Source organism: Kitasatospora sp. NPDC052868 (genome assembly GCF_044547105.1).
In the GTDB taxonomy this organism is placed as follows: Bacteria; Actinomycetota; Actinomycetes; order Streptomycetales; family Streptomycetaceae; genus Kitasatospora.
In genome coordinates, this window is record NZ_JBITZW010000009.1 from 57,672 (window position 1) to 115,342 (window position 57,671).

At 73.1% G+C, this 57,671-nt stretch carries 45 protein-coding genes and 3 pseudogenes (2 of these 48 cut by a window edge); 17 read left to right on the forward strand and 31 right to left on the reverse strand.

The window, feature by feature from the left end; translation table 11 throughout:
- Window positions 1–575, forward strand: the 3' portion of a protein-coding gene (locus ACIGZJ_RS17240; RefSeq protein WP_396457969.1) for a class I SAM-dependent methyltransferase. 193 nt of this gene lie to the left of the window's left edge; the window shows 575 of its 768 coding nt (coding positions 194–768); its start codon lies beyond the left edge, outside the window; it ends in the stop codon at window positions 573–575.
- Between the two features lie 69 nt (window positions 576–644).
- On the opposite strand, the pseudogene ACIGZJ_RS17245 reads toward ACIGZJ_RS17240, so the two are convergent.
- A pseudogene (locus tag ACIGZJ_RS17245) lies at window positions 645–737 on the reverse strand (AAA family ATPase); the annotation flags it as partial.
- A gap of 471 nt (window positions 738–1,208) precedes the next feature.
- Here ACIGZJ_RS17245 and ACIGZJ_RS17250 point away from each other — a divergent pair.
- Entirely contained in the window at window positions 1,209–1,628 is a 420-nt protein-coding gene (locus ACIGZJ_RS17250) for a hypothetical protein (RefSeq protein WP_396457970.1), read from the forward strand.
- Window positions 1,629–1,739: 111 nt separating this feature from the next.
- On the opposite strand, the gene ACIGZJ_RS17255 is transcribed toward ACIGZJ_RS17250, so the two are convergent.
- Entirely contained in the window at window positions 1,740–2,738 is a 999-nt protein-coding gene (locus ACIGZJ_RS17255; RefSeq protein ID WP_396457971.1) for a helix-turn-helix domain-containing protein, read from the reverse strand.
- A 323-nt stretch (window positions 2,739–3,061) separates the two neighbouring features.
- On the reverse strand, window positions 3,062–4,264 hold the full coding sequence (locus ACIGZJ_RS17260) for an FAD-dependent monooxygenase (RefSeq protein WP_396457972.1): 1,203 nt from the start codon (window positions 4,262–4,264) through the stop codon (window positions 3,062–3,064).
- Between the two features lie 125 nt (window positions 4,265–4,389).
- On the opposite strand from ACIGZJ_RS17260, the gene ACIGZJ_RS17265 reads away from it, so the two are divergent.
- Together ACIGZJ_RS17265 and ACIGZJ_RS17270 are read left to right on the forward strand one after the other, a co-directional pair.
- The gene (locus tag ACIGZJ_RS17265) at window positions 4,390–5,376 is read left to right on the forward strand and encodes a TetR/AcrR family transcriptional regulator C-terminal domain-containing protein (protein WP_396457973.1); all 987 of its coding nucleotides are present in this window, start codon (window positions 4,390–4,392) and stop codon (window positions 5,374–5,376) included.
- Window positions 5,377–5,816: 440 nt separating this feature from the next.
- On the forward strand, window positions 5,817–6,410 hold the full coding sequence (locus tag ACIGZJ_RS17270) for a hypothetical protein (protein WP_396457974.1): 594 nt from the start codon (window positions 5,817–5,819) through the stop codon (window positions 6,408–6,410).
- Between the two features lie 305 nt (window positions 6,411–6,715).
- On the opposite strand, the gene ACIGZJ_RS17275 is transcribed toward ACIGZJ_RS17270, so the two are convergent.
- The 3 genes from ACIGZJ_RS17275 to ACIGZJ_RS17285 all read right to left on the reverse strand — a co-directional run bounded on the left by ACIGZJ_RS17275 (window position 6,716) and on the right by ACIGZJ_RS17285 (window position 9,047).
- The gene (locus ACIGZJ_RS17275; RefSeq protein WP_396457975.1) at window positions 6,716–7,375 is read right to left on the reverse strand and encodes a hypothetical protein; all 660 of its coding nucleotides are present in this window, start codon (window positions 7,373–7,375) and stop codon (window positions 6,716–6,718) included.
- Window positions 7,376–7,929: 554 nt separating this feature from the next.
- Window positions 7,930–8,517, reverse strand: a complete 588-nt coding sequence (locus tag ACIGZJ_RS17280) for an SMI1/KNR4 family protein (protein WP_396457976.1) — start codon at window positions 8,515–8,517, stop codon at window positions 7,930–7,932.
- Between the two features lie 17 nt (window positions 8,518–8,534).
- Window positions 8,535–9,047 (reverse strand): hypothetical protein, encoded by a 513-nt coding sequence (locus tag ACIGZJ_RS17285; protein WP_396457977.1) that lies wholly within the window; start codon window positions 9,045–9,047, stop codon window positions 8,535–8,537.
- Between the two features lie 106 nt (window positions 9,048–9,153).
- On the opposite strand from ACIGZJ_RS17285, the gene ACIGZJ_RS17290 reads away from it, so the two are divergent.
- Together ACIGZJ_RS17290 and ACIGZJ_RS17295 are read left to right on the forward strand one after the other, a co-directional pair.
- Window positions 9,154–9,732, forward strand: a complete 579-nt coding sequence (locus ACIGZJ_RS17290) for an ADP-ribosyltransferase (protein WP_396457978.1) — start codon at window positions 9,154–9,156, stop codon at window positions 9,730–9,732.
- A complete protein-coding gene (locus ACIGZJ_RS17295; protein WP_396457979.1) occupies window positions 9,729–12,482 on the forward strand; it encodes a hypothetical protein in 2,754 nt (917 codons plus the stop codon). The genes ACIGZJ_RS17290 and ACIGZJ_RS17295 overlap by 4 nt, the downstream gene beginning before the upstream one ends.
- A gap of 604 nt (window positions 12,483–13,086) precedes the next feature.
- Here ACIGZJ_RS17295 and ACIGZJ_RS17300 read toward each other — a convergent pair.
- Together ACIGZJ_RS17300 and ACIGZJ_RS17305 are read right to left on the reverse strand one after the other, a co-directional pair.
- A complete protein-coding gene (locus tag ACIGZJ_RS17300; protein ID WP_392939513.1) occupies window positions 13,087–13,437 on the reverse strand; it encodes a hypothetical protein in 351 nt (116 codons plus the stop codon).
- A 1,113-nt stretch (window positions 13,438–14,550) separates the two neighbouring features.
- On the reverse strand, window positions 14,551–15,786 hold the full coding sequence (locus ACIGZJ_RS17305; protein WP_396457980.1) for a lipase: 1,236 nt from the start codon (window positions 15,784–15,786) through the stop codon (window positions 14,551–14,553).
- A gap of 211 nt (window positions 15,787–15,997) precedes the next feature.
- On the opposite strand from ACIGZJ_RS17305, the gene ACIGZJ_RS17310 reads away from it, so the two are divergent.
- Window positions 15,998–17,251: a sensor histidine kinase gene (locus ACIGZJ_RS17310; protein ID WP_396457981.1), complete on the forward strand. Its 1,254-nt coding sequence runs from the start codon at window positions 15,998–16,000 to the stop codon at window positions 17,249–17,251.
- On the forward strand, window positions 17,248–17,952 hold the full coding sequence (locus ACIGZJ_RS17315) for a response regulator (protein ID WP_396457982.1): 705 nt from the start codon (window positions 17,248–17,250) through the stop codon (window positions 17,950–17,952). The genes ACIGZJ_RS17310 and ACIGZJ_RS17315 overlap by 4 nt, the downstream gene beginning before the upstream one ends.
- Window positions 17,953–18,201: 249 nt before the next feature.
- On the opposite strand, the gene ACIGZJ_RS17320 is transcribed toward ACIGZJ_RS17315, so the two are convergent.
- Window positions 18,202–18,840, reverse strand: a complete 639-nt coding sequence (locus ACIGZJ_RS17320) for a DUF6461 domain-containing protein (protein ID WP_396457983.1) — start codon at window positions 18,838–18,840, stop codon at window positions 18,202–18,204.
- Between the two features lie 795 nt (window positions 18,841–19,635).
- On the opposite strand from ACIGZJ_RS17320, the gene ACIGZJ_RS17325 reads away from it, so the two are divergent.
- Complete coding sequence (locus tag ACIGZJ_RS17325) at window positions 19,636–20,025, forward strand: hypothetical protein (protein WP_396457984.1); 390 nt, start codon at window positions 19,636–19,638, stop codon at window positions 20,023–20,025.
- Window positions 20,018–24,619, forward strand: coding sequence for a caspase family protein (locus ACIGZJ_RS17330; RefSeq protein ID WP_396457985.1), 4,602 nt, complete (start codon window positions 20,018–20,020; stop codon window positions 24,617–24,619). The genes ACIGZJ_RS17325 and ACIGZJ_RS17330 overlap by 8 nt, the downstream gene beginning before the upstream one ends.
- A gap of 691 nt (window positions 24,620–25,310) precedes the next feature.
- Here the strand turns inward: ACIGZJ_RS17330 and ACIGZJ_RS17335 are convergent.
- The 4 genes from ACIGZJ_RS17335 to ACIGZJ_RS17350 are packed head-to-tail and all read right to left on the reverse strand — an operon-like array spanning window position 25,311 to window position 31,338.
- Complete coding sequence (locus tag ACIGZJ_RS17335) at window positions 25,311–27,686, reverse strand: Helicase associated domain protein (RefSeq protein ID WP_396457986.1); 2,376 nt, start codon at window positions 27,684–27,686, stop codon at window positions 25,311–25,313.
- A gap of 58 nt (window positions 27,687–27,744) precedes the next feature.
- On the reverse strand, window positions 27,745–28,476 hold the full coding sequence (locus ACIGZJ_RS17340) for a helix-turn-helix domain containing protein (RefSeq protein WP_396457987.1): 732 nt from the start codon (window positions 28,474–28,476) through the stop codon (window positions 27,745–27,747).
- The gene (locus ACIGZJ_RS17345) at window positions 28,473–30,707 is read right to left on the reverse strand and encodes a hypothetical protein (protein ID WP_396457988.1); all 2,235 of its coding nucleotides are present in this window, start codon (window positions 30,705–30,707) and stop codon (window positions 28,473–28,475) included. The genes ACIGZJ_RS17340 and ACIGZJ_RS17345 overlap by 4 nt, the downstream gene beginning before the upstream one ends.
- A gap of 7 nt (window positions 30,708–30,714) precedes the next feature.
- Window positions 30,715–31,338, reverse strand: coding sequence for a DNA-binding protein (locus ACIGZJ_RS17350; protein WP_396457989.1), 624 nt, complete (start codon window positions 31,336–31,338; stop codon window positions 30,715–30,717).
- A gap of 273 nt (window positions 31,339–31,611) precedes the next feature.
- On the opposite strand from ACIGZJ_RS17350, the gene ACIGZJ_RS17355 reads away from it, so the two are divergent.
- Window positions 31,612–32,283 (forward strand): hypothetical protein, encoded by a 672-nt coding sequence (locus tag ACIGZJ_RS17355; RefSeq protein WP_396457990.1) that lies wholly within the window; start codon window positions 31,612–31,614, stop codon window positions 32,281–32,283.
- A gap of 525 nt (window positions 32,284–32,808) precedes the next feature.
- On the opposite strand, the gene ACIGZJ_RS17360 is transcribed toward ACIGZJ_RS17355, so the two are convergent.
- Entirely contained in the window at window positions 32,809–33,393 is a 585-nt protein-coding gene (locus ACIGZJ_RS17360) for a hypothetical protein (RefSeq protein WP_396457991.1), read from the reverse strand.
- A gap of 79 nt (window positions 33,394–33,472) precedes the next feature.
- On the reverse strand, window positions 33,473–34,204 hold the full coding sequence (locus ACIGZJ_RS17365; protein ID WP_396457992.1) for an SDR family NAD(P)-dependent oxidoreductase: 732 nt from the start codon (window positions 34,202–34,204) through the stop codon (window positions 33,473–33,475).
- A gap of 242 nt (window positions 34,205–34,446) precedes the next feature.
- On the opposite strand from ACIGZJ_RS17365, the pseudogene ACIGZJ_RS17370 reads away from it, so the two are divergent.
- Window positions 34,447–34,995, forward strand: a pseudogene (locus tag ACIGZJ_RS17370) (maleylpyruvate isomerase family mycothiol-dependent enzyme); the annotation flags it as partial.
- Window positions 34,973–35,281, forward strand: a complete 309-nt coding sequence (locus ACIGZJ_RS17375) for a hypothetical protein (protein ID WP_396457993.1) — start codon at window positions 34,973–34,975, stop codon at window positions 35,279–35,281. The pseudogene ACIGZJ_RS17370 and the gene ACIGZJ_RS17375, both read left to right, overlap by 23 nt.
- Before the next feature lie 140 nt (window positions 35,282–35,421).
- Here ACIGZJ_RS17375 and ACIGZJ_RS17380 read toward each other — a convergent pair whose 3' ends face one another.
- Complete coding sequence (locus tag ACIGZJ_RS17380; protein WP_396457994.1) at window positions 35,422–35,556, reverse strand: hypothetical protein; 135 nt, start codon at window positions 35,554–35,556, stop codon at window positions 35,422–35,424.
- A 98-nt stretch (window positions 35,557–35,654) separates the two neighbouring features.
- Here ACIGZJ_RS17380 and ACIGZJ_RS17385 point away from each other — a divergent pair, with 98 nt between their 5' ends.
- From ACIGZJ_RS17385 to ACIGZJ_RS17395, 3 genes are read left to right on the forward strand one after another with little or no spacing between them, the layout of a single operon-like run.
- Window positions 35,655–35,972 (forward strand): hypothetical protein, encoded by a 318-nt coding sequence (locus tag ACIGZJ_RS17385; RefSeq protein WP_392939488.1) that lies wholly within the window; start codon window positions 35,655–35,657, stop codon window positions 35,970–35,972.
- 5 nt (window positions 35,973–35,977) lie between these two features.
- Window positions 35,978–37,138 (forward strand): DUF6973 domain-containing protein, encoded by a 1,161-nt coding sequence (locus ACIGZJ_RS17390; RefSeq protein WP_396457996.1) that lies wholly within the window; start codon window positions 35,978–35,980, stop codon window positions 37,136–37,138.
- Complete coding sequence (locus tag ACIGZJ_RS17395) at window positions 37,135–37,599, forward strand: hypothetical protein (protein ID WP_396457997.1); 465 nt, start codon at window positions 37,135–37,137, stop codon at window positions 37,597–37,599. The genes ACIGZJ_RS17390 and ACIGZJ_RS17395 overlap by 4 nt, the downstream gene beginning before the upstream one ends.
- A gap of 170 nt (window positions 37,600–37,769) precedes the next feature.
- Here ACIGZJ_RS17395 and ACIGZJ_RS17400 read toward each other — a convergent pair whose 3' ends face one another.
- From ACIGZJ_RS17400 to ACIGZJ_RS17460, 13 genes and pseudogenes are all read right to left on the reverse strand, one after another.
- Window positions 37,770–38,177: a hypothetical protein gene (locus tag ACIGZJ_RS17400; protein ID WP_396457998.1), complete on the reverse strand. Its 408-nt coding sequence runs from the start codon at window positions 38,175–38,177 to the stop codon at window positions 37,770–37,772.
- Window positions 38,178–38,781: 604 nt separating this feature from the next.
- Window positions 38,782–40,047 carry a sensor histidine kinase gene (locus ACIGZJ_RS17405; RefSeq protein WP_396457999.1) on the reverse strand — a complete coding sequence of 422 codons (1,266 nt, stop codon included), beginning with the start codon at window positions 40,045–40,047 and terminating at the stop codon, window positions 38,782–38,784.
- A gap of 4 nt (window positions 40,048–40,051) precedes the next feature.
- Window positions 40,052–40,858: a response regulator transcription factor gene (locus ACIGZJ_RS17410; protein ID WP_396458000.1), complete on the reverse strand. Its 807-nt coding sequence runs from the start codon at window positions 40,856–40,858 to the stop codon at window positions 40,052–40,054.
- Between the two features lie 87 nt (window positions 40,859–40,945).
- Window positions 40,946–42,055: an endonuclease/exonuclease/phosphatase family protein gene (locus ACIGZJ_RS17415; protein ID WP_396458001.1), complete on the reverse strand. Its 1,110-nt coding sequence runs from the start codon at window positions 42,053–42,055 to the stop codon at window positions 40,946–40,948.
- Complete coding sequence (locus tag ACIGZJ_RS17420) at window positions 42,052–43,107, reverse strand: D-alanyl-D-alanine carboxypeptidase family protein (RefSeq protein WP_396458002.1); 1,056 nt, start codon at window positions 43,105–43,107, stop codon at window positions 42,052–42,054. The genes ACIGZJ_RS17415 and ACIGZJ_RS17420 overlap by 4 nt, the downstream gene beginning before the upstream one ends.
- Before the next feature lie 126 nt (window positions 43,108–43,233).
- The gene (locus ACIGZJ_RS17425) at window positions 43,234–43,509 is read right to left on the reverse strand and encodes a hypothetical protein (protein ID WP_396458003.1); all 276 of its coding nucleotides are present in this window, start codon (window positions 43,507–43,509) and stop codon (window positions 43,234–43,236) included.
- On the reverse strand, window positions 43,506–44,168 hold the full coding sequence (locus tag ACIGZJ_RS17430) for a hypothetical protein (protein ID WP_396458004.1): 663 nt from the start codon (window positions 44,166–44,168) through the stop codon (window positions 43,506–43,508). The genes ACIGZJ_RS17425 and ACIGZJ_RS17430 overlap by 4 nt, the downstream gene beginning before the upstream one ends.
- 286 nt (window positions 44,169–44,454) lie before the next feature.
- Window positions 44,455–44,697 (reverse strand): annotated as a pseudogene (locus ACIGZJ_RS17435) (SDR family NAD(P)-dependent oxidoreductase); the annotation flags it as partial.
- A gap of 232 nt (window positions 44,698–44,929) precedes the next feature.
- Window positions 44,930–45,145, reverse strand: a complete 216-nt coding sequence (locus ACIGZJ_RS17440; RefSeq protein ID WP_396458005.1) for a hypothetical protein — start codon at window positions 45,143–45,145, stop codon at window positions 44,930–44,932.
- 800 nt (window positions 45,146–45,945) lie between these two features.
- Window positions 45,946–46,512 (reverse strand): RNA polymerase sigma factor, encoded by a 567-nt coding sequence (locus ACIGZJ_RS17445; protein WP_396458006.1) that lies wholly within the window; start codon window positions 46,510–46,512, stop codon window positions 45,946–45,948.
- Between the two features lie 658 nt (window positions 46,513–47,170).
- Complete coding sequence (locus ACIGZJ_RS17450) at window positions 47,171–52,120, reverse strand: glycosyl hydrolase family 18 protein (RefSeq protein WP_396458007.1); 4,950 nt, start codon at window positions 52,118–52,120, stop codon at window positions 47,171–47,173.
- Window positions 52,121–52,386: 266 nt separating this feature from the next.
- Window positions 52,387–53,049 carry a response regulator gene (locus ACIGZJ_RS17455; RefSeq protein ID WP_396458179.1) on the reverse strand — a complete coding sequence of 221 codons (663 nt, stop codon included), beginning with the start codon at window positions 53,047–53,049 and terminating at the stop codon, window positions 52,387–52,389.
- Window positions 53,024–54,205 (reverse strand): sensor histidine kinase, encoded by a 1,182-nt coding sequence (locus ACIGZJ_RS17460; protein WP_396458008.1) that lies wholly within the window; start codon window positions 54,203–54,205, stop codon window positions 53,024–53,026. Before ACIGZJ_RS17460 ends, ACIGZJ_RS17455 begins: the two co-directional genes overlap by 26 nt.
- Window positions 54,206–54,382: 177 nt before the next feature.
- On the opposite strand from ACIGZJ_RS17460, the gene ACIGZJ_RS17465 reads away from it, so the two are divergent.
- Window positions 54,383–56,665: an MMPL family transporter gene (locus tag ACIGZJ_RS17465; protein ID WP_396458009.1), complete on the forward strand. Its 2,283-nt coding sequence runs from the start codon at window positions 54,383–54,385 to the stop codon at window positions 56,663–56,665.
- On the opposite strand, the gene ACIGZJ_RS17470 is transcribed toward ACIGZJ_RS17465, so the two are convergent.
- Entirely contained in the window at window positions 56,598–56,852 is a 255-nt protein-coding gene (locus tag ACIGZJ_RS17470; protein ID WP_396458010.1) for a hypothetical protein, read from the reverse strand. The two genes, ACIGZJ_RS17465 and ACIGZJ_RS17470, sit on opposite strands and share 68 nt — an antisense overlap.
- Window positions 56,853–57,036: 184 nt before the next feature.
- On the reverse strand, window positions 57,037–57,671 hold the 3' portion of the coding sequence (locus tag ACIGZJ_RS17475; RefSeq protein ID WP_396458011.1) for an alpha/beta hydrolase family protein. The gene runs 55 nt beyond the window's last position; only the last 635 of its 690 coding nucleotides appear in the window; its start codon lies off the right edge, out of view — the gene reads right to left on this strand; it ends in the stop codon at window positions 57,037–57,039.

Genomic DNA, 57,671 nt, shown 5'->3' on the forward strand with positions numbered 1-57,671 from the left:
ACCGGGTCACCGGGACCGACATCAGCCCCCGCGCCGCCGCCCGCGCCGCCCGGGAGGCCGCCCGCCGGAGCCTGAGCCTGCACACGGCCGCCGCCGACATGCGGCGCCTCCCGTTTGCCGATGGCCGGTTCGACACTGTCGTCTGCGCCGACAACTCGCTGCCCCACCTGCTGACAGAGCAAGATGTGAACGCCGCCCTGGCCGAGATGCGCCGGGTCCTGCGCCCCGGCGGCCAGCTGCTGATCAGCACACGTCCCTACGACGACCTGCTGCGCGATCGCCCGGCCTCGACGCCTCCGCAGGTCTCCAGGGTCGCCGACGGCGGAGAGCGAACCGTCACCTTCCAGCTCTGGCACTGGCACGACGACGGGGAGCACTACGACCTGGAGCACTTCCAACTCCTCCCGGCAGGCGGAGAATGGCGCGTCCAGGTCCGCCGCACGACCTACTGGGCACTCGGCCATGACCGGCTGGCCGGCCTCGCAGCCGAGGCCGGGTTCGTCGCCCCCCAGTGGCGGATGCCGCAGGAGACAGGCTTCTTCCAGCCGCTGCTGGTGGCCCGCGCCGGCGGATAGGCGGTTCCATCGCCCGGCGCGGGACGGCTGGTACCAGCCGGCCTTGGCCGCCTGCTCGGCGCGGGCTCGGGTGCCGGCGAGGCGGTAGGAGCCGGTCCCGGTTTCGATGATGGTGCCGTTGGAGGTGAGGCGGTCGACGATGGCCGCGCAGAGGCGGGGGTCGAGCCGCGGAGCCCCGCAGAGGCCGTGACGGAACATCACGGGCCCTCGCGGCGCCCGCAGCAGGCCTGGCCGGCGCTCGCCCCCTTGGCGTGGGGTGCGGGGCGTCTACGGCGGTCGCACCGGGGCGAACTGCTCGACGACCGCGCGGGTGGTGAGGACGGGACCTCCGCCCTCGGGTGAAGCGTGCCGATCTGCGCCGGGTGGTGGGTGATGGGCGATGGGCGGGTGGTGCGCTCACGGACCGGTCCGGAGCGCCCTTGCACACCTGGCCAAGTTCTCTGCAAGGGCAGCACAGTCGGCGCGGCCCGGCAGACCTAGGGTCATGGCACGGCGAAGCCCGATCGACGCGGCGAGACGACAGGGGCGAATCCTCCCTGATCAGCCACCGGACGACGGGCCTGTCGGTCACCGACCCGTGGCCGACCCCCAGATGGTCCGCACCACCCGACTCCTCCCCAGGAAGGCACCACTATGCGTATCCGCAAGGCGATAGCGGCTCTCTCCGTCACGGCCCTCGCGTCGCTCGGCACCATCGCGGCCGCCCCGGCTGCCCAGGCCGCCCTGACCGGCGGCTACGGCTGCTCGGGCTCCCACATATGGTCCGGGAACGTGGGCGGCGCGGGGACGGTCCACACCTACTACGACGGCTCCACCAACTGCTCGGTCTTCGTCAAGGACACCTACGCGGGCGTCAAGACGTACACCGACATCTACATCCAGAAGAGCGGCGACTCCGGATGGATCGACGGTGGCGGGGGCTACTACACCACCTACGCCGGGCCGGTCAGCATCTACGCCCCCGGCGCCTGCATCCGGGAGTGGGTCATCGAGAACAACCCCAACGGCGACAACATCGTATACGGGCCCACTCCCTGGCACTCCTGCAGCTGACACCGTCCGGCGGCTGGCGGGGGCATCGGACAGGCAGCCACCGGTGAGAGGGCGGGGGGTGGTCCCGGCGGAGTGCCTCGGCCCCATGGCCGCACCCTGCCCACGTCTCGATCACCTCGCGGGCCGGTCCTGCGGGTGGTCACCTGCCGGGTCGCAGGTGCGGTCGAGGTCGCGCCAGGCGCGCGGGGAGAGGCCGTACGCCTGTTTGAAGGCCCTGCTGAAGTGAGTCGCGTCCACGAAGCCCCAGCTGTGCCCGATCGCGGCGATCGACCGGTACCGCGCCTTCGGTCCGGCCAGTTCCCGCCGGCATTCCTCCAGACGGTTCGAGCGGATCCAGTCGCCCGGGGTGACCCCTGACCGCGCCAGCAGTGTGTAGAGGTGCCGAACCGAGACGCCGTGTGCGGAGGCGATCTGCGCTGCGGACAGGTCGCGATCGCGCAGGTGCGCCCGCATGTACCGGAGGATCCGGAGGTTGAACGTCGCCTCCGCCGATTCGCGGGCCAAGGACGAGTCACCGAGCCGGGAGGTGACGGCGGCGCGGATCAGATCGAGGCTGGGTTCCGTGACCGCCTGGGCGTACCGGTCCTGGTGGAGGCCCTCGGTGGCTGCCAGTTGGGAGAAGTAGGCGTAGGCGAGGGCGGCGACGGGGCTGTCGGCGCGGAACGTGACGGCGGTCATCTCCCTCAGTAGCGGTTCGGGCAGCGCGAGCGCGGCGCGCGGGAAGCGCAGGAAGTGGTGGTCGACACCGCCGTCGAAGCCGAGGGCGTACGGCACGGACGTGTCGTAGAGGGCGAACTCCCCCGGTCTCAGCACGGCCTCGCGATCGTTCTGCGTCACCACGCTGGTACCCGTCACCTGGAGGCCCAGGAAGATCTCCGGCTCGGTGTCCTCCCGCGCCAGCCGTGGTGTCCGCCGTATCGTCAGACCCGTCGCCCGTCCCGAGCAGACACCGATGCAGCCGACCGTGTTCAGCTTGACCTGGACCGAGATGTTCTCCGGCGCGTGGTGGTGGTCGATCTCGATCCGTACGACGGACTCCCAGACCGCGGACCGGACCGCTTCCTCCCGGTCCCCCGGTGGAAAGGCTGCCGTGTCCAGGGTCGCGCTCACAGAGCAGAGCCACCCGGCGACCGCACGGGTGCGGCACCGAGAACCGCAGGGGACGGACAGCGCGGCTCAAGACGGCCGTCCCGGTGCTGTCTCCGCACTGAGTGTCCTCCCCCCGAAGGCCCGTTCCGTGCCCAGGATGGCAGGGCCGGTCGCGGCACGCAACGGGTGCTGACGCGGCCGGTTTCCCGGCCGGCTACCCACCGCCGCGAGGCTCGACTGGTTGCCCCGATCACCAGCTGAGGCGGTCCGGTGGACGCAGTAGGGCCCGGGCCGCGCGGCCCGGGCCCTACTGCGTCCTCGACGGGCCCGGTCGAGGGCTGCCGTCAGACGGTACCCGTGGCCACGGCGGCCGCCGCCGGCTCGGGTGAGGGCGATGCGCTGTAGTCGCGCAGCCGGATCGGGGTGGTGCGGGTGTTCTCGGGTGCCTGGGCTGCCAGCATGTCCAGGATCTCCTGGGTGGGGGCGGGCATGAAGAACCGCTCCGCGCCCTCGCGACCCAGGCTCTGGTGCTCCGTCGCGTAGCCGCGCATCTCGCGCTCGTACGCGGCGAATGCCGTGGCGTGGTCACCACCGGAGGCGGCGAGTTCACCGGCCAGGATGTAGGCGCCGATCAGGGCCTGCGAGGTGCCGCGGCCGGAGGTCGGGCCGGCGCAGTACCCGGCGTCGCCGAGCAGCACGACCCGCCCCTTGGACCAGGTGTCCATCTCCACCTGGGCGTTGGCGTCGAAGAAGAAGTCGGGTGCCTGCGCCATCTCCTGGAGCAGGCGCGGGATCTCCCAGCCGTCGTCCGCGAAGCGTTCGGCGATGATGCGCTGCTGCCCGGCGCGGTCGTGGCGGTCGTACTCCAGGTGCTCGGCGGCGAAGTGGAAGGCGGCGCGGGCCTCGGTGTTGGCGCGGGCGGTGAAGATGTTGGCGGCCTTGCCCGGGGCGGCGTAGAGGCGGCCGGTGTTCTTCAGGCCGAGGTAGTTGTCCAGGCTGAAGATGGCGGTGTAGATACCGAGGTGGCGCACGAACTGCTCTTCGGGGCCGAAGGTGAGTGCCCGGGTGCGCGAGTGCATACCGTCGGCGCCGACGACCAGGTCGAAGCGGCGGGCGGCGCCGCGCTCGAAGGTGACCTCGACGCCGTGCTCGTCCTCGGTCAGGCTCGCGATGGAGTCCCCGAAGACGTACTCGACGTCGTCGCGGGTGGCCTCGTACAGCATCCTGGTCAGATCGCCCTTGAGGACCTCCAGGTCGCCCGCGAAGATCACGGCCGGCAGGGTCGCGTACTGGCGGCCCTCGGCGTCCACCATGGCGGCGTCGCCCATCTCGGTGTCCAGCTCGCGGATCTGCTCCAGCAGGCCCATCCGGTCCAGCACGTCCAGGGCTTCGCCGCGGAAGTCGACCGCGTAGCCGCCCTCGCGCACCGCTTCGGCGCGCTCCACCACGGTGGGGACGAAGCCGTGGCGGCGCAGCCAGTAGGCGAGGGCGGGGCCGGCCACGCTGGCGCCGGAGATCAACACGGTGCGGGCGGTGGTGGTGGTCATCTCGGGTTCCTCTCTCAGGTCGATGCGTACAACGTATGGGCGGCAGATTCCCCTGTGAAGTGCGAAATTGAGGAAGGAATCCTAGTGCACTAGGCTTCATGTACTAGTACACCAAGGAGCGCCTCATGTCCGCAGAGCCGCCGTACGTCAAGATCGCCGCCGAGCTGCGGCACCGCATCGGGACCGGCGAGCTGCGCCCGGGTGACCGGGTGCCCTCCACGCGGGCGCTCACCCAGCGGTGGGGGGTCGCCATGGCCACGGCGACCAAGGCACTGGCCGTCCTGCGGCAGGAGGGCCTGGTCCGAGGGGTGCCTGGGGTGGGCACCGTGGTCTGCGCCGTCCCCCGTGCGTCGCGGACGGAGGGGCCGGCGACGGGCCGACGGACGGACGGACCGCCGGAGGAGTCGACTGCGCGCCGGCGCCTGGTGCGGGCGGGGATCGCGATCGCCGACGCGGAGGGGGCGGCCGCGCTCACCATGCGGCGGCTGGCCGCCGAACTCGGCACCTCGGCGATGTCGCTGTACCGGCACGTGCAGAACCGGGACCAGCTCCTCGTGTTGATGGTCGACGCGGCCTACGCACAGGCGCACCTGCCCACCCCGGCTCCGCCCGACTGGCGGTCCCGCCTGGAGCTCTCGGCCCGGGCCCAGTGGCGGCTCTACCAGGAACACCCCTGGCTGGCGGCCACGATGAACCTCGCCCGCCCGCTGCTCGCCCCGAACGGCATGCGCCATGTCGAATGGGCCCTGGCGGCGCTGGAGGGCCTCGGCCTCGACGCCGGTGCCCGGATGCACGCGGCGGTCTCGCTCTTCGGGTTCGTCCGGGGCTGCGCGGTCGACCTCGCGGCGGAGCAGGAGGCGGGTCACGCCAGTGGTGTCAGCGGCGACCAGTGGATGCAGGTCCAGGAGGCCCGGATGGCCGCGCTGCTGTCGGACGGCACCTTCCCGGCGTTCACCGCCGCCCGTACCGACCCCGGCCTGGACCTGTCCGCCGAATCCCTGTTCACCTTCGGCCTCGACCGCCACCTCGACGGCTTGGCGGCCCTGATCGCCGCCGCGGGCGACCAGTCGAACTCCGGCGAGACGGGCAGCACGGTCGTCAATCCCCAGTGAGACTGGGGAAACCTCACCGAGACAGGACAGCCCTGGCGGGCCCTACCCCGAACCTCAGTCACTTCAGTCCCTGACAGGCCCCCGACCAGCACAGACACCCAGTGCCCAGACAACACAACGACAACAGGGGACGGCGGCACAGCCGGGTCGGGAGCAGCAGCCCTCGCCACCAGCCGGCCACTGCGGGGCCGCAGGCCGGACCGGCGCTCAGAGCGACGGGCGACACGGACGACACGGGTGGGGCGCACTGGCAGGCGCCGCCCGGGCCCGGTAGCCGCTGCCCAAGGCCGGACCCGGCCACCAGGAACGGCCGCCACCACTGACCCGTACCCACCGGGCACCGCAGCAGCAGGGAAGTCGGGCCCGGCGGCGGCGTGGGCGGCGCCCGGCGACGCGATATCGGCTTCGCGGGCGCCGGCGGCGCGTGGCAGCATGCCGCCATGGTGACGAGCGAGGCCCCCGCAACGGTGGACGAGGCAGTGCGTGAGCTCCGGGGGCTGGCCCACGAGTGGGTCGACGGCCGGCGCGCGGACCCGGACGTTCTGATCCAGGCCGCACTCCGCGCCCTGGTCGCCGAGGTCGACACACCGTCGCTGTGGCTCCTCGCCTGGCTGCTGGGTGGTGAGGAGGACCAGGCCTCGGAGCTGTTCGGCCAGGTGATGGACGAGCTCGGGTTCGGCTTCCACCCGCCCGAGGACTACTGGGAGGGCCGGCTGGCGCTCGCCCGCTGGTGGGCCGCCGAAATCGTCGGCGGATGGCTCGACCCCTTCGAGGGCGCCGAACTCATCATCGAGAACGTCGCAGAGGCTTACGGGCCGGCCGAGGAGTTGGCGCCCCTGGTCGACGCGCTGGAAGCCCTCTGGGACCGCGGGCCGCAGACGCCCCAGGACGAAGCCGTCACGTACGTGATCCGGGCCGCCCACGAACTCGTGGCCCGCATCCCGCCCCCTTCTTCCGCCCCTTCTTCCGCCCCTTCTGACAGCACGGCGGCGCCGACAGTGCCGCGGCCCGACCCGTGCAGGACCCGGCCGTAACTCCCGCGCGGTCGCCCGCCCACCGGCTGGTGGACGGCCGTCGAGGCCACCGCCGAACTGCTGGAGGGCTGGGGCCGCTTCGAGGAGGCGATCGAGATCACCCGGGCCCGGATGGCCATCGGGCACCCGCTGGCGCTGGAGTGCGCTGGGCTGCGGCGGGCCGGCCGCGCCGGGGTGATCCGGCCCAACGGGCGAGGACGGGAGGCGGGCGGGAGTTGCGTCACCAGTAGCCGATCACGTAACACCCCCACACCACCTGGCGGGCAGCAGCACACCAGGAGCCAAGGTTTCCTGGCGGCCGCCGGCTAATCGGTTCTCTCCGACGCGGGCCGCCCCAGCGCCTCGTAGCGGTCGGCCGGGCGCCGGCCCGGCCACCGCAGCCGGCGCTTGGCCGCGGGAAGCCTCACGCTGAGCCTCTCTCCCCCGGCGTCGACCCTGTGCTCGATGTCGAGTCTGCCCATCAGCCGCGGATCGTCCAGCAGCGCACCCATGATGCCGAACGACGGGGCGGTATTCCGGGCGAAGACGACCAGTTCCCCGGCTGCCCGCCTCCCCTCCTCGGCCGTCTGCACGCGGTGCGGGTCGCCGTATCCGAGGTCGTCCAGTGCGCGCACCAGATTGTCGGCACGCCCGTCGACGAGCTGCCAGATGTAGGTGATCCCCACCGGCCCCGTCAGGGCGAGCGCGCGGTGATGGCGCAGCATGCGCAGCCGGTGCTCGCCGAGCTCCCTGCGCACCGCAGCCCGCTCCTGCGGCACGGCATCGACGAGAAGGACGGCGGTACGTTCAAACGCGGCGGCGAGCGTCTCGGCCTCGGCGTAGACCGCCTCCCGCCTGTCGCGGGTCCTCGCGTCCTGCTCGGCTCTGTCGTGCCGCCGATTTGCCTGCATGGTGACGTACGTCCCGGCACACGCAACACCGGCCGACACCACCGAGGCGATCCCCGTGATGAACGCGGGCTCCATACCCCTCCTCACCGTGCGCACCCCTCCCCCGGGTCCGACGGCGCCGGGTACCGACAGCGCCACCCGCACCCCCAACCGGCTCCCTACCCACCACACGCCCGCCCACCGGTCCACACGGCACCAGCCAGGGCGATCCGGCGGTAGGCGCCGGAGACGGCCGCGTCGGCCCGCAACGGGAACCGGGGCACCGCCAGCGGATCGCACGTACAGATACGACTTGTTGCGCGGGCGGGTGAACCCCCGCCGATCCACTACCCCTTCCGAACGCCGGCCGCTAGGAAGACCAACGACCACCGCCGTCGACTCCCTGGAAGCGGACAGCTCCGATGCGAACCAGCGCCGTCCCGGCCGGCCTGCCGGGAGTCGCCGACGAGGACCCTGCCCACCCTCACCGTCTCGGCCGCACCGCGGCAGCGACAGCCCCAGAAGCGGGCCCAGCAATCGAACGGGAGCCGCGGAGCCCCGCAAAGGCCGTGACGGAACATTACGGGCCCTCGCGGCGCCCGCAGCAGGCCTGGCCGGCGCTCGCCCCCTTGGCGTGGGGTGCGGGGCGTCTACGACGGCCGCACCGGCCCGAACCGCTCCACCGGCTTCTCTCCGGAAGGCACGTGGAGGTCCGTCAGCACGATCGGGTTCGGGAAGTCCTGCCCGCTGTTCGGGCCTGCCATGTCCTCCCCCTGCAGGTAGCGGCGGAACCACTCGGCGAAGGTCAGGTCGTAACGGTAGAACTCGTCATCGGCCCCCACATAGACGACGATGCACCACCCGTACCGGGTGTCGGTACGGGCCAGGAAGACGGACTCCCCGTGCGCCGTCGACAGGACGGGAATCAGCCCGTCCGGGGCACCGAACCCCAAGGGCTCGCGAAACCCGGGGAAGTTCTCCTCCGAGAACTCGCAGTCCTCGTAGGCGACCACGGTCTCCCGCATGTAGACACCCAGGTTGCAGGCTGTCGTTGCGGGGTTGCTCAGCATGATCGAGTACCCGATCCGAATCGGCGCGTACAGCCCCGTCAGCTCCTTGAAGTCGCCTGGCAGCTCAACGCCCAGCTCCGCCTCGAGCTCACGCCAGCTCTCGTCCGACGCCCCGGGCCCACTGGGGAGCCCGATGACGGCCTGGACCTCATCCAGATGGTCGACCACAGCCGGTCTCCTCTCTCTCAACTTGGTCGCGGCGGCGGGTTGGTTCCTTGGATGACCTGCCAGCCGGAGCGCGGTGTGGCTGACACCAGGAGTTGAACTCCTGCGCCCCGGAGGGTCACGAGCGCGGTGTGGACGGGGTCGAGCTCCTCGACGGAACGGCAGTAGGCGAGGATCTTCGCCAGTTCCAGGTCGATGGCTTCTGCCGAGTCGCGGATGCGGTCGAAGCGGGCGCCGCGCAGTACCGGCCCGAGGTGACGCTCATCCCGGCACGCTACTGCCCGCTGCCCGGCCGGCGACCACCCGGTCGACCTGCTCAAGGGCCTGGTCGGCAGCGGCTGGGGCAACGACCCCTCCGAGGCGAGCGGCAAACTCGCCGGCAACTTCCTGATCGGCGCCGGCACCGGAGGCGGCGGTACCGCCGCCTCGGTCGCCGAACGCGAAGCAGCCGCCGTCGCCGAGAACGCCGCCAGGAAGGCCGCGCAGGAAGCGGCCGAGAAAGCCGGGCAGGAGGCCGCGGAGAAGGCGGCCAAGGAAGCCGCCGCGCCAGCTTTCCAGCCTCCCGTCCCGAAGGCACTCGAAGGCTACCTGCCGAAGAACTACGACTCCGCAGCGGCGGCGCTGCGCGACGCCCAGCAGGTGGAGGTGCGGGCAGCCGAGCGGGACCTCGCCTCGACGGCCCGCCACTACGACGACATCGATGCCAAGGAGTTCGGGGCCAGAACCTGGAACGACGTCGCGGAGCGGCTTCCGGCCGAGCAGAAGGACGCGGTCGCGAAGTACACGTGGGGCTCCGACGGCGAAATCAACGGGGCCCTGCGCGGCACGGGCCCGGCGACACCCGAGGCGAGTCGCCTGATTCCCCAGCTCGACAAGGCCGTCGAGGCCCAGAGGGTCCCCGAGAACATCGTCGTCGGACGCGGGACCGACCTGGGACACCTCGGCTTCGACAATCCCCAGGAGATGGTGGGCAGGAGCTTCACCGAGCAGGGATACATGTCCACCTCGGTCGGTGACATGCCCAGCATCTACGCCGGCAAGCAAGGCGTCCTGCACCTCGCGGTCCCCGAGGGCACACCCGGCCTGTGGGTGGAGAAGGTCGGCCGGGCGGGGAACTCCGAGCGCGAGCTGCTGCTCGGCCGGGGCCTGACCTGGCAGGTGGACCGCGTCGTCCAGGTAGGCAGTCAGTACCATGTCTTCGGCAGGGTCCTGCGATGACCCGTGAGGAAATCGAGCAACCGGTGAGCAACCCCGACATCAATCCACGCCTCGACGCGGACCTGGAATTCAAACCGGCCGGCTCACCGCCCCGGTACAACCGGACCACGGACAAGCCCGTCGACTTCTATGTCACGTTCTACGCGGACGAGCACCCGACCGGTCTGATCTGGTTCTGCGACGAGGACGAGGCGGCCGGGTACGAGTGGTGGCGCCAACTCCCCAACGAGAACGCCGCCATCTTCTGGACCGAGAAACTGTGGCGAGCCAAGGCCCGCGGCCTGACACCGTCCCAGGCCGTGCGCGAACTACTCACCGAACCCGGAACACGGCTGTCGGGCCGTATCCTGCCCGACTCGCACTCCGTGGCACCCAGCCTTACCTGGCTCGCCGAACTCGCGGCCCACGGCGTGCCGGTCGGAGATCCGGCCAGACCGAGCGGCTGGCGTCCCGATCCGCCCTTCGACGCCGGACAGGCCGAGGCCTCCCGCGCGGCCGGCGGCTGGCTCTACCACGTCGATGAGGGCCACGACCCGACCGGACGCATCCCCCCGCACGCCGTCGTCGGTGCTTGGCAGACCGACGCCCGCGGCCGCGCCCTGCGCTTCTGGCACAACCCCGCCTACCAGCAGGCCGCCCCGCCCCGCCCGGAGGAGAAGCAGATCGCTCCGGTGCCGCCGCTCGGGGCGGGTCGGCGCCCGGCCGGCCGGGCGCTGCTCGACTGGCTCGCCGACCCGACGGCGCCGCGGACGTGCCGCGTCGCCGGCGCCCCGGGCAGCGGCCGCACCCACCTGCTCCGCTGGCTCGCCGCCGCATGCCCACCCGGCAACCCGCGCACCGACCGACGCGTGCACGCCGTGCTGTCCGCGGCCGGCCTCACCGTCCGCAGCGCGACCTGGCTGCTCGCAGCGCAGCTCGGCCTGGCCGCAGGCACGCCCGGGGAACTACTGGCGGCGCTCCAGGACGGCATGCCCCGCACCGTGGTCGTCACCGACCTGGACCTGGCCGGCGACGGGCTGCCGAGGGACGCACCCGAGCGGATCGCCGCCGACCTGCTCGCCCCGCTGGCCCGAATCCCGTGGCTTCGGCTGCTGGTCGAGTGCGCCTCCGGCACTTCCGCCGCGGCCGCCCTGCACGCTGCCGACTCCCGCGCTGCCGTTCTCGACCTGGACGATCCCCGCTGGACCGACCGTGCCCGTTTCAACGCATGGTGCGAGGACCTCGGTGGAGCGGCGGTCGATACCGGCCGGGTGTATCCGAGCGCGGGCCTGGCCCATCTCGCCGCCCGCACCCCGGCCGGCCGGACCGGTGACCCCCTCGAAGCCTGGTGGAACGCCCTGCCCGGCGACGAACGGGCGGCCGTACACGCCCTGGCCGAAGCTGGACGACCCGTCAGCCTTGCCACCTGGGCTGCGCTGCCCGGGGCCGGCGGCGCAGGAACGGTCCACCGCGCAGCCGCCCGTCTGGTACCGCCCGCCGACAACGCGAACACCCTCTGGCGGGCACCGCGGGAGCTCGCCCGCCACATCGCCGCCGTCCACCCGCCGACGGACCACGCAGCCCTGGCACGGACAACCGCCGCCGCCGTCCCGCTGCTCGGCGACGGACGGCCCGACCTCGCCCAGGCCGACCCCGCCCTCCTGGGCATCGTCCTCCGGCACACCGTACTGGCGGGCCTCGCCGACCGGTTTCTGACCGACCCGGCTCTCCTGGTCCACACCGACCCGGCCGCCATCACCGCCGCGTTCGAGTACACCCAAGCACACGCAGGCACCGAGGACCCCGCGCACACCGTGTTCGCCGAGGCGTGGAATCTGGCAGGCCCGGTCTGTGTGACCGCCCCGACCACCGCCGAGCGCGCCGCTGCCCTGCACACCCACCTCGCCGGCCGCCACCGGCCGGCCGCCGACGTGCTCGCTGCGCTCTCCGGCCGGCAGCGGCGGGCCCGCTGGTCGTACCGGCCCGCCGCCGGCCGCATCGGCCACCTCGCCCGGGGGAACGGCCCCTACGCCGGGCACCTGGCGTACAGCGAGCACCTCCCGGACGCCACCACCGGCACCCTGCGCTTCATCGACCCTCACACCGGCACACCCAGCCCCGGGCCCGATCCGCAGCGGCTCCCCGACGGCCACCACGCCGTCCTGCTCGTCGGGGACGACGGCAGTCCGGTGCTGCTCGGCCGGGACGGCTCCGTGACAGCGGGGACCGCCGTGCCGCCAGGAGGAACGTCCGGCAGCCGCTTGGCCGAGGTTTTCGACGGCATCACCCGCCGCACGAGCGACGCCCTCACCGCCGCAGCAGTTGCAGAGGGAGCCGACGGCCAGGTACTCGCCATCGGCGACGACAACGGCCACCTGTCCTACATCCGCACCGAAGGCGGCCTCCTCACCAGCAGGCGCCCCCATCAAGGCCCGGTCACCGCCGTCGGCCTCACCCCCACTAGGGCCGGGCTCCTCCAGATCAGCGGCGGCGCCGACGGCACCGTCTGGCACTGGCACCATGGCGGCCCCGAACCCGTATGCATCGACGCCCGCCCCCGGCCCGTCCTCGCCGTGGCTGCTGCGGAGACCCCCACCGGCCTGCTCACCGCCACGGCCTGGGCCGACGGCCTCGTCCGGCTGCGTCACCCCGGCACCGCCGGCCCCACAGACTTTCAGCTCGGCCGCCCTGTCGTGGGCCTCACCGCAGGCCCGGACGGTCAGGTCTGCGTCGCCCTCCCCGACGCCGTAGTGGCGCTCGGCCCGGCCTGATCGCGCCCAGTACTACGACGGCCGACCAGCACCGCACCGTCCGTCGCCCGCGCCTAAGGGTTGCCCTAATTGATCTTCGCGGGGCCGGGACGGCGTTGCCCGATCGTCGGCGGATTGCTCATGCGGTCTGGAGGAGGTTGTAGAGGCAGTTTCTTGGGGGCTTCCGGCTTGGGTTCCTGTGGGCGCGTGGGGGTTTTAACTGACCCGCATTTCACCTCGCACCTACCCGGCCCGGGGTTCTTCGGCCCCTTCGGCCCATTTGGCTCCTCAGGGTCATTATCCGGACCCTTTTGGGGTTCCTCTCTGGTGTCGGGGCGTCGCCGGTTCCGATCTCGGGCGTCAGCCTTTACCCCAACCTGCTTGTCAGCCGATCCCGTCCGGCCCCGCGTGCCAGGCGCAGCGGGGCCGGACTGCGGGGCGGAGGACCATCAGATCCCCCGCCCTGTCTGCTACCCAAGCCCACAACAGCATGGCGGCGGCGGACCACGACGGGCCCACCTGCCCAGCAGGCCCCCAGCGGCGGCCCCTCCGGCAACCCCGACGACGGGCACGGCGCCAGGCCCAGCCCGACAAGGCTGGCAAGGCTGGTAAGGGGCTGTCGGGGTCAGTAGCCCTCGCGTACCTCGAAGGCGCCACTGTCCCAGTACACGGACGGCTCGTCGGCCTCGCTCGGCCAGTCGCTCTGCAGATGGCGGCGGCCGTGTCCCAGGGCCCCGACCCGGTGCGAGCTCAGCCGTCCCGCCATCAGGTCGTCCGCCTCAGCGTCCGTGATCGGCAGCACGGTCCGGTACTGCGCGTCCCTCGAGGCGACCCAGTCGACGTACTCGGTGAAGACGCTCACGAAGGCCTGCGAACAGAGGCCGCAGCGCTGGACGGAGACGATGAAGTGCGAGTCGTCCTGAATCATCCTCTCGACCCGGACCCCGGTGCGGCTCTGGTGGTGCGCCCGCGCCACCACGGCATCCTCCGCACAGCACGCTGCACACCCGAAACCCGCGGACTCCATCACGTCACCCCCCATGAACGCGCCCCCCTTCGACCGTGGTCCACATGCTACTTGGGCCCCCGGGGCCGATCTCCGCGGTCCTCCGCCCCGGGGCAACCCCTCCGTCCGGGGCCTGTCTCGCCGGACTGTCGCGCCCAGACCATACACAGGGGAACGCAGGTATCCGCGCAGGTCACAGCACTCGACAGCCCCCCGCGACAGGCTCCGGGCACCGGCGCTCACGGGGTTCGGTTCTTCACCGGGTAGAGCGCGGCGTGCCGCACCCTGACCTGCCACGTGACACGCGCACCGCACCCCCGGTTTCGGCCACGGGTCACAGGCACCAGGGGATTCCGGGCCCGGCCCGGGTGTGGAGCCGAGGAGGAACGCCGTGAGTGGTGCGGGTACGACCGCTGAGGAGCGGCTTGAGCGGTTGCAGGGCCTGCTGTCGGGGGCCCGGGGTGAGACGGGTACTGGCTGGACCGCTGGAACGCGCTGTCGACGAGCCCGGTCGAGTCCTAGGCCGTGTCTGACAATTCGCGTCGGATCAGCGCGCGGCGTTGGGCGCCCGGCTGGGCGTGCCGGCGGAGCGGCCTCGTACTGGGTCGTACTTGGCCGATTCGCCGGTGCGTCCAGGCGGGATGCCCGGCGTCGCGCGCCCGGCGGGAATTGTCAGACACGGCCTAGCACCTGCGCGGCATCAACCGGTGCTACCGGGCGCGGCGGGTGATGTACGAATGGGTCTGGCCCGGCCAGTGGGACAAGCACCTCTACGGGGGCGGGTACTGACGGCACGCACAGCGCGAGGCGCCGGCCACCTTGTGGTGACCGGCGCCTCGCGGTTCGTCGGAACCGGCTGCGCCGCACGACGGGTCGGACGGGCTGGGCCTGTTCGCGTTCCGTCTCGGCTGCTTGATCCTCCTGGCCCTGGTTCTCAGCGGCATGTGGATGCTGGTCCACGAACTGGCGTCCTCCTGAGTCGGCGGCGGCGGGCCCAGACCGGCCGGGCGGGGCAGATGTGCGGCACGACCGGAGCAGGTCGGATCCCGCCGGCAGCGGGGTGCGGGACCGCTGCTGCGGGGGTCAGCGGCGGCGGACGATCTCCGGGAAGAGCGGGGACGGGCTGTCGAGGAGCGTGGTCGGGCGGTGGCGCAGGTGGAGGTCGAAGAAGGCGGCGAGGTAGGCGCGTTGGGCCGCGACGGCGCGGGAGCCGTCGATGCTGCCGAGGAGCTGGTCCAGTTGCTCGTCGGGCCAGGTGAGAACCGGGCGGGCGGCAGGCAGCAGGACCGCGAAGTCGCTGAAGGAGAGGTGGCCGGAGCCGCTCAGGGTGAACTGTCGGCGCCAGGAGGTGAGCCGTGGCCAGAGCGCGTCCCACATCGCGTCGCGGGCGGGGCGGACGTCGGAGGCGCCGATGAGCAGCAGCGGGCGGGCCAGGCCGTCGGTGGCGGCGGTGCCGAAGACCGGGCCGTCGAGGGTGACGCCGGCGAGGACGCGCGGTTCGTCGTGCAGGGTCTGGACGGCGGTTGCGCCTCCCATGGAGTGGCCCAGTATGCCGACCGCGGTGAGGTCGAGTGCCCCGCCGAGGCCGGATGGCAGCTCCCGCCGCTCGGCGTCGGGGTTGCCGCCGGCCGCGAGGTCGGTGAGGCGGTCCAGGACGAAGCGGGTGTCGGTGGTGCGGTAGGCGACGATCTCGTCGTCGGTCATGGCGTGTACGGCGGGGGTGTTTCGGACCTCCAGCCGCCCGTCGGGACCGCCGGGGAAGAGCACTTCTCCGGCGTCGAAGGTGTGGTCGATCCCGACGACCACGTACCCGCGTGACGCGAGGTCCTCGGCCTCCGCCGTGCCGAAGGAGCGGTCGCCGCGCGAGCCGGGCGAGTACAGCACGACGGGGCGGCGGCCGGTGCGGTCGGCGGGCGCGTCCCGGAGGGAGTGGGTGAGCGGCCAGACGAGGTGCCCCGGGGTGGTACCGAGGAAGTCGGACTCCAGCTGGGCCTGCTCGGCGGTGCCGGTCCAGGGCGCGCGGGGTCGGCCGGACGAGCCGCAGCCGGCGGCCGGGTACCAGAGCTGCACCATCAGTTCCCGGGGGCGGGGGGTGGGCGCCCACAGGTCGGTGCGGTGCTGGTCCACGAGGTGCAGCGCGGTGGTTGCGACGGGGTGCGGGCCGGTGGGCGCGGGCAGGGAGAGGCGGATGGGTACGGGAGCGGTCGTGCCGGGTGGGGCGGGCGAGGCGGCCTGCACGGCCGGGGCGGTGGCGACGAGTGCGCCGGCGGTCAGCACGGCGGCGAGCGTCGCAAGGACCGGGCGGTGGCGGATGGTCATCCGGACTCCTTCGTGGGGTTCTTCGTGGGGTTCTTCGTGGGGTTCTTCGTGGGGTGCTCATGCCCCTGTCGCCCGGTCCCCGCAGAGGTGGGGGCGGGGACCGGGGTGGTTGCGCCTCCACAGTGGCCGGCCCGGCCGGCCGCCGCGTCCCGCTACGGGCATACGCCCCTGGGCGGATGTCCGACGACCGACCCGTGGCTAGCCTTGCCGCGTGGAGATCGCCGAGCCGTTCGCCGCTGCCCCGCCGCCGGCGCCGACCCCGTGGACCCGCCGGCCGGCCCACTGGGCCCTGGCCGACGCCCTGGCCGCGCTGGCCGGTACCGCCGTGACCGGCGCCCGCGTACTTGCGGCGGTCCGCGAGTTCGACCCGCACGGGCGCGGCAATCCGCCGCCCGAGGCCGCGGCCCTTCCCGTGGCACTGCTCGCCGTTGCGGTGCTCGGCAGCGCGCTCGCGCTGCGCCGTCGGAGCCCGGCCGTGGCGTGCGGGCTCGCGGTGGCGGCCTGGGTCGGCCTGCTCGCCGCCTGTCGGCAGCCGGCGATCGGGCTGGTCGTGGGGTTCTGGGCGGTGCTGGTAGGCCTGCTGGTGGCCTACACGGCGGCGGCCCACGACCGGCGGACCGGCCGGATGGCTCTCGGCGCCGCGGCTCTCGGCTGGACGGTCACCCTGGCGGCACCGGGCGAGGTCCGGGGAAACGTCCTGCTCGCGGTGGTCGGGCAGTCGGCCGCCTGGGCGGCGGGCGACGCCGTGCGGCGCCACCGGGTGCACGCGGCTGCCGCCGCTGCGGACCGTGCGGCGCTGAGGCGTGCCGCACGGGACGGCGAACGCATGCGCCTGGCCCGGGAGGTGCACGACATCGTCGCGCACAGCCTCGGAGTGGTGAGCGTGCAGGCGGGTTTCGGCCAGTACGCGCTGGAGCACCGGCCGCAGGAAGCCGCCGCCGCGCTGGCCGCCATCCGCACGGTGAGCGCGGAAGCCCTGCGGGAGACCCGGGCGCTGCTCGCCGTCCTGCGCGAGGATGCCGGGCCGGTGCCCGCCGTCCCGCCGCCGGCGCCGGCCCTGGCGGTGTCGGACCTGGAACGGCTGGCGGCCCGGACGGCGGCGGCCGGGGTCGCCGTGGACATCCGGGTACGCGGTCCCGAACGTGAACTTCCCCCCGGCGTGGGCCTGTCGGGGTACCGGGTGGTCCAGGAGGCGCTGGCGAACGTGGTGCGCCACGCGGGCGCGGCGCGGGCCCGGGTGGAGGTGGAGTACCGGGACGGCGAGGTGTGGCTGGAGGTCACCGACGACGGCCGCGGCAGCGCCGGTCCCCGGGATCCGTCCGGCGTACCGGGCGGCGGCACCGGCCTGGCGGGCATGCGCGAGCGCGTCGCGCCGTACGGGGGGTGGTGCACCGCCGGCCCGCTGCCGGGCGGCGGGTTCCGGGTGACGGCCGGCCTGCCGCTGGCCGAGGCGGCTGGGCGGTGACCGTTCGGGTGCTGGTCGCCGACGACCAGACACTCGTCCGCGCCGGATTCGTCGGCATCCTCCGGCTCGCCCCGGGGTTCGCCGTCGCAGGGGAGGCCGCGGACGGTGCAGAAGCGGTGGAACTGGCCTGTCGGGAGCGGCCCGACGTGGTGCTGATGGACATTCGGATGCCCGGTCTGGACGGCATCGAGGCGACCCGCCGGATCACCACCGGCCCATCCGGCAGCCGGGTGCTGATCCTCACCACCTTCGAGCTGGACGAGTACGTGCGCGGCACGCTGCGCGCGGGGGCGAGCGGTTTCCTCCTGAAGGACGCGGAACCGGCCGAGCTGCTGGCCGCGACCCGTGCGGTCGCCGCGGGCGGGGCCGCGCTCGCGCCCACCGTCGCCCGCCGCCTGATCACAGACCTCCTCGCCGCCGGCCCGAACGACCGGCCGAGAACGGGGCCCTCCGCCGGCACGACCGCTTTCCCCGACCCCACCCGGGAACGGGCCCGCACCGCCGTGGCGGCTCTCACCGCCCGGGAACGCGAGGTACTCGCCCTCGTCGGCGACGGTCTCACCAACCCGGAGATCGCCGCCCTCCTACGCATCACCGAGGGCACCGCCAAGACCCACATCTCCCGCCTGCTCCACAAGCTGGCCGCCCGCGACCGCGTCCGCCTCACCATCCTCGCCCACCGCGCCGGGCTCTCCCGCTGAGTGTCCGTCCCGCTGCCACCGCCCGCTCGCTGTACGGCCGTTGCACGGCACCGTGCCGGAGGCCTCGACAGTCGGCGCGATCGCCGGTTCCCCGCCCCAGAGACCGCCAGGAAGCAAGTCCCCAGCCGACAGGGGGGCGGAGCGTGACCACCCGCTCGGCTTGCTCGTGCGGCGGGCCGGGGACGGGCGGGGTGGAGTTCGGTCAGGGACACTCGCCACGGACACGGACACGGACACGGACCCGGCTGGCTAGGCGAGCAGGACGGCTGGCAGCGAGGCCTCCCGCACCAGGGCCCTGGGGAGTGTCAGACCGAAGTGCCGCCCCAGCACCCCCAGGGCGGTCCGGTGCACCTCGCGGTTCGCTCGCTCCTCGTCCGGCAAGCCTTCCGCGCTCAGCAACTCCTTGATCCTGTCCGCGACTTCGGGGTCTCCAACGACCTGGCCGTTGCCCCAGGAGTCGTCCAGGTGCAGATTGAACGAGCACACCGTCCGGCCGTCCCGGTAGTGGTGGAAGGTCGGCGGCACCGGCTTGCCGTTCTCCTCTTCGTACTCCAACAGGAAGACCTCGGCCCCGCCCCGGGAGATCGCCGGATCGTTCCGGAACTCCCCGAACCAGCCCCCGTACGCCACCGCGAAGGTCCACCCGCCGCTCACCCCCAGCCTCAGTCCGATCCCGTCCCAGGCGTCCCCGTACTCCGAGCCCAGCGCCTCGACCAGCCCCTCCCCGGTGAGCTCCCCGACCGGCTCCACCGTCCGCTGCGACCACTGGGCCGAGGCCGCGATCCGCGCCGCCAACGCCTCGGCCCCGAGCCCTCGGGCCAGCGTCACGCTGTAACCGCCGAAGGCGATGCTCTGTGGCTCCGCGAGCCAGGCGATTCCGTCCGTCATGCAGGTGATCCTTTCGCACGACACCGACAGACCCCCGTCCCGGGCCGCCAGACTGCTCCGATCTGGCCCCGAGGGGCCTTTGCCGCGCTCCTTCACCAGGCGGCTGGTGCCCCTGCACTGCCGGGAGTCGTGGCTGCTGCTCCGGCACGGGCCGAAGGACCACGGGGACAGGTCTGACTCCTGCTGGGGTCGTGCAGGTGGGGCAGATCGGCCTCGTCCAGGGGGTCGAGCTTGGGACCCCCCAGTCGTGTGGCGGTCCGGGGAGAGACATTGTCAAACCCTGTGGACCGACCGGGCGGTCCAATGACGGGTCGATCAAGCAAGCGACTTGCGGTAACGGACGTACTCGTTCCGTCGCCGGAACCCCACACTCTCGTAGAGGTCGTAGGACCGGTGTGGATTCGATATACAGCCCGCCATGCGAATCGGTCACCCAGCAGCGGGCCCGCTGCCACTGCCCGCCCGCCTTCCCGATTCCAGCAGCTGCTCCCCGGCGCCGGTGGCGCGCGGCAGCGACCCGGGCGAGCAGGACCTGGGCTGCCGCACGGTCCGCGACGTCCACGCTCGTGACCATCACCGCGAGCGGCAGCGGAAGTCGGAGCCTTCCCCGCGGCCATGCCCGCCTTGGCGGAGGAGAACAGTCCGGGGTCGGCGGCGGCGCTCAGGCTGACGACGCCGTGGGCCGCTGCCCGTTCGGCCAACCGCCTGCCGTGTTGGTCCGGCGGCCGATAGGCTACCGGCGTTCGGATTCCGGTGCGACCAACCTCGGTGGGGGCCATGCGAGTTGTCATAACCGTGGAGGACGGCGAGGCAGACGCGGTCCACGAGTTGCGCAGCGCCTTTCTCGACGAGCCCGACCTGCGGGGGCGAGTGGCGTGGACGCGGAACGCGCCTCCGGCCGATGGCATCATGGGCCTCGCGGCCGAGGCCCTGTTGGTGCTTCTCGCGCCCGGGGGCGTGGCAGCGGTCCTGGCCGGTGCTGTGGTCGCCTGGGTCCAGTCCCGCAGGACCAGCCATACGGTCACCATCACTAGGGTGGACGGCACATCCATCAGCGTGTCGACCGCACAGGTCCGACCGCTGGACGCGGAGCAGCTCAACGTTCTGGTCCGCGAGGTCGCCGCCGTGGCGGCGCCGCCCGACCGGCTCGCCCCGTCCGACCGGCCCGACGAGCCGCATGTCTGACCTTACGGGGGCGGTGGCAGTCCTGATCGGGACCGGCCGCCATGTGGAGGGCTCCGCCCTCGGCGATCTCCCTGCCGTCGACCGAACACTCGACGAGTTGCGGCAGGTCCTGAGCGAGGTGTGCGGTCTCCCCGCCGACGATGTGCGCCGCGTGGCACCCGAGGCCTCGCTCTCCGACGTGCTGGCGGCGGTGGAACGAGCGGTCGAGGAGGCCGACGGCCCGGTCCTGGTCTTCTACGTGGGTCACGGTCTGCTGGGCCCCGGCAACGAGCTCTATCTCGCCACTCGGAGCAGCGTCTCCGAGACCCAGGTCTCCCAGGCCATCCCCTACCGGACCGTCAGGGGCCTCCTGAGCCAGGCCAGGGCGGGCAGCGCCGTCGTGCTCGACTGCTGCTTCTCCGGTCTCGCCACCGCTCCCGCCGGCCGACGCGGCCACGAGCCGTACGCCGCGGCCCGGGCGGACGGCGGCTTCCTCCTCACCTCGGCATCCCGCTGGGAGGCGGCGTTCGCCCCGCCCGGCGAGCAGTACACGCTGTTCACCGGACGGCTCCTCCGGTTGTTGCGGGACGGCGATCCGGCCGGGGCGCCAAGGCTGACGCTGGACGCCGTCCACAGCCGACTCGCCGGGTTGGCCTGGGAGGGCTTCTCCAGGCCGCGCAGGCAGAGCGACGGAAGCCTGGGCGCGCTCGAACTGGCGCCGAACCGCGCCTACCGTGCGGCCGGATCGGTCGCCGCCTCGCCCCCCGCCGACCTGCCCTGTCCGTACCCCGGAATGGCCTCGTTCGTCCCGGGCACCAGCCGCTGGTTCTTCGGCCGGGAGGACCTGGTCCGCAGGTTGACCGAGGCGGTGACCGATCCGTCCGCCCGGCATCCCGTCGTCCTGCTCGGCGCCTCGGGCGTCGGAAAGTCCTCCCTGCTGGGAGCCGGCCTCGTACCCGCCCTGGAACGGCGCGGCGCGCGCCCCGGGGACGGCGGCCCCTGGCTCGTGCTCAATCACGCGAGCGTCGGGCCGCACCCGCTCAGGGCGCTCGCCGAACGCCTGGCCGAGGTGACGGACCTGTCCGCGGAGGAGATCGAGCCCGGCCTGGCCGAAGGCCGGTTCCCGGCCGGGCTGACGGCTCCTCCCCGGCACCTGGTCCTGGTGATCGACCAGTTCGAGGAGGTGTTCACCACCTGCCAGGACAGGGACGAACGGAGCCGCTTCATCCGTCTGCTCTGCGGCGGTGGCGCCGACGGTCCGCGCGTGGTCCTGGCGCTCCGTGCCGACTACTACGCCGCGTGCCTCGCCCACCCGCCGCTCTCCGAGGCGTTGGAACACGGCCGCTTCACCGTCCTGCCCATGACGGCGACCGAGGTGCGCGCGTCCATCGAGCGGCCGGCCGCCCACGCGGGCCTCGTCCTGGAGGACGGACTCACCGACCTGCTGCTGCACGACCTGCGGCACGGCACCGCCGAGTCGGACGGGCCTGCGCTGGGCGAGGCACTCCCGTTCCTCGCCCACACGCTGCGGGCGACCTGGCAGCGCCGCAGCGGCGCGGTGCTCACCCTGGCGGCCTACCGGGCGACCGGAGGGATCTGGCGGTCCGTCCACACCACCGGCCAGCGCCTCTACGACGATCTCGACGACCGGCGCCGCAGGGCCCTGCGGGAACTGCTGCTGCGCATGACCCTGCTGACGCCCGACGGCGAGGCCGTGCGGCGCGCGATCAGCCGCACCGACCTCCTCGGCGGCCGCTCGGCGGAGGACCGCCGCGTCCTCGCCGACGTGCTGGACCGGCTCGCCGCCGACCGCCTCGTGGTCGTCGGGCGCGACAGCGCGGAGATCGCCCACGAGGCGCTGCTGCGGGGCTGGCCGCAGCTGCGTTCGTGGCTCCGGGAGCACCGCTCGGCACTGCTCGCCCTGCAACAGCTCGGCGAGGACAGCCGCCGCTGGGAGAGCGACGGGCGTTCCCGCCGTCACCTGCTCGACCGCGACGCGCTCGCCGCGGTACGCCGGTTCAGCACGCCCGAGACCGAGGACCTCTCGCTGGCGGGGATCACCGTGACGGCGGTGGAGCGGGAGTTCCTCCGGTCGAGCGCGCGCCACCTGCGACGCCGCCGGGCCCTCGCCGCAGGGTTCGGCGCCACCGCGCTGGCCACGGCTGTCGCGTTGGCGGCCCTGAACGCGACAGCCATCGACGAGCGCAACCGGGCCCGGGCGAGTGCCGCCGAGGTCGCCTCGAAGCGGATCGCGGTGACGGCGGACGCGCTGCGAGCCCAGGACCCCGCGGCCGCGGCGGCCCTGAGCCTGGCCGCCTACCGGACCTCACCCACGACGGAAGCCCGGAGCGCGCTCCTCGCCTCGGCGATCACCCCCGCCCCCGTCCGCCTGGAGGGCCACCGGGGCCCGGTGCTCTCGCTCACGTTCCGGCCGGACGGGAAGTCCCTGGCCAGCTCCGCCGCCGACGGCACCGTCCGCCTCTGGGACGTCGCCGACCGGGGCCGCCCCGTCGCGCGGGAGCTGCTCGGGGCGGCGGCCCCGGCCGTGGTCGCCTGGCGGCCGCAGGGGAGCGAACTGGTCGCCGTGGACAAGCACGGCGTCACCGTCTGGGAGGCGGCCGGCCCGGGTCCGGCGCGGCAACTCGCCCGTGTCACGGCGGACCACGGCGCCGTCCACGGCCTGGCGTTCAGCCCGGACGGCCGGGCCCTGGCCGTCGCCTCCGCCACGGGGCTGCGGATCTGGGACCTGAGCGACCCGGCCCGCCCGAACCGCTCGCCGTTGCCCCCGGCCGACGGGGGCCCGGTCACGGCCGTCAGCTACCACCCCGACGGCCGCACCCTGGCCACCGCAGAGTCCGACGGCAGCGTCGCCCTGTGGGACGCGGCGGAGCCGGCCGCGATGCGCCGGTCCCGCACGCTCGTGACCACACCCGGCACTTCCGCACCCGGCGACGCCCAGGCGGCGCGCCTCAGCCTGGCGTTCAGCCCGGACGGCCGGACCCTGGTCGCGGGCGGGAGGGACGGCTACCTTCTCGCCTGGAACACGACGGACCTGGCCGCTCCGGAGCAACTCGCCCCAGGGCCGGGATACTCCGGGACGTACCCGGCCCTGGCCTTCCGGCCGGACGGGCGCTTCCTCGCGGCGGCCTCGGCACGCGGGGGCGTCCAGGTCACCCCCGTGACCGGCCAGCGGTTCGCGACCGCCGGAGACCTCCTCTCCGAGGAAGCGGCCCCGACCCGGATCGACCGGGGCGCGGAGAACGCGGCCGTGACTGGTGCGGGCGCCCCCTGGTCCCTGTTCTCCGTCGCCTACCGGCCGGACGGCAACGGCATGGCCGCCGGACGCGCCGACGGCGGCATCCGGCTCTGGGACGCCCCCGCGCGCTCGCTGCCCGATCCGGTCTGCCCGGAGTGGGGGACGGGTGAGCCGTTCTCCGCGGACGGCGCCCTGCTCGCGACGAGCACCACGCAGCAGTCCGGCGGCGACCGCTCCCGGGTCTGGAGCTTCCCGGCCGCCGGCCGGCCCACGGCGCTCGCGGAACTCCCCGATCCGTGGTTCGCGGGCTGCTTCGTACCGGGCCGCAACGCCCTGCTCAGCGTCAGGAACGAGCCGGAGACGCTCAAGCTGTGGGAGGTCGTGGACGGGACGCTGCGCCCCGGCGCCGAGTTCCCCGCCCCGTTCGTCGGCGCGAGCGCACCCGGATTCGCGATGAGCCCGGACGGCCGACTCCTGGCGATCCAGCATCCGACCGAGGGCTCGGTCGTGCTCTGGGACACCGAAAAGCTGGACCGCCCCGAGAAGGTGGGCGCCCTCCCCGCGACGATCGCCGGACAGGCCAGGCTCAGCTTTCCCGTCCCCGGCGTGCTGGCGGTCCTCACCCCGGAGGCGGCGCACTTCTGGGACATCACCGATCCCGCCCGGCCCCGGGCGACCGCCCAGGTGCCGGAACCCCCGCGGATCCTGCTGTCCGGCCGCGGGCGGTGGCTGCTTGGCACCGCCCCCGCCGGGGACGAGGACCGCCGGGCACAGCAGCAGACGATCCGTATGTGGAGGCAGCAGGACGACGGCACGGGCACGAGCCTCGGGGAGATCACCGGGGCCGAGCCGGAGCTGACGATGATCCGCGACCAGGTGGTCGCCGTCCTCTCCGCACGCGGCCAGCCCGTCCTCGTCGACCTGGGCACGTCGGACGAACTCCTGCCCCTACCCGGCGCCGTCAGCGGCTTGAAAGGCCTCGTCGCCGACCCCGCCTCCGGCACCGTCGTGGGCTGGACGAGGGACTCCGGCGGCTACCTCGGCATCTGGCACGTACCGGACGGCGATGGCCGGGCGGCCCTCGCGAAGACCGAACTGCGCGTCTCCGTAACCTCCCTGCACGCCAGGACCGGACTGTTCGACCTGCGCGAGTCCGTCCGGGGGTTCACCCCGGCCGGTGACATCCTGCTGGAGACCCAGGCCCCCGAACTCGAAGCCATCGGTATCAGGACGCTCGTCATCCCCACCGACCTCGACCGGCTCCGGGACACCCTCTGCGCCGAACAGCGGCTCACCGTGACCGCCGAGCGATGGCAGCGGCTGCTCCCCGACGTCCCGCAGCGGCCGGCCTGCGACTGACGCCGCCCCCCGTGCGAGCCAAGCGCGACGCCGGCACGTTCCGGCCCGCACGCGCGGTCCTGGGCCCCCAATTCGGCATCGCGGCGTACTGACTTCGGCGGCCCGGGTGGGCAGGGACGGTGCAGGTACGGGGACAGAGGTCCGATCAGCGGTGCAGGCGGAGGTGGTCGACGACGTCGACGTAGCCGCCGGACGTGGCGATCGAGTTGCCCCCGACGGGTGGCCGCGGCGCCTGCGGCAGGCCGGCGTCGCGAGTGCCAGGCCCTCGACGGCCCGCTCCCAGTCGGCGAGGTAGCCGTTCACCATGGTGATGACCTTCAGCGCGTTGTCGCGGCGCTGGGCGGCGGTGCGCCGCGGACCGACCCACGGTCCGTCGTCCTCGTCCAGGTACGGCTCCTCGTAGTCGTCCGTGCCGAAACTGCGGAGGGTGTCGCAGCGGCCGGCGACGGCGGCCAGGTACTCGGCCGCGTCCTCGTGGTACTCGGTGGGCAGTTGGGCGAACACCTCGGCGTAAGCGGGCGAGGACGCGGCATCGGCGGCAGTGAACGACGGGAACGGGTCGCCGGGCTGGGGAAGCAGCGCGATAGGGGCGGCAGCGGCCACGGCGGGGCTCCTGTTCGGCGCGGTCGCCACCGCGCGGGTGCGGGGTGGTCGGTCGGTCCAACGAGAACGGGCGGCTGTGCGGGGCGGGTCAGTCGGCGGCGCTCGCGGCGCGCCGGTGCAGTGCGTCCAGGAGGGCGGTCTGCTGGACGGTCAGCTTCTCCTCGGCGCGGGCCTTGTCCTGTTTGCGCAGCCAGGCTCCGGGGCGGAAGGTCGGGTCGGTGGCGGCGCCGGTGCGGTTGGCGGGGCCGGTGAGGGTGCCGCCGGCGGTGAGGTAGGCGAGCATGCGGCGGTAGGAGCGGTTCCAGTCGGGCTCGATCCGCCACAGCGCGTCCAGGGCGGTGAGCTTGGCGTCCTGGGCGGCGGTGAGCTTGGCGTTCTTGCGCTGGCGGCCCATCCAGGCGCCGACGCCGTGGCCGTCGAGCCTGGCGGCGGCCGGGATGGCCAGATGCCCGTGCAGGCCGGCCCAGGCGCGGGCGTGGGCGTAGCCGCGCTCCCAGGAGTGGGCGTGCTTGTCCCAGATCATGTCGAGCTGGTCGAGTTCGTGGATCCGGACCGGGGCGAGCAGTCCGGCGCCGTGGAGGTAGCGCTGGCGGTCGAGCCAGGACACCAGGTCGCCGTCGATGGTCTTGTCGGTGGCGTCGAGGTGGCCGTGGGCAGTGCGGAAGGCCGCCGCCAGGGCGAACATGCGCTGCCACTCCGAAGCCCTCGGGTTGAACGCCCGCAGCTTCACCGTCTGCAGGATCCGGGCGGCGTGCTTGCGGGCGTTGATCCGCAGCCAGTCGACCGGCGACTCCCCCGCCGGATGCTCGGCGTCGTCCTGCCCGGCCTCGGCGCCGGTGTCCTCGTCGGCCTGCGGCTCGGTGAGGTCGTCCTTCTCCCCCATCCGCCGGGTGCGCAGCTCGGTGATGCGGCCGACGACGCGGGCGTCGTGGGCGGCGAGGGCGCGAAGGACGCGCCAGATGGTGCGGAAGGAGGAGGCCTCGATCTCGGTGTCGGCCTCGGCTTTGACGGCCTCGCCCGCGTCGTGGATCTCGGCGGGGTCGGCGGTGGTGGTGTCGTCGTCGGTCTCGGGGGTGGGGAGGTAGACGGGGATGACGACCCAGGAGACCTTGCCCTGGCGGTAGGACTGGCGCAGGGCGCGGCCGACGGCCTGGACGATGTCGATGATGCTCGACTTGGGGTCGGCGAAGCAGACGGCGTCGACGGCGGCGATGTCGATGCCCTCGTTCAGGAGGCGGGAGTTGCAGATGATGCAGCACTCCTCGCCCTCCTCGCCGGGTCGCTCGCCGGTGGAGGCGGCGAACCTGGCGAACGCGGTGCGGCGCTCCGAGAGGCGGTCGGAGCCGGCCACGGCGAGTGCGGTCAGGCGTTCGGGGCGGTCCTTGTCCGGGAGCAGTGCGGCGGTGGCGTTCATGGTGGCGGCGAACTCGCGGGCGGCGGCGACGCGGGAGTGGAAGGTGATGACGCGGCGCAGCTCCAGGTCGGCGACGGCCCGCAGGACTGCGATCTGCAGGGCCAGGCGCAGGAGTTCCTCGTTGGAGCGTTGGGAGCGGAGGTCGGCGATGGCGGGGAGGTTGAGGAGTTCGCGCAGGTCCTCGTCGGTGACGACGGGGACCAGGACGCGGTAGTCGGCGAGGTAGCCGTGCTCGATGCCCTGGCCGAGGGTCCAGGTGTAGACGGTTTCGCCGTAGACGGCCGGGTCGTCCATGGAGCAGAGGGCGGGCAGCTGCTCGGCGCCCTGGCCGTCGGCGTCGGCGGTGAGGTCCGCGAGGCCGGCCTTCGCGTGGCGGTCGTCGGCGATCTTCGGGGTGGCGGTGAAGTACAGCCGGCGCAGCGCGGGGACCTGGGCGTCGGCGTGGACCGCGGCCCAGGCCTTGCCCTCCGAACCGGCGGTGCGGTGGGCCTCGTCGATGACCACCAGGTCCCACTGGGCCAGGCCGAAGTCGTGGTGGGCCTGGACGATGCGCTCCAGGCTCGCGTAGGTGGCGTACACGGTGACCGGCTGGTTGTCGGGGGCGCCGTTGACCAGGTCGGTGATCCGGGCGGCCTGGGTGGTCACCTCGGCGTGGACGCGGCCGCCGGCCTCCGCGCTCTCCAGTGCCTCCGCCCGCGAGCACGCCGCCACCGCCAGGCCCCGGCGCCCGCCCTTCAACGACCAGGCGGCGGCGGTCTGCTCCAGCAGCTCGATCGTCGGCACCAGCACCAGCACCCGGCCGCGCGCCGCGAGGCGGCGGGCGCAGCCGGCGGCGATGAGGGTCTTGCCGGAGCCGGTCGCGGCGACGACGGTGGCCCGGCCGCCGTTCTTCACGGCCTTCACCGCGGCCGCCACCGCGTCCTTCTGGAACCAGTGCAGCGGCAGCGGGTTCGCCGGTGCGGCGGCCGGCTGCTGCGGAAGCATCGGGGCGGCGGCGCGCAGCCCGGCCGGGACGCCCTCGACGGCGGCGGTGGCGGTCGTGGTGTCCACGGCGCAGGTGTCTCCTTCGTCTGCTGGGTCGTGCGGGGAGGCGGGGCGGGCCGGGGCGCTACTCGTCGACGAGGACCCGGGTGCTCTGGTGGCCGGTCGGGGTCCAGGTGCGGATCTCCAGGTAGACGATCTCCGCCTCCGGGACGGCGCGGCCGGTCTCCACCAGCCACGTCCGCACCGCCTCGACGACGTCGCCGTGCGCGTCGGCGACCCGCCGCGACCATTCGGCGGCGGGGAAGCCGCCGGTGGCGGAGGAGCCGTAGGTGCGCTCCTCGGTTCCGTCCGCGCGCGGGACGACTCCGCGCCGGATGCCGCCCGAGTCGGCCTTCGAGCCCGCGGACAGGGTGAAGTAGCGGCCGCGCATGCGCACGGTCAGGGCGACCCGGCCCTCGGCGGCCGCGGCCGCGTGGATGACAGCCGCCAGGTGCGCGGCACCGGTCCTGATGGCCTGCTTGCCGGCCCGGCCGGCCATCGACCCGCCCGGGGTGCCGATCACGTCCTTGCCCCGCACCCGCGCCTTCTGCCCGGTCCTGGTGCGGCGGCGGGAGGTGTTCGCCTCGGCGATGCCGGCCAGGGCCTCCGTGTCGCGCTCGCCGCCGCGCACCGCCCGCACCAGCTGGCGCAGCGCGTCGACCATGCTGGCGCCCTTGCCCTTGGTGAAGAACTGCGACACGAGGGAGGCGTCGCGGCCGAGCATCCCGGCGACCTGGCGCCTGGTGTAGCCCTGGTCGACGAGCTCCTGGGTGAGGCGGGCGGCCTCGTTCGGCTGGTTCGGGTCGGCGGGACTCACTGGTCGCCTCCGGCGGAGAGTTCGGCGCGGCCCTGGCCGCGCAGCTTCAGGTACTGCTCCTGGCTGGTCGGGTGCTCGACGGGGCCGCTCAGGTGGCCCTTGAGGAGGTAGTCGCCCACCTCGCCGCGGTAGGGCCAGGGCTGGCGCTCGGTCAGGGCGATGCCGTCGGTGCCGAAGTACACGACCGTGCCGGGCTTCGCGTGCAGGGCACCGGCGTAGCCGATGACCTTCTTGCCCTGGCGGTACTTCATGTCCAGCAGCGCGGCCCGGGCGCCGGACCACACGTAGGCCGCCCACTCCGGGTGGGCGTTGGGGTCGCGGGAGAACCCGGCCTGCCGCTGCCAGGTGGTGACCGTCTCGTCCTGGCCGAGGATCTCGACGCCGGCCGGGAGCGCCTCGCCGAGCGGGGTGGTGCCGGAGACCAGGCGCGGGCGCTGCGCGAAGCCGCCCAGGCCGAACAGCAGCACCGAGCGGACCGCGCGGCTGGCGAGGTAGGCGGCCTGCCGCTGACGCTCGTCGCCGTGGATCCGGGAGAGGTTGGTCAGGTCCGCCCAGGCGGCCTTGAGACGCTTGCCCCACTCGTCCAGCGGCTTGCCGTCCTCGAACAGCAGGCCGCCGAGCACCTCGACCTTCCACGGCATCAGGTGGTTGGAGAGGGCGAGGTGGACCTCCGCGCCGCCCGCCCAGGTGGTGAAGGTGGTGCCCGGCTCGGACGGGTAGATCCAGGCACGGTCACCGGTCACCGGAGCGGGCAGCAGGCCGACGTGGTTCCACCCGGCCGGGACGGTCACGCGCACGTTCCAGTGCGAGCAGGACATCAGCGCCTTCACCTGCTCCTGCCCGGTCATCGCCGCGAACCCCTGGGCGGTGATCCGGGTCGGGGTGCCGACTGGCGACTTCCACAGGTGCTTCGCGTACGCGAAGGTCCGGTCGTACTCCACCAGCGCGGGCAGCTGCTCCGGCACCCGGGGCGGCAGGATCAGCTCGGTACGGCCCTGGCCTCCGGTCGCGTGCAACAGCCCCCGCAGCTCCTCCGACAGCACCGGGTAGCCCCCGGCCCACTTGCCCGTCGTCGGGATGGTGCGCGACCACAGGTCCCGGCCGGTCTGCGACGGCGAACCCATCAGCACCGCGTCGTCCCAGTGCCGGCGCAGCGCCTGCCACAGCAGCGTGAACGCCTGGCGGCAGGTGACCACGTCGGCGCCGTCCGTATCGAACCACTCCCCCATGGAGCGGATCTCGACCATGCCGGTGTCCGGCGCGGCGGCGGGGGCGTAGCGGCCGACGGGCTGGCGCTGGTGGACGAAGTGCCCGGCCAGCTTGTCCCGGCCGGAGCCGACCGCGGTCGTCCACCGCTCGCTGGGGGTATTGAGCCAGGCCGCCACGGCGTCCTTGAGCGTGGAGTAGCGCTCGGCGCCGTCGTGCCACGGGGCGCCGGCGGTGATGTAGATGCGCTCGGTGCCGGGCGCGGTCGCCAGGACGGCGTCGAGGATCTCGCCCGGGGTGCGGGCGCCGATGGTCAGGCGCACGACCTGGTCACGGACGGCCAGCTCACCGGTCGCGGCGTCAAGGAACACCGTGGCGCGGGCCTGCTGGCCGAAGTTCGGGCGCTTGGAGACCAGGCCGGTGGTCACCGCCTCAAAGCGGGCGCCGTCCGGGCCCTCCGGGAGGGTGGGCAGCTCACGCGGACCGACCTCCACCGCCGGACGCACCGGAGCAGCGACCGGAGCGACCGAGACCGCCGGGACGTCCGGCGCGGCGGCAGCGGGAGCGGCCGGAGCGTGCTGCTCGACGACGTCCTGGTCCTCGACCGGGGCCGGGGGCGGTTGCTCGATGACGGCGGCCGGGCGGGTCAGCGCCGGGGCCGCCGCGGCGACCGGGCGGGTCAGCGCCGGGGCCGCCGCGGCGACCGGCTCGGCCACGGTCTCCTGGACGGGCGCAGCGGTGACGGAGGCCTGATCGTCGGCCTTGGCAGCACGGACGGCAGCCGGGGTCGGGTCCAGCAGCGGAGCGATCCGCACGACGTCGCCGACCGACAGCCCGGAGGCCTTCGCGATGGCCGGTGCCTGGGCGCCCTCGTACCCCGCGAGCTCGGTGATCCGGCGTGCGCGCTGCAGGTTCAGCTTGTCGAGCGCGGCCTGCGCGGCCGCGACCGTCTTCTCGGCCTTGGCGATCTCCTCGCGCAGCGGGCGCAGCTCGGCGACCTTCGCGGTGTACGTCTTGCGGTCCATCAGCGCCTCACTCCCCCTCGGCGGCGGCGGTGTCAGTGGTCGTGGTGGTGGTGACGTAGGCGATCGGACCGCCGGACACCGACGGCAGGCGGGTGCCCAGCAGCAGGCCTGCGAAGCGGACGTCCTCCGGGTCGGCCGGGTCGGCGGCGTTGGCGGGGGCGGTGAGGTCGGTCAGGTAGCCGGCCAGGCGCGCCTTGGGGAAGCGGAACCGGCCCGCGGTGCCGACGGTGCCGTCGGACTCCCACTCGGCCAGGCCGGTCAGGACCGCGACGACGAACCCGGCGACCGTCACCGGCAGCACGGCGCCGGCCGCAACGCGGGCCGGGTCGCATCGCCACCAGCCGGACAGCGCGGCCAGCAGCTGCGCCTGGTCCAGTCCGGTGCCGAAGCCGATCCAGTCGCGGCCCGGCTCATCCACCCTCTGCGGAGCATCCGAGCGCAGCACCGCCACCTCAGGCGTGCCGAACACGGTCAGGTCGGCAACGGGGCGGGCCTGCAACTGCTGGAGCGCGGCCAGCGGGAACACCTGCCGACCCGTCTCGCGCACGCCCGGGACCACACCGGTGGCCATGAGTTTCTTCACCGTCGGGATCGAGCAGCCCAGGGCCGTCCCGGCTTGACCGGTCGTCACGAACACACCCACACTCCACGCCTATTGATCTAACTTGAAACGCTAGTAAACTCTACGCCTCCCCACCGACACCGTCCATGCCTTTTTAGTAAGTCGTATAAGCATGTCCAATGGTCTCGCAGGCTGCTCGAAGTCGCCCCACAGGCGCCGACCGCCGTACTGCCGGACCTGGTGCTCGTCCTCGCCGTCCCGAAAGGTCGCGGCGGCCCAGGCCGGGGTGGTCAGCGAGTAGAGCCACAGGGTGCGGGCACCGCCCTCGTGCGGCTGGACGGCGTGGACAACCTCTCGCATGCGGCGCGGGCCTGGGCGGACACGGCCGGGGTCCTGGCAGGCGGTGCCGACGAGCGCCCGCTGCCAGCGCTGCTGGCCGCCTACGGGCAGCACACGCTCCACCGCATCCTGATCGCCGCATTCGGCATCAACGCCACCACGGACTACGACGAGACGGGCCGGCCGGTCGCCGCGATCAACAGTGACCCGATGGCCCGCATGGTCTTCGTCCTCGCACGGGACCTTGGGCCGCGGATGCTCGACGGCGAACCGGGGCAGGGCTTCGGCCCCGGGCGCGCGGCGCAGCTCGGCCGCGTCGTCCTTCGCGCTCACCGAGGCTGCTGGCGGCCAGGGGGTGGGAGGGTGCAGGGTGTCACCATGTCCGAACGCCGCGACCGCCGCCGTCTCCACGCCCGCGCCCGAGCCCTCGGGGTACCCATCGAGCAGGCCGGCCGCCGGGCTTCCCTTCGCCGGCCCGCACGGCCGGTCGCGCAGCCCGCGTGGCCGCGTACCAGCATGCCGGACCGGGACGAAGCTCCGGCCGCCGTCCAGGCGATGCCCGCGGTACCGGTGGCGTGCTGCACGGTCACGCGCGACCGGCAGGTCACAGACGGCGGGACCGTGGTGGTGCTGACCCGCCACACGGCCGACTGCCCGGTCTGGTCCGCCCGCTGACCGCGAGCCTGACCGGACCAACCGCCCCGGGCTGCCCGCCCGCCTCCGGGCGGACACCCGCACAGCGTCCTACCGGGCACCGCGCTGAGATTCCTCCGCCTGCCGACAGAAACGGCAGCGGGGCGGTCGGCCACAGCGCCCGCCCCAGCCGGACGCGGCCCCGGCGGCCCCGGCCGACAACCCGTCCCCGCCAAACTCTCTTGACCAACGCCGCCCACGGGGGGGCGCCGTGGGGTGGAAGGCCAGCGCGTGGACCGGGAACCGCGTCCGGAGCACAGCCCGGCAGCCGAGGTCCCCCATGCCGTACACCCCCACCGTCGCCCTCCCGGCGAACCCGCGCTCGCCCGCCACGGCGAGCAATCCGCGCCCCTTGTCGGGCACGGCCAGAACAGGCTGACCGGCCTCGGCGAACGGGCGGTCGCCGAGGACGTGGAGGACACGGAGTGGGGACGTCATGCCAGAGATCCTCCCAGCAGGCGGTGTCAGGCGACGCCCGCGCGCCCACCAACGTGTGTCAGCGGCGGATCATGCGGAGGACGTCGACGGCGGAGGGCCGGCCACCGCCCCCCGCGCGATGCGGGCGCGGCCGCCGGGCGGCAGGACGACGAGGTACTGCCGATCGGTCTCCTCGACACGGGCGAGCGTGATCGAGGTTCCGCCCACCCCAAGCGCCTCGGCCGCCGGGCCGGCCTCCTCCGTCATCAGGTCGATCCGCGCGTGGAACCGGGCGAGGTCCTTGGCCGGACCGGTGATCCAGATCGCGATCCGCGCACCCCGGCGCAGCGCCGCGAGCAGGTCCGTGCGCAGAGGTCCGTCGTCGGCTGCCCGCAGGAGCAGGTCGTGCAGGCGCTCCTGCCCGCAGGGCCGCGACGGCACCGCCTCGGCCAGCGCTCGACACTTGCGGCACGAGGCCAGGTCCTGCGGTTGGAAGTGGTGCAGGAAGAACGTCAGGTACCGGCCGCGGATCCCGCATAAGGCACGGCTTCCGTCCCCGGCGTGCTCGACACCGGGCACGCCTGCGACGCCGGCCGCAGGGAACTCGGCCCGCTCACGCGCGGCGGCAAACGACCAAGTCCCGCCCGAGGCATCCATACCGGGAATGTCGATCATGCGAGGCAGCATGCCACGCCGGGAACACCGGAGAGAGACATCTCAGGAGGTCAAGGCGTCAAGCGGATCCGTAGACGTGCTACATGCCGCCGGCGATGCGCAGGATTGCCCCGGTGGCGTAGGACGCATCAGCGGACAGGAGCCATGCGACAGCACCCGCGATCTCCTCGGGCCGGCCGGCGCGGCCCATGGGGATGTTGGCGGCGACCTTCGCGGGCCGATCGGGGTCCGCGTGGAAGTCCGTCCAGATGGTGCCGGGAGCGACACAGTTGACCCGGATCCCGTCCGCGGCGACTTCCTTGGACAGCCCGATGGTCAGTGCGTCGATCGCCGCCTTGGCCGCGGCGTAGTGCACGTACTGGCCGGGGCTGCCGAGGGTCGCCGCGCCCGAGGAGATGTTGACGATGGCACCCGACCCGGTCCGCGACATGTCACGCACCGCGCGACGTGCGCACAGCAGGTAGCCGAGCACGTTGACCTCCAGGGCCCGGCGCATGCCGTCGGCGTCAGCATCGGCCAACCGCCCGTTGGGGCCGCTCACTCCGGCGTTGTTGACCAGCCCGGTCACGGGGCCGAGCTGCTGCGCGGCCGTGTCGAACAGTGAGTCCACGTCCTTCTCGTCCGCCGTGTCGACCCGAACGGTCAGGCACCGACGGCCCAGGGCGCGCACCGAGGACGCGACCTTTTCGGCGGCCTCGTCATTGGAGCGGTAACCCACGACGACATCGTGGCCGTCGGCTGCGAGACGCTCACAGACCGCGGCACCGATACCCCGGCTGCCGCCCGTGACGATGGTGACGGACTGCTGCATAAGGGATTCCCCCGAAAAACGTTCGAATCGGCCGATCGTCGGCCACCCTACCCCCGCGCGATCACGGATGTGCCGAGCCGCGATAAATGCCATTTCGCCACGCGAACTGTCACCAAGATCGTTTCAGGCGGGACCCGAAGCCCCTACGACCACACCCGTTCCGGCCGTACAGCCAGACCCGGCCAATACTCGGCGGGCGTCCCCGCACATCCCGGACGCCCGCCCTGGCGATCGCCCCCGCAATGCCCCGTGTCGGCCTTCGTCCCGGCCGGACAGCCGGGGAAGGGCTCAGCCGCGGCGCTGACATCCCACCGCAAACGCTGCGGGTGGCCCGGCCCGCGAACCTGTGTCTGCGACCCCGGGGGCGCCGCCGGCAGGAGGGTCGGGGCTGCGGTGGAGTACGCGGTCGTCCCCCTCCCACCGCGGGCGCATCGCCGCCACCGTGCCGCTGCGGGGGCGAGGCGCCTGATGGCGCCCGGGCTCCCGGCCACGGAATCCGGGCATCAGGGAAAGCCGGCCGGGAACCAGTCGAGAGAATCCATTCCGTGACAGTTGTTCTTGACCTCTATACGCGAATCTCCGACGATTTCACCGCCCTGCTGGTCGGATGCCCACCAGACCAGTGGGAGGAGCCTTCACCATGCCCCGGTTGGACAGCCTGGGACGTTGCCGCGCATGTGATCGGGAACCACCGCCGGGCTCTCGCCGGGCCGGACGGCCGCACGAGGGGACGACCTGCTGTCGGCCTGGCATTCGGCGTCCGGCGAGGTGAAGGCCGCACTGCAGGACCCGCCCAGGGCCGAGGCGATGCTCGGCGACGATTTCGGCAACATGCCGTTCGCGGCCTTCGTGAAACGCATGGCCTGCGCCGACACCCTGATCCACACCTGGGACTTCGCCCGGGCAACAGGGCAGAACGAGCAGCTGGACGCCGAAGCCGTCCGGCTGGCCACCGAGTTGCTCACACCCGAGGGCGGCGACATCCGCCTGCCGAACGCCTACGGCCCCAAAGTGAAGGCCGCGAACTCCGCAGACGAGCAGACCAGGCTCCTGAACTTCCCAGGGCGCACGCCCTGACTCCCCCGCACCGTCGGCAGTCCCCGACGGAACCCGCGAACCGATCCCCCGAAACAGAAGCACGGGCGCGCGGATTCTCCGTGAAGAATCCGCCGGTTGCCGACCGGTCCCGGCTCTCTCGCTTCCCGGCCGGGGAAGCGTCAGAAGGGGGCGCGGGCGCGGGTCGTGTAGAGATCGACGGCGTACTCGACCATGCCGAGGGCCGCTTTCGTCGCGGCCGGGCCGGAGCCCGTGCCCGGACCGTTCAGTTCCGGGTCGTGATGACGGATCGTCAAACACGTTGGCGGGTGGCCGCTTCGTGGGAACCGCGGTGTTCGGCTGTTCGTCTCCTCTGTCGCACACTCCGCAGAGCGACTCGACACGAGGAGTAACGGTGGACGTGACCGACCTGAACGGGAGTACCGTTCGCGCCGACCCGCAGGCGCTGGCGGGGGCGGGCAAGATCGCGCTGGACTTCCGGCAGATCGTGCTGGCGACCTCGGGAACGCTGGAGACCGCGGCCAACAGCGCCGCCGGCGGCCTGTCGGGCTGGCAGACCGCCTCCGCGCTGACCCGGCTGGCCCAGGTGTGGGAGAAGCAGTCGGACGCGCTCGCGGAGCGGCTCGGCCGCACCGGCGGAAACCTGGAGACCACCGCCCAGCAGTACCGTTCGACCGAGGCCGCCAACCAGGCCGCCTTCGAGGGGCGGTGAGTGCGATGCTGACCGTCGATCAGGTCCGTGACGCCAGGCTCGGCCCGCTGCGGTCGGCCGGGCAGGGCTGGTTCACCCAGTCCCGCTTCCTCGCCGCGCTGGCCGGCCGCTACCGCACCGAGGTCGCCGACGCGACGGCCCGCAGCGGCTGGGCGGGGCCGGCGGCCGATGCCGCGCGGGCCGCGATGGCCGACGACCAGCGGCAGCTGGACGCGGCCCAGCGGGAGGCGGCGGCGCTCGCCACCGCGCTGACCACCGCCGCGGCCGAGTTCGACGCCGCGCAGCGGGCCCTGGTCCAGGCCCTGGACGACGCCGCCCGCCTGGGCGTGAACGTGACTCCGGACGGCGGGGTGAACTGGCCGGAGTCCCTGCGCAACGATCCCGACACGCGGTCCGGCGAGCTCCCGGAGAAGGCCCGCGAGGTGCACGGGCGGATCAACGACGCCCTGCAGAGGGCCACCGCGGCGGACCAGGCGGCCTTCCAGGACATCACCGACGACCTGGGCATCCACGAGGACGCGTTCAACGCCACCGCCCACGACGGGCGCCGGGCCGACCCGGGCACCATCCTGGCCGGCTACCAGGTCCAGGACGATCCGCAGGGCACGGTGAAGTACCCGGACGCGTTCACCGCCTGGCTGCTCGACATCGACCGGCAGAAGATCTCCGCAACCGAGGCGGTCATGCTGGACGGGCTCAGCCTGTTCGACTGGAAGGATTTCGCGGACATCAAGGACAAGGCGTTCGAGGTCTCGGGTGAGAAGTTCTCCCCCGTCAACGGCGCGAACGACAGTCATCGGGACGCGTTCCGGCACGCGTACTGGAATGCGCTGATGACGAAGAACTTCGGTGAGGACTGGGCCAAACGCTATGCGAGCGCGCACGAGCAGTTGCCGGGAAATCCCGGTGACCGGGAAGCCATGGATCTTTTCAACAACGAGGTCGGCCGCCGGATCGCCGTGGCGAATCCGCACGCCTCGGACAAGGAGCTGGAGCGTTTGGTGGAGGAGGCCGTGCGGCGCGGTGACATGGTGGTGATCAAGCCGGAGGGCGGCGCCCTGGCCTACAGCGACCAGGTCGAGGACGGCCAGACCGGCGAGAGCAACGGCAAACCGTTCGAGGGCAAGGGGCAGGACCCCGGCGGAGTGCCGTCGAGGCCGAAGTGACGGCGGCCCGCCGCGTTCCGGCCCCGGTGCTCACCGCACTGCTCGCAGCCGTCCTCGCCGGGGTGCCGGTCGCCGGGTGCGCCGCGGGCGAGGATCCGGTGCAGGCCGTGATCAGCGCGGAACTGGACCGGGAGCTGAAGGCGTTGGGGCCGGCCGGCCCGGGCGAGGTGACGCTGACGTCACCGGGGGGCCTCGACTGGGACACGGTGTACGTGTTCGGCCACGGCACCCGGGACGAGGAGATCTCGAAGGTGGTCGGCGACCCGGTGCGCTGGGAGGAACAGGACGTCAGCCGGTCCTCGTCCGAGCTGATGGTCTTCGTGGCCGGGGGTGAGGCCGTCGGTGCCTACGAGATCGCCGTCGGGTTCGGCCGGGTCGACTACCGGCGGCCGCTGCACCGGGAGGTACGGCTGGCGACCGCCACCGGGGCCGACGCCGCGGTCCGCGTGGTCGGTCAGTAGGGGATCGGCAGTAGGGGATCGGCAGTAGGGATCGGCCGGTGGGGGCCGGCCGGCGCCCTTCTGTCGGGGTTCGTTCGGACGGGCCGCCGAGTCGGCGGCCCGTCCGGCCGTCGAACCCGAGCCCGGCCGACCCGGTACGGTGCCGGGCCGACCGGGTCATGGGCTCACGGTCAGGTGGCGACGACCTTGGCCGTGGTCCTGGTGCGGTTGAGCTCGCCGTCGGCGATGGACGCCGAAAGGTCCACCGCGGACCTGGTCCACGCGCCGTCGGGCGAGGTGATGCTCACCGGAACGGTCGCGATCGCCTGAGCGTCGGTGCAGGGGACGCGGACCGAGCCGCTGCCCGATGCGGTGGACTGTGCGGCCCGCACGGTGATGGCGGCCCACTGGAAGTCCGAGTGGCACCGGTAGGTCACGGAGACGTTCAGCGTCCGGCCGGCATCCGCGACGGTGGCACCGTTGACACCCAGCGAGATGTACGCGGCGTGCGCGGGCGCGGTCGCGAGGATCGCACCGGCCGCGGCAAGGGCGGGGACGGCCAGGAACCGGGTGAGTTTGGTGCGAACGGATGAGTGCATGACGATCTTCTCCAGTCGTCGCATCGGACAGGGTGAGGTGAGTGCGGGGACTTCCCGCACACCCATGGTGAGGTCCCGTTCCGGTCAGGGCGTCAGGAGAGTTGGCGGACGTCTGAAATGACACGGCGATATGGCGTGGAGTCGCCCTGGTCTCGTATTCCCGGTGCCGCCGTGAACGCCGTGTATATCGAATGTCGACCGCATCCGTATATGGTTCGCCGCGCATTTCCGTCCGCCGGAAATGAGGTGCGGGAATATTCCGTTCGTCGTCGACGGGATCGCCCACGGTCGTCGTCCGGAGGCTGCGAGCCGGGCCGCCCGGATCAGGCGCGCCCTGAGTCGCGCGGTCGGCGGGCACTGCCCGGTTCGACCCGTTCGCGGCGAGTTGGCCGCTTCTTCCTGCCAGGCGTGTCCGATAGCGGGCCGGTGTCGTGGGCGGAGCCGTGCCCGTAGTCGGCACACATCGCGCGCAACTCCCGGCCCCGGACCCGGACGAAGGCGGTGAGGGTGTCGGTGTAGCCGGGCTCGGCGACGAGCCACTGGACCGCGTACCAGGGCAGGTGGCCAGGGCCGCCGGTCGGGTACGACCGGGTGCGTTCGGGGTTCAGGGGTCGGGGAGGTCGAGGGTGGCGACGGCTCCGCCGTCGGGGGCGTTCGCGAAGGTCAGCCGGGCGTTGAGGACCGCCGCCTGCCCGGTGGCGATGGTGAGGCCGAGGCCGTGTCCTTGGCCGCGTTCGGCGGCTCCGGTGCGGAAGCGCTGCGGCCCGTCGGCCAGGAGGGCGTCGGGGAAGCCCGGTCCGTGGTCCCGCACGGTGATCCGGCTGCCGGTGACGGTGACCTCGACGGGGGCGGTGCCGTGCCGGTGGGCGTTGGCGAGGAGGTTGGTGAGGATCCGCTCCACGCGGCGCGGGTCGGTGCGAACGGTGGCGGGCGCCGTCAGCCGCAGCCGGACACCGCCGTCGCCCTTCCTGCCCACCTCGTCGATGAGATCTCCCAGGGGGACCTCGTCGAGCCGGGCGCTCTCGGCGCCGGCGTCGAGGCGGGAGACCTCCAGCAGGTCCTCCACCAGGCCGCGCAGGGCGCGGACCTGTGCGCGGACCAGGTCGGTGGCCTCGTCGTCCTCGGGCAGCAGAGAGGCGGCCGTGACCAGGCCCATCAGCGGGGTGCGGAGTTCGTGGGCGACGTCGGCGGTGAAGCGCTTCTCCGCGGCGAGCCGGCCCTGCAGCGTCGCGGCCATCTCGTCCACGGCCGTGGACATCTCGGTGATCTCGTCCCGGGCGCGGCCCCGGCGGCCGATCCGGGCGTCGAGGTCGCCGTCCGCGATCCGGCGTGCGGTCCGGGACCCGTGGCGCAGGCGCCGGTTCATCCGCTCCGCCGCCAGCACGGTGACGGGGACGGCGACGGCCAGGGCGGCCAGGGCGGCCTTGACGATGCTGCGGTCCAGCAGTTGGAGGCTGCGCACGGTGGCGCTCAGGTCGGTCCGCACCGCGAGCACCTGGCCGTCGCCGACCGGGGCGGCTGCCCACATCCAGTACCAGTTCGGTGCTTTGACGTCGTACCACAGGGTGTACTCCCCCGGAGCCTTCGGGCCTTCGAGGGCCTGGGCCAGCGGCTGGGGCAGGTCGGCCCGGGGCTGGAGGGAGGCGTTGTCGGGGCGGCGGCCGGTGCGGGAGAACTCCTGCTGGGCGGCGCCCAGTTGGGCGACCGCCAGGTCGCGCCCGGTCCGCTCGCCGCGCTCCGCGGTCGCCTGGTGGACGAGCAGGCCGATCACCACGGCGACCGCACCACAGGCGAGCGCGACCAGGGCGGTGATCTTCCAGCGCAGGGAGCGCGGGTCCAACGGGTGCGGGCCGGTGCGTCGTGTGGTCATCGCGTCAGCTCCGCAGGAGTTTGTAACCGAAGCCCCGGACGGTCTCGATGCGGTCGGCGCCGATCTTCTTGCGCAGCCGTACCACGCACAGGTCGACCACCCGGGTGTCGCCCTCCCAGCCGTAGTCCCACACCTCGCGCAGCAGGCGGCGGCGGTCCAGGACCGCGCCGGGGTTCTCCGCGAAGACCAGCAGCAGGCGCAGTTCGGTGGGCGTGAGGGCGACGGCACGGCCGTCCAGGCAGACGTCCAGGCCGCGCAGGTCGATGGTCAGGCCGCCGAAGGTGAGCAGGTCCGGCACCTCCTCGGCGGGGAGGTGCCGGTGGCGCCCGCCCGGCTCGCCCGCCGCGACCGGCTCCTGCCGCACGGGCTCCGCGGCCGGGTGGTCGCGGAAGGTGGCGCGGCGCAGCAGGGAGCGGATGCGGGCGACGAGGACGGGGATGTCGACGGGCTTGACCACGTAGTCGTCGGCGCCGGCCTCCAGGCCGGCCACGACGTCGAGGGCGTCGCCGCGGGCGGACATCATCAGGATGGGGGTGAGGGTCTCCTCGCGCACGCGCCGGCACAGGCTGATGCCGTCGAGGCCGGGCAGCATCACGTCCAGGATCAGGACGTCGTGTGCGCCGGCCCGGACGGCGTCCAGGCCGTCGAGCCCGTCCCCGGTGACGTCGACCTGGTAGCCGTAGCGTTCCAGTGCCAGTTGGACCGAGCGGCGGATGACCGCGTCGTCCTCGACGAGGAGCACGTTGACCGCTTCGGGTACTCGGGTGGCGGACAAGAGCTCTCCGATGTCATCGCCTGGGGGTCGGAGCATCATTCCAGCACGTCCGGGGCAGGTTTCCATGGCCGGGGGCTGCCGTGCGGAGCTCGCCGCCGGGGGCGGTGCGGGCAGGCGGGGTCGTCACAGCCGCAGGGACGCCGCGACGGGGAGGTGGTCGCTGCCGGTGTCCGGCAGGGTCCACGCGGAGCGCGCGGTGATGCCCTTCACCAGGATCTGGTCGATGCGCACCACCGGGAGGGGCGCGGGCCAGGTGAAGCCGAAGCCGTCGCCGGCCTCCTGCTGGGCCGAGCGCAGCGGCCCGGTGAGCGTGTGCAGGGCGGAGTCGTCGAAGGAGCCGTTGAGGTCGCCCAGGACGACGATCCTCGCGAGCGGCTCGCTCTGGACGGCGGCGGCGAGCCTGGCCGCCGCTTCGTTGCGGCCGGCGGTGGTGAATCCCGCGTCCGGGCGCACCCGGACCGAGGCGAGGTGCGCCGTGTAGAGGGCGACGGAGCCCTTGGGGGTGAGGACGGTGGCGCGCAGGGCCCTGGTCCAGGGCATGATCTCCACCGGCTCCACGTCCTGGAGCGGGTACTTGCTCCACAGTCCGATGCCGCCGTGCACCTGGGAGTAGGCGTAGGTGGCGGCCAGCTCGCGCCGGTAGGTCTCCTGCGCGCCGCGGGCCAGTTCCTCCACCGCCACGACGTCGGCTCCGGAGCCGGCCAGGGCGCGTGCCGTGCGGCGCGGGTCGGGGTTGTCCTCGTTCACGTTGTGGCTGACGACGGTGAAGTCCCCGCCGCCTGCGCGCTTGTCGAGCAGGGCGGGTGCGAACAGGACGGTCCAGACGAGGGCGGGCAGCAGGACGGCCACCGCTGCCAGGGCGGAGCGCCGCAGTGCCGCGAGGAGGAGGAGCAGCGTGATGCCCAGGCCCGACCAGGGCATCACGGTCTGCCAGAGGCTGACGAGGTTGAGCGGGCCGTTCGGCAGCCAGGGGCTCAGGAGCATCAGGGCGGCGAGCACGGCGGCGGCGCCCGCGATCAGCCGCCCGCGCCGCCCTGCGGCACGTCGGGCCGGGCGGGCCGGGCGGGCCGGGCGGCGAAGGACGCGGTCGCGAAGGACGTGGTGGAGAGGGACGTGGTGGCGGGCCGTCCGGCGGCGGGGCCTGCGCCCGCCGTCGCTGCCGGGCCCGTGGGCCGACGTGGCGGTGTCCGCGGCCGGGGGTGTCGTCGGGGCCGTGCCGGTGCGCGCGCTCATGCCCACTCCTGCCGGCCGCCGTCGAGTGCCGGCAGGACGCCGGGCAGCTTCTGCCGCAGGGCGTCGACGAGCAGGCCGCTGCGCTCCAAAGCGGCCCGCAGGCCGTCGGCGGGGGTGGTGCCGGCGCGCTGGCCGAGCACCACGCCGTAGACGAGCCGGCGCCCCGAGCCGCTCTTGCCGTCGGCGACCTCCAGCGCCCACATCAGGTTCCCGCCGGCCGGAGTGGTCGAACCGGTCTTCAGGCCCACCACCCCGGGCAGGTCGAGCAGCCCGTTGGTGTTGTGCAGCGGTGCGGCGCGGCCCGGGAGCGTGGTGTCGCGCAGGGCCACGGTGGCCCGCAGCGCCGGGTCCTTCATCGCCTCGCGGGCCAGTTTGAGCTGGTCGGCGGCGGTGGACACGGTCGTGGCCTCAAGGCCGCTGGCCCCGGTGTAGGTGGTGGCGGTCATCCCCAGCCGGGCGGCCTGCGCGTTCATCCGGGACACGAACGCCTCCTCGCTGCCCGCGTCCCACCGGGCCAGCAGCCGGGCCACATTGTTGGCGGAGGGCAGCAGCATCACCTCCAGCAGCTTGCGCTGGGTCAGGCGCTGCCCGGCGGTGACGGGGGCGGTGGACTCGTCCGCCGAACCCGCCTCCGCGGCGGCCCGCTCGTCGACCGTGATCGTCGGCCCGTCCTCGCCGTCCTTGAGCGGGTGGTCCCTGAGAACGACGTACGCCGTCATCACCTTGGTGACGCTCGCGATCGGCACCGGCTGCTGCGGTCCCTTGACCCCGAGCACGCCGACCTTCGCCGCCGCGACCGCCGACTGCCCTTCCTGCGGCCACGGGAGGCCGAGGGCGGCGATCGCCTCGGGCGCCGGCAGCACCAGCGCCCCGCCGGCCCGCATGTCGTTGCCGGCGGCCGCGTCGCCGCCCTGACGGGTGGCCAGCGTGCCGCCGCCGGCCCCGGCGAGCAGGACGACGGCCAGGGCCCACAGCGCCCTGCGGCGGGCCGGGGGAAGCCGGCCGGGCGCGGTACGCCGGTCCCGGTCTTCGGATTGCGTGGGGACTGACACGGCGGCGGCCTCCCGGAGGCAGAGGGACAAAGCCCCGGGGCGGTGGCCACCGGGTGTGCCTCCAGGCTCCGCGACCGGCACTTCGGCCCGGTCGTCGCGCGGCTTCCGCCACCGCGCAGTCGTGTATCAACCGTGTACCGGACGACCGGTGTCCCACGGCAGGGCGCGGTCGTGCCTGCGGCAGGCGAGCGGCTCGGGCCGGCGGCCCCGCTGCTGCTGCATCACGGCCTTCAGGCTGCCGGGGGCGTGGCCGAGGAGCGGTTCCGCCTCCCGCCGGGCGACCAGGCGGGAGGCACCGCCGAGGTCCGTGGAGAGGTTGTCGAGGGCCATGGCAAGGCCGGGGAGGTAGGCATCGGGGCCGGCTTCGGCGAGCGTGCGACGGACGGCCCGGGCGCGGGTCACTCCCGGTGCGTGACGGCCGCGACGGCACGCTCGCGGACGTCCGCCGACGGGTGGCCGCGCAGCTCACGCAGCAGGGCCCGCCATTCCTGGGGCCAGCCGAGGCGCTCCCCGAACGCCTCCGTCAGCGCCGTCGCGAACAGCCCGGCGGCCGGGCCGGTGTCCCCGTTCCGGCGGGCGGTGCGCGCCAGCGCGTCGAGTGTCCCGGGCGGCGGCAGCGGGCCCGAGGCGTGCTCCCGCAGCAGCGCCAGCGCGGTGAGCGCGGCCGCCGCCGGCCGGCCTCGGTGGGCGTCGGCGAGCGTGCCGAGCCCGGCCTCCAGCGCCTGCGGTCCGGCCGTCGGGTCCACGAGCCGGCACAGCGCGGCCGCCCTGACACCCGCCAGATCGGGTTCGGCCGCGAGCAGGTCGGCGACGCCCTCGAGCAGCGGTCGGTGGCGGTCGTCGGCGGGGAGGTCGACGAGGTGGGCCAGCCTCCGGCGGGCCGGTAGGTCCCGGTCGTCCCCGGCGTCGGGGTCGCCCGTCCGTGCGGCCGCGGCGAGTTCGGCGAGGGTGCGGTGCAGCAGGCTGCCGGGGGCGGCGCCGCCGAGCGGGTGCGGCAGCCCGGAGGCCGCGAGCGTGCGGACGGCGTCCGCAGCCTCCCGCCAGCCGCCGCGGTTCGCCATGTCGGTGACGGCCCGTCGGGCGACGTCCGCTGTCTCCGGGGCCCAGGCGGCCCACCGCGGCAGCGCGCCGAGGGCGGGCGCCGCGACCTCCGGGTCGGCTGTGGCGGCGACGGAGGCCGCGTTGGCGAGCAGGGCCGTCCAGGCGGCGGCCCGGTCGTCGGCGTCCGGGCGGGAAAGGGCCGCCCGCAGCTCCGGCTGGGCCTCCTCGGTGGGCAGGTACGCCAGGACGGGGGCGATTTGGGCCCAGGGGCGTCCGGCGGCTCGGCGGGCGGCAACCTGCCGCCGTGCCTCGGCGGCCCATGGGGATGTTGGCGGCGACCTTCGCGGGCCGGTCGGGGTCCGCGTGGGAGTCCGTCCGGATGGTGCCGGGAGCGACGCAGTTGACCCGGATCCCGTCCGCGGCGACTTCCTTGGACAGCCCGATGGTCAGTGCGTCGATCGCCGCCTTGGCCGCGGCGTAGTGCACGTACTGGCCGGGGCTGCCGAGGGTCGCCGCGCCCGAGGAGATGTTGACGATGGCACCCGACCCGATAGGTGCCACTTCGCCACGCAGAACGCTCCTCGCCGCCCTTGGCGAAGGCGGGGTGGGCGCGCAGAGCCCGCCCGCCGCAGCACAGAGGAACGCCCCGCGGCGCCGCGCCGGAGGCCGGGTGCTGCGGCATGTGGCGGCGATGTCACAGGTATGCGGCCTCGGCGACATCGCCGCCCCGCCGGGTGCCGCAGCCCTTGGTGCCGCGGCTCGTTGGTGGTCCTGGCCTCGTTCAGACGAGGGCGAGCACCATCGCGAAGACGGCGGCGCTGATGAACCCGGCGACGACCGCGCCTCGGAACGTCGTCGGGTCGACCCACCCGCGGAAGGCGCCGGCGGTCTTCGCGTCCGTCGTCCCGGTCGTCGTCTCGACGGTCCTGGTCGTCTCGGTCGTCGCCTCGACGGTCTTCGTCGTCTCGGTCGTCCTGGTGGTCTCGCTCGTGGCCACGGTGCGCTCCTTCGTGAGCCGAAGTCCCGGCGTGGCCCTTGATGTCCCCGCTCTGTCTGCTCGCACCTGATACGCCACTGGCGGAGGCCTCGCGCCAACCGCACGCAGAAGGGCTCCCGTGCCGATGACCACCGGCACGGGAGCCCCTTTACTGCGCCCTGTCACTCCCCCGCCATACCAACCCCCCATGTGGGATGGCGCGAGGTGACCGGCATGCTCCTACCGGTCATGGCCGGAAGGAGACAGCCGCTAGGCCGTCAACCCGAGGGCCTGCCGACCGGCTCAACGACGGTCAGGGCCCGGGTCATATCGATCAGTCCTTTCTTCCTCTCGAAGGGTCGACTTCATCCCGGTTGCAGGATGTGATGATGTCGATCACGTGAATGGAGTTGCCGCACGTGCGATTCGTACTTCTCGGTTTCCAATGGTGAGCAGCGACCCCAGTGGTTTCTGCTCGCCGGGTTCCGCCCGGCGCTTCTGCTCCTTCCTCCGGCCCCTGGCGTGGGGCTTTTGTAGCTTCCCGCCGTCTGTGCGTGCCTCGGTCTACTTCACCGCCAGGTAGGCATCCTCGTGATTACCCCTGGTCCCCGTGCCCTTCGGGGCGGAGGCCGACCGCGTTGCGGTGGTCGGCGTCCGCCCCCCGGGCCGTCTGGTCGTCGTGCGGCGCTATTCCCAGCTTCGCGTAGAGTCGCTTGCTGAAGTCAGCACCGTCGAATCCCTCGACGGCCCGCTTTAGGGGCTCGGCAGCCAGAAGCAGGCGTTTCTCAACGTCCATTTCCAGCCCTCTTCGATGTGGTGGACTACTCTTCGCCGCCGATGAGCGAGCGAAGCCGCGCGAGCGCCTCCGTGTGCCGGCGCCGAGCGGTGGTTGTTGTCATCCCGATTTCCTGGGCGGCCTTCGTGAGGGATTTCCCCTCCACGTAGACCCGGAAGATCAGGTCTTGCTGGGTCGGGTCGAGTTCTCCCACGGCGGCCCACAGCTCTCGGGCCGTCTGGTCGAAGATGCACTCTTCTTCGGGGATCACCTCGATGGCCAGCGGCAATGTCTGCGACACCCACTTGTCCATACGGATGTCATCGCGCATCACGCGCCGGAGGTGGTCCCGGTACTTGTTGAGAATGATCGTGAAGACGTACGAACGGGAGATGGGCCCGTTGCTGTCCGGGCGGTCCCGGCGAAGGTCGGACCAGCGCTTGAACACCTCGACGAAGGCATCCTGGAGGATGTCGTCGGCGAGGTGCCGGCTGCCGGTCAGGCCCACCGCGTAGGCGAACAACGACGTCTTCGTTGCCTCGACGAATCGGACATATGCGGCCTCGTCGGGTTCATCGGTTCCGGCGAGGCCCGGAGAAAGGGCATCGGTCATGGCCCTCTCCCTCCTTCATGGTGAAGCCCCTGACTCCCTACTGGGTGGGGACGGACAGGGGTGCCCTCCGGCCGAAGGGCACCGGAGGCAGCACGGCGGGCGTGCTCTCAGGAGTAGGACGCCACCGGTCCCGTGATCGCGCCACGCTTCGACCAAGATTTTTTCCAGGAGCCCGGAAGCATGCCCGACAGACGCCTCCACGCCCGGGGCCCGGACGCGCAGAGCACGGCATTCGTCCGTCTCGGGTCTACAAAGAGCGGCCTGCACCTCAGGTCACTGGGCGGACGCGGCGTCAGCTGATCGATGGCTTGGCTGCCGGGTTCTGACGGACCAGCTGTCGGGATCAGTGGGCGGACGTACAGAAGAGCCGACCCCAACTGCACCACGCGCGAAGACCAGGGCGGCTCTTTCCAATGGCGCTGCCACCGCGAGAGGAGCCGGCGTCACCCGGCCCTGTCGGAAGCCTTGGTAGGCGATCTAAGTCATCCCGCAAGACACACACGCTCGTCGCCGGGGGAATTCGGGCACCGTGGGACGGTGGGGCTCCCGTGCCCGGGACGCAGCCGAGGTGGGGACCAGGTCGCGGCCGGGGCGGGACGTCGGAGCCCCGGTCCGGTCCGGTGGGGTGCGGACGGACCGGGGCTCGGTGGTCGACGGGTCAGGCCGTGGGGCCCAGGCGGGTCCACGGGTTCTTCGGGTCGGACGCGTTCGGCGTGTCGCCCTTGGTCCAGTACTTGGCCCTCCAGTAGTAGCCGCCGTACGAGACGACCGTGCGCGTGCTGCCGCCGGGATCGCCCGCGACGACCGGGGTGCCGGGTGCGGTGCCGCTGTTGCGGGGCTCGGCGACGTAGTCCGGCTTGCCGTAGTCGCTGCCGGGGGCGAAGGACTCCAGGCCGTACGAGGCACCGTGGGTGATCGAGGTGACGGCGTTGCCCTTGTCGTCGCGCAGGTGCCACCACTGGCCCGGGGACATGTCGCAGTCGCGCACGCCCAGGGCGGCCTGGGGGGCGCGGGCGTCGAGGCACTGTTCGTGGCCGCCGGTGGTGCTCTTGATCCGGTACCAGCCCGGGAAGTCGGGCCACTCGGCGGCGACGGTCCACAGCTGGTTGGCGTTGTCGTCCTGCCTCTCGACCAGGTGCGCGGTGTCCCAGCCGTCGGGGTGGTCGAGGAGGTTGCCGCTGTTGACGTCCTCGACCTTGTACCGGTCCCCGGTCTGCCACAGGGTGAACGGGGCCCACGCCGGGTTGTAGGTGCGCCCCGGGTCCCAGGCGTCGGCCTGGCAGCGGGCGCCGTCGCCCTGCGGGGCCTCGGCGGCGGTGGTGGCGCGGCGGTGGTCCTGGGCCAGGCCGTACTCCGTCCCGTTGAGCCCGATGGTGAAGTTCGCCGGGCCGGTGATCGGCAGGTAGTACTTGATGCCGATGTCGCGCGCCTTGCCCGGCGGGAGCTCCTCGCAGGTGCCGAGGGTGAGGGTGACGCGGTGGAAGTCGGCCTTCAGCCCGCCGGCGTTGGGGCCGGTGCGGCCCGGCTGGACGGCGTCGGTCAGTTCCTTCCAGGCCTCGTCCTTGAGCAGGGGCGTCGTCGAGGTGGGGATGTCGAAGGAGATCCGGGTGCCCGCGGGCAGCGTGGCGGCGGTGTTGTTGGTGATCCGCAGCTTCGGCTGGATCGGCCACATGTCCTTGACGTCCGTGGGGTAGTCGACGAGTTCGGCGCTCACGTCGAGGACCTGCTGCGGCAGTGCGGTGTCGGCTCGTTCGGCCTTGGCGGGGCCGGCCTGGCGCAGCGCCGTGTCCAGGGTGGTGGTGAGGTCGTACCCCATGCCCCACTCGCCGGAGGGGCGCTTGGCGTAGTCCCCGGCGAGTTCCCAGATCATCGCGCCGCCGATGCCCTGGTCGCCGATGTACTGGGCCTTGGCCCGGACGGAGCGGTCGTTCTCGGTGGAGAGGAAGACCTTCTTGTCGGGGTTCCACAGCCAGGAGGACTCCAGTGCGTCGCTGTACTTCTCCTGGTAGGTGCCGCGCAGCTGGACGGACGCCCGGGTGGTGTCGAGTCCGTACGCGCCGAGGTAGCCGGGGGTGCGGCCGTCCTGGAGGTTCTTCGCGTGCCACAGCGGGTTGGAGCCGGCCGGCACCTCGCGGCCGTTGTCGGTGTCGTGCCACAGGTTGTCGATGCCGATGGCACCCTCGCCGCAGGGTGCGCTCGCGCCGGTGCCCTGGGCGCCGTTGCCCTTGCCGCCGGTGCCCGGCGGGCAGGCCTGCTGGTCGGCCATCGTGGCGTGGCCCCACAGCCCGTCGGTGCCGCCGGTGACGTCCTGCCAGCCGCGGGTGTAGTAGGGGATGCCGAGGTTGATCCGGGACGGGGGCAGTGCGCCGCGGTAGTAGTGGTAGGCCCAGTCGGTGTTGAAGTAGCCGTGCTTCTGGAAGTCCTTGGTGTCGGGGGCCTGGTCGTCGTAGATGCCGGCGGCGGCGAGTTCGGCGTCCCGGCCGTCGTCGTGGAGGGGGGCCTGCGGGCCGACGAAGTCGTTCCAGGAGCCGTGCAGGTCGTAGGTCATGACGTTGACGAAGTCCTGGTACTTCAGCGCGGACTGGGCCTCCTGGCCGCGGACGAGGTAGCCGGAGCCGGAGACCGCGGAGGTGAGCAGGTAGTAGCGGCCCTTGGCGGCGCCGGCCCGGTCGAGGGCGCCGCGCAGGGTCTTCATCAGCGCCTCGTATCCGGCGCCGAGCCCCTTGCGGCGGGCGTCGGCGACCGGCCAGTCCCGGGGGTTGCCGGCCTGCGGGAGCGCGGTGGGGTACTCGTAGTCGATGTCCGCGCCGTCGAAGCCGTACCGGTCGAGGAACTCCGCCACGGAGGCGGCGAAGGTGTCGATGGCGGGCTGGTTCACCGAGCCGTCGGCGCGGGTCGTCAGGGTGTAGAAGCCGGAGGACTCCGCCCAGCCGCCGACCGAGATCAGGGTCTTGACCGCCGGGTGCTCCCGCTTGTAGCGGGTGAGGAGGTTGAAGTGGCCCTGGTAGGGCAGGGCGGGGTCCATCTCGGCCCCGGCCGTGCCGGGCCAGGTCATCCCGGTGGCGGGGTTCCTCGGGTCGGCGGTGTCGCCGACGGAGATCCGGTCGTTCTCGACGTGCGCGAACGCGTAGTTGACGTGGCTGACCTTGGACCAGGGGATGTTGTTCACCAGGTAGGGCGCGGAGCCGTCGGCACCGGTGCGCCAGCCGGTGAAGTAGCCGACCGTGCGGCGGCTGCGGCCCTGGCCGACCCACTCCCGGCCCGATCCGTCGTAGACGTCGCAGTAGCGCGGGCTGGTGCCGTCCACCGGGGTGAGGCCGTCCGGGCGGCAGTCCCCGCTGGACGCGGGCTTGGTGCCGCGGTCGTCCGGCGCGGTGTCGACGGGCGAGCCGGCGTCCGCGGCTACGGGGGCGTTCCCCCCGTCGGAGGCCAGGACGGAGAACTCGGCGGCGGCGGTGCTGGTCGGCACCTCGCCGTCGAAGACCGTCCCGCACAGCCCCCGCCAGCCGGCGCAGATCCGCTCCGGTCCTTCGAGGACGCGGTCGTTGGTGCCGCCCGGGTCCAGGGCGAGCTTCACGTACTCGTTGCCCTTGAACAGGTAGGCCGTGCCCGGGTCGCGCGGGAGGCTGAACGCGGCGTCGATGTTCTCGGTGAACGCGGGTGCCTTCCGGGCGAGTTCGCCGAAGTTCTCACTGATGGGCTTGGGCCCGTTGACGACCTGGTCCTTCGTCCCGTCGATGGCGACCTTCATGCGCAGGTAGCTGTCCCCGCTGAACATGTACATCTCGTCGCGGGTGCCCGGGACCGGAAGCACCGCGTCGACCTTGGCGCGGAACGCCGCGAACTGCGGCCCCGCCAAGGGGAGGAACGCGTCCTCGACCGGCTGCGGCTGCACCACCCGCCCCACCTTGCGCAGGCCGTCCACGGGTTTGAGGCGCCAGTAGCTCGGCAGTCCGGTGGAGCTCGACGGGAGCGTGAAGCCCAGGACCGTCCCCCCGCTGCTGGGCAGCGTCGTCAAGGCGTCGGAGGTCCCGCCGGGGATCTCGCCCGAGGCGATCGACGTGGTCCTGGCTTCGGCCTCCTGGTGCCGGTCCGGGCCGAAGGTCATCGTCGTGGTGAGGTTGCCCTTCTGCAGTTCCACGCTCGCCAGGCCGGAGCCGCGGCCGTCCAGGGAGACCGCGGCGTCGATCCCGGACGACGACTCCAGCACCATCGGCGTCGGGTGGCTCGGGCCGTCCACGTTGCAGGACACCTCGTCGAACAACACCACGTCCGGCCCGCGGGAGTTCAGCTTCCACGCGCAGTGCCGCCACTCGTCGGAGGGCGGCTCGGTGCCCTCCGCTCCCAGGTAGAGGACGGGATTGCCGTGGTCGGTGAACACGGCGCGGTCCGTGGCGTTCCACGGGGTCCCGTTGGCGTCGAACCGCCAGAGCTGTTCCTTCGGCGGCTTCCCCTGCGCGCAGCGCTTCTGGACGAGGTCCGGACGGTCCGAGGGCCCGGTCTCGTCCGGGGTCGTCGCGGACAGGCACATCTTCGAGTGGAGATCCATCAGCCCCGTGTACAGCAGGCCGTCCGACTCGCGGAACGGCGAGAGCTCCACGAACATCCCCGACATGGCCATCCCGCCGTCGCGACTCTCCCGGAACCGCGAGTACGTCTGGTTCTCGTACACGGGCACGACGAGCCGCCCGTCACCCCGGTGCTGGAGCGAGTGGATCGGAGCGCGCTCGCCCCCCGCGACCATGGGGGCGAAGAACACCGCGTCGTGGTCCCGCCTGGTGCCGTCGGTCATCCAGCCGGTGACCTCCTGCCGGACTGCCAGGACCATGGCCTCGTCGTTGGTGACCATGTAGTCGAGTTCGCGGCCCTGCACCTGGGTGGCCTCGTTCGTGCGGACCAGGTGCAGGTCGCCGGCCGCTGCGCCCATCTCGTCCCGGGCCTGGCGCATGGTGGTGTCGGGCGGGGTGTTGAAGTCCCCCATCACCGCCCAGCTCCGGCCCTGCACGGCCGGTGCCGTGGCCACCTCCTGGAGGATCCGACCGGTGTCGTTGCGACCGCCCTGCTCGTTGTTCGCGTGGATGTTGAAGAACCAGGTGTCACCGAACCGGACTCCCAGGACGGGGCGCTCGCTGCCCGGCGGGTGCAGGAGGAGGTAGGCCTCGGGCTCCTCCTCGGTGACGAAGACCAGAGCGCGGTTCTCCATGTCGTTGTTGATCTGGGCGACGTGGTAGGTGCGGGGGTTCGCGCGGTCGGGGCCGGTCCAGCGGAACCGGCTGAGGATCTCGCCCTCGACGGCATCGGGATCCCACGGGGCACCGGGGCGGGTCTCCGCTCCCGGCTGCAGGAAGTCGCGGCCGAGCAGCGTGAAATCCTGCGGGCGCTGGTTGGGATCGTCCCACCTGCCCACCCCGGGGTCCGTGTCGGGATGCTCCTGAAGGGCCAGCACGTTGTCGCCTGTCGCCAGCAGCCGCGGTATGACGTCCCTCCAGCGCCTCCCGGTGGCCTGCATGTTCCAGGTCGCCGGCCGGAACTCGTGCACCGCCGCCTTGGCGGGCTTCGCCGCCACCACGGCCAGCAGTTCGGCGAGCAGGGTGAGGACCAGCAGCACCGGGAGGAGTCTCGCCGGGAGTGGCCTCGCCGCGGTCGGTGCGGGCCTTGGGCGCTGTGCGCGCGTGGTGTTCATGCCATCCCTCCTGTGGACGAACCTCGGAGGGGGCAGCATCACCGGAGGTGGTTGACACCCGATCAACGGCCCGCCGGCCGGGGTTCAGGGTCGGGGAGGTCGAGGGTGGCGACGGCTCCGCCGTCGGGGGCGTTCGCGAAGGTCAGCCGGGCGTTGAGGACGTCATGGGGCACGGCCCGGCGGCGCCCGGCTCAGGTTCCGGGGAGGATGCGGCGCGTTTCGTAGGCCCACATCGCGATCTCGACCCGGTTGCGGGCGCCGAGTTTGGCCATCAGGCTGGCCAGATGCGTCTTCACCGTGCTGAGGCTGATGTGCAGTGCATCGGCGATCTCGGTGTTGGTCAGACCGCGGGCGACGGCGAGGAGCACCTGCTCCTCGCGGGCGGTGACGGGTGAGACCGGCTGGGCCGGGGGTCGGCCGGCGGGCAGGTCCGCGAATGCCTGGAGCAGACGGACGGTGACGCTGGGCGCGATGAGCGCCTCACCGCCGGAGGCCGACCGTACGGCCTGGGCCAGGAGGTCTGGCCCCGTGTCCTTGAGGAGGAATCCGCGGGCGCCGGCACGCAGTGAGCCGTAGACGTACTCGTCGAGGTCGAAGGTGGTGATGACGACCACGGCCAGCGGGTCGGCGACGCCCGGGCCGGCGACCAGCCGGGTGGCCTCGAGCCCGTCGAGTACGGGCATGCGGATGTCGAACAGGCAGACGTCGGGGCGTAGTTCGCGGGCCAGCCGTACCGCCTCCCGCCCGTCGGCGGCCTCGCCGACCACCTCGATGCCGGGCTGGGCGTTCAGCATGATCCGCAACCCGGTGCGGATGATCGTCTGGTCGTCAGCGACGAGGACGCGAATGGACACCGTGGACACCGCTCTCGCTCCTCGCCCTCGGCAGTTCGGCTTCGACATGCCAGCCCCGGTCGGTACCCGGGCCGGCTCGTAGTGTGCCGCCGAGCAGGGTCGCGCGCTCGCGCAGTCCGGTAAGTCCGTATCCGTCGCGACCCCGGCCGGTGCGCCGGCCGTTGTCGCGCACGCTCACCCGTACCGTGTGCCGTTCCGCGGCGACCTGGACGACGAGCTCGGTCGCGTCGACCGCATGGCGCAGCGCGTTGGTCACCGACTCCTGCACGATCCGGTAGACGGCCGCGTCCACGGCCGGGGGCAGCGCGTCCAGTTCGCCGTCGAGCCCCAGGTCGACCGTGAGGCGACCGCCCGGGGTGCGCGCCAGGCGCTCCAGATCCGCGACTCCGGCAGGGGGCGCCAGCTCGGCGCCGACCCCGCGGTCGCGCAGCGCGGCGACCATGGCGCGCATCTCCTCCAGTGTGCGCGCCCCTTCCTCCTCGACCCCCTCCAGCGCCTCGACGGCGGCGGACGGGTCGGTGCCCGCGAGCACCCGGCCCGCCTGGGCGATGATCACCATGGCCGACACGTGGTGGGCCACCGTGTCGTGCAGTTCCCGGGCGAGCTGCTCGCGCTCGCGGGAGCGCACCTGCTCCAACTGCCGCTCGCGAGCGGTCATCCGGAACCGCACGGCAGCCCCGGCCACGCCGGGCAGCAGCAGGAAGACGAAGCCCGCGACCTTTTCGACGACCGGGGTCCCGTCCGCGACGACACACAGCGCGCCGGCCGCGAGGATCACCGCGCCGCCCAGCACGATCTCGCGCCCCGATCCCCACCGGGGCAGCGCGTACACCAGCACGAGCACGACCGAGCCGGTGTACAGGCCGACGGGCTCGCGCGGTGCGGCGACGAGCGAGGCCACCGGAAGCAGGACCACCGAGCCGAACGCCAGCGTCACCATCGCCAGCGGGCGGGTCCGGCGCCACAGGGGCAGCAGGCACAGCCATACGGCCAACACCACCGCCACCGGCCGCCACACGACGTTCTCGCGCAGGGTGGCCTCCAGTGCCACACCGGCAAGGCCCGCGGTGAGCAGCGCCCAGTCCCTCCGCACCCGGGCGGGTGCGGCGGGCGGCCGGGGTTCGGTCCACAGGGTTCGCAGGTCGTCTCGGAGCACGGTTCTCAGCCTAGGGATCGCGCCGTGCCGCGCATCGGCCGAAAGGACGGGTCGTCACTCCGCCCCGGGGCCGACGGATCCGCGGCCCGCGGGCCGATGCCGCGGAGCGCCGTGGCGACGAGCCTCGGGATCGGCGGCCGTACAAGGACGGTTCCGCCGAGGTGGTTGGAGGACCCGATGCTCTCGAAAGCCCTGTTGCGCCTGGGCACATGCGCCGCCCGCCGTCCCTGGCGGGTGATCGCGTTATGGCTGGTCGCCGCCGTGCTCGCCGTCCTCGCCGCGATCGCCTTCGGCGGGCGGACCGCGGACTCGATGACCGCTCCGGGACTGGACTCCCAGCGGGCCGCGGAACTGATCGGGCGGGCCGGCACCGGCCAGGAGGGGATGACCGCCCAGGTCGTCGTCACCCCCCGCGACGGCGGTGCGACCTTCTTCGACGACGACGGCGCGCGCACCGCTCTCACGCGGCTGCAGACCGAGGTGAAGCGGCTGCCGCACGTGCTCGGCTCGGGCGACCCGGCGCGGGCACTGGACGCAGGCCGGGACACCGCCGTGCGCGGCGGACTCGTCTCGGCCGACGGGCGGATCGCGGTCGTCCGGGTGCAGTACCCCGACCAGAGCCGGCTGTCGGCCGAGGACCTCGACGCCCTCGTCGATCTCGGCGGCCGGCTGCGCGCCGAGCTGCCCCTGCGGATCGAGATGGGCGGGAGCCTCTTCTACGCCTTCTCCGATCCCGACGGCGGCGCAAGCGAGTTGATCGGGCTCCTTGCCGCCGCCGCGATCCTGTTCCTGGCGTTCGGTTCGCTCGTCGCCGCCGCGCTGCCGATCGGCATGGCGGTCTTCGGGCTGACCGTCGGGGTCGCCACGATGACGGTACTGGCGGGGGTGACGGACGTCCCCACCTTCGCACCGGTCCTGGGCAGCATGGTCGGGCTCGGAGTGGGCATCGACTACGCGCTGTTCGTGCTCGCCAGACACCGGGAGTACCTCGCGCACGGGCTCGATCCGCACGAGGCGGCCGGACGGGCGGTGGCCACGGCGGGGCGGCCGGTGGTCTTCGCCGGCGGCACCGTCGTCGTGTCGATCCTCGGCATGGCGGTCGCGAACGTGCCGTTCATGACGGTGGGCGGCCTGGCGGTCTCGATCGTCGTCCTGACCATGGTGCTCGCGTCGGTGACGCTGCTGCCGGCCTTCCTCGGCGCGGCCGGCCCGCGCCTGGCCCGGGCCGGCCGGATCGTCCGGGCTCTGCAGACCGGGAGGCCGGGCCGGCTCGCACGGCGGCGGGACCGGGCGCAAGGCGCCGCCCACGCCGCCGGGTGGCGTCGCTGGATCGGGCACGTCAGCCGACACCCGGTGCCGTACGCGGTCGGCGCGGCGGGGCTGCTGCTGACCGCGACGCTGCCCGTGTTCGGCCTGCGCGTCGGCCTGCCCGACGACGGCTCACTGCCGCAGAGCCGTACCGAGCGCCGGGCCTACGACCTCGTCGCCGAGGGGTTCGGCCCGGGCACCAACGGTCCCCTCGTCATCGCCGCGGACCCCACCGGCGATCCGGGGGTGGTGGACCGTCTCGTCACTGCGGTCGCGGCGGATCCGGGCATCGCATCCGTCGCACCGACGCACATCGATCGGGCCACCGGCATCGCGACCCTCGTGGTGTTCCCGACCACCGGCCCTCAGGACAAGGCCACGGCCGACACCATCGCCCGGCTGCGCACCGACGTGCTGCCCGCGGCGATCGGGCACGGCCCGGCCAGGGCCCACGTCGGCGGCGCCGCCGCGAGCCTGTCCGACGTGGGCCGACGCACCAGCGAACGCCTGCCGGTGTTCGTCGCCGCCGTGCTGGCGATGTCGTTCCTGCTGCTGATGCTGGTCTTCCGCTCGATACTCGTACCGCTCAAGGCGGTACTGCTGAACCTGCTGAGCATCGGCGCGGCCTACGGCATCATGGTCGCGGTCTTCCAGTGGGGCTGGGGAGGCGCACTCATCGGGCTGGAAGCGACGGTTCCGATCGTGTCGTTCATCCCGATGTTCCTCTTCGCCATCCTGTTCGGCCTGTCGATGGACTACGAGGTGTTCCTCCTCTCCCGCGTGCGCGAGGAGTACCTGCGCACCGGCGACAACGGCACGGCGATCGTTGAGGGCGTCTCCGGCACCGCCCGGATCATCACCTCGGCCGCCCTCATCATGGTGGCGGTCTTCCTGTCCTTCGCCGTCGCCGAGGACCCCTCCGCCAAGATGTTCGGGCTCGGCCTGGCCACCGCGATCCTCATCGACGCCACGGTCGTACGCATGGTGCTGGTACCGGCGACCATGACGCTCCTCGGCCGGGCCAACTGGTGGCTGCCGAAGTGGCTGGACCGGATGCTTCCCCGCGGCCCGGTCGGCAGAGAGGTCACACCGTGCGGTCCAGGCGTCGGGCGAGCCCCAGACCCGTGCCGAACAGGCCGCCGATCCACATGAGCACGGTGAAGACCGGCCCGCCGTAGTTCGGCAGGCACGCGATGCCCACGCCGAGGCCTGTCAGGGCTCCTGCGGTCAACCCGAACAACGCGGCGGTGACAGCGAGCAGGTCACGTGCGACATGCACCGCGAGCCTGGAAACCGCGAAGCCGGCCGCCACGAAGCCCCCCATAACGAGCAAAAACATATGGACCAGCATAGGACCGACCCGGTCTCGGCCTCACCCACCGGCCCTCCCGGACCGGGGGCGCCGACCCCTCACGCGCCCGCGGCGAGGGTCTCGTCGAGCCAGTCGTAGATCCGGGCCTGGGTCAGGCGCATGGCGCCGGGGTGGCAGTGCGCGCCGGCGCCCTCCTCCGCGGTGAACACCATCAGGGTCCTGGGGCAGGTGAGGTGGTCGTAGAGCTGCTCGGGCTGGCCCTTGAAGCGGAGGGCGCGCGCAGGAGCCGCTCGGCCTCCTCCCGGGTGCCGGGGATGCTGCGCACCGAGGTCTCGCCGAGGTCGTAGAGGCCGTCGACGGCGACCAGCGCCGCCAGACGGTGCTCGAACGCGGCGGCCCTGGGGGCGAGGACGCCGCCCATGCTGATCCCCAGCAGCGCGATACGGCTGTTGTCGACGTCCGGGAGGGCCTCGGCGAAGTCCACGACCGGGGTGACGACGTGCTCCCAGTCGGGACGGAAGACCAGGCCCTCGCGGTGGCGCGGACCGGGCATACCGGGGCCGTCGAAGACCAGCACCGTGTAACCGCGCTCCACGCCCGCCATCGCCCCGAAGAAGTGCAGCTCCTCCGCGGTGCCGTCGAAGCCGTTGTGCATGATCAGCGTCGGGCGCGGCGTCCCGGAGTCGTCCACGCGGTACAGGTAGCCGGGCAGGGCGGTGCCCTCGTACGGGATCTCCACCGGCTCGATCACCGGGGAGAACAGCGCGGCCGCCGCCCGGAAGCACTCCACGCTGCGCTCGTAGGCGTGCTCGTGCCGCGGATCGCAGGGCCGGCCGTGCAGGAAGA

Coding starts and splice junctions, on each gene's coding strand:
- ACIGZJ_RS17305 (WP_396457980.1), bottom strand. CDS start 15,786: ATGACCATCCGCCACCGCCCGGTCCTTGCGACGCTCGCCGCCGTGCTG.
- ACIGZJ_RS17430 (WP_396458004.1), bottom strand. CDS start 44,168: ATGGCGAACCGCGGCGGCTGGCGGGAGGCTGCGGACGCCGTCCGCACG.
- ACIGZJ_RS17410 (WP_396458000.1), bottom strand. CDS start 40,858: ATGCTCCGACCCCCAGGCGATGACATCGGAGAGCTCTTGTCCGCCACC.
- ACIGZJ_RS17405 (WP_396457999.1), bottom strand. CDS start 40,047: ATGACCACACGACGCACCGGCCCGCACCCGTTGGACCCGCGCTCCCTG.
- ACIGZJ_RS17345 (WP_396457988.1), bottom strand. CDS start 30,707: ATGGACCGCAAGACGTACACCGCGAAGGTCGCCGAGCTGCGCCCGCTG.
- ACIGZJ_RS17330 (WP_396457985.1), top strand. CDS start 20,018: ATGTCTGACCTTACGGGGGCGGTGGCAGTCCTGATCGGGACCGGCCGC.
- ACIGZJ_RS17470 (WP_396458010.1), bottom strand. CDS start 56,852: ATGTTTTTGCTCGTTATGGGGGGCTTCGTGGCGGCCGGCTTCGCGGTT.
- ACIGZJ_RS17365 (WP_396457992.1), bottom strand. CDS start 34,204: ATGCAGCAGTCCGTCACCATCGTCACGGGCGGCAGCCGGGGTATCGGT.
- ACIGZJ_RS17295 (WP_396457979.1), top strand. CDS start 9,729: ATGACCCGTGAGGAAATCGAGCAACCGGTGAGCAACCCCGACATCAAT.
- ACIGZJ_RS17265 (WP_396457973.1), top strand. CDS start 4,390: ATGTCCGCAGAGCCGCCGTACGTCAAGATCGCCGCCGAGCTGCGGCAC.
- ACIGZJ_RS17360 (WP_396457991.1), bottom strand. CDS start 33,393: ATGATCGACATTCCCGGTATGGATGCCTCGGGCGGGACTTGGTCGTTT.
- ACIGZJ_RS17275 (WP_396457975.1), bottom strand. CDS start 7,375: ATGGAGCCCGCGTTCATCACGGGGATCGCCTCGGTGGTGTCGGCCGGT.
- ACIGZJ_RS17260 (WP_396457972.1), bottom strand. CDS start 4,264: ATGACCACCACCACCGCCCGCACCGTGTTGATCTCCGGCGCCAGCGTG.
- ACIGZJ_RS17320 (WP_396457983.1), bottom strand. CDS start 18,840: ATGACGGACGGAATCGCCTGGCTCGCGGAGCCACAGAGCATCGCCTTC.
- ACIGZJ_RS17390 (WP_396457996.1), top strand. CDS start 35,978: ATGCTGACCGTCGATCAGGTCCGTGACGCCAGGCTCGGCCCGCTGCGG.
- ACIGZJ_RS17465 (WP_396458009.1), top strand. CDS start 54,383: ATGCTCTCGAAAGCCCTGTTGCGCCTGGGCACATGCGCCGCCCGCCGT.
- ACIGZJ_RS17445 (WP_396458006.1), bottom strand. CDS start 46,512: ATGACCGATGCCCTTTCTCCGGGCCTCGCCGGAACCGATGAACCCGAC.
- ACIGZJ_RS17270 (WP_396457974.1), top strand. CDS start 5,817: ATGGTGACGAGCGAGGCCCCCGCAACGGTGGACGAGGCAGTGCGTGAG.
- ACIGZJ_RS17415 (WP_396458001.1), bottom strand. CDS start 42,055: ATGAGCGCGCGCACCGGCACGGCCCCGACGACACCCCCGGCCGCGGAC.
- ACIGZJ_RS17400 (WP_396457998.1), bottom strand. CDS start 38,177: ATGCACTCATCCGTTCGCACCAAACTCACCCGGTTCCTGGCCGTCCCC.
- ACIGZJ_RS17250 (WP_396457970.1), top strand. CDS start 1,209: ATGCGTATCCGCAAGGCGATAGCGGCTCTCTCCGTCACGGCCCTCGCG.